The sequence below is a fragment of the Enterobacter sp. GER_MD16_1505_Eko_090 genome (assembly GCF_003331015.1).
GTDB lineage: Bacteria > Pseudomonadota > Gammaproteobacteria > Enterobacterales > Enterobacteriaceae > Enterobacter > Enterobacter roggenkampii.
In genome coordinates this window covers 1-55928 of sequence record NZ_PUQF01000026.1, presented here as the reverse complement: position 1 = coordinate 55928, position 55928 = coordinate 1, and the positions used below count along the sequence as shown (strand labels likewise).

56 protein-coding genes, 1 tRNA gene and 1 pseudogene are annotated in these 55928 nt (G+C 55.8%); 26 read left to right on the top strand and 32 right to left on the bottom strand.

Annotation, left to right across the window (positions count from 1 at the left end):
* Positions 1-67: 67 nt before the first annotated feature.
* Together uraH and C6A40_RS22595 are read right to left on the bottom strand one after the other, a co-directional pair.
* Positions 68-478: a hydroxyisourate hydrolase gene (gene uraH, locus C6A40_RS22600; RefSeq protein ID WP_008500117.1), complete on the bottom strand. Its 411-nt coding sequence runs from the start codon at positions 476-478 to the stop codon at positions 68-70.
* A gap of 99 nt (positions 479-577) precedes the next feature.
* Positions 578-1303 carry a MerR family transcriptional regulator gene (locus tag C6A40_RS22595; protein WP_008500116.1) on the bottom strand — a complete coding sequence of 242 codons (726 nt, stop codon included), beginning with the start codon at positions 1301-1303 and terminating at the stop codon, positions 578-580.
* Between the two features lie 117 nt (positions 1304-1420).
* On the opposite strand from C6A40_RS22595, the gene C6A40_RS22590 reads away from it, so the two are divergent.
* From C6A40_RS22590 to C6A40_RS22580, 3 genes are all read left to right on the top strand, one after another.
* Positions 1421-1945, top strand: a complete 525-nt coding sequence (locus C6A40_RS22590) for a lipocalin family protein (protein ID WP_008500115.1) — start codon at positions 1421-1423, stop codon at positions 1943-1945.
* 78 nt (positions 1946-2023) lie between these two features.
* On the top strand, positions 2024-3070 hold the full coding sequence (locus tag C6A40_RS22585; protein ID WP_045337171.1) for a class I SAM-dependent methyltransferase: 1047 nt from the start codon (positions 2024-2026) through the stop codon (positions 3068-3070).
* A gap of 66 nt (positions 3071-3136) precedes the next feature.
* Positions 3137-3574 (top strand): acetyltransferase, encoded by a 438-nt coding sequence (locus C6A40_RS22580; protein WP_045337169.1) that lies wholly within the window; start codon positions 3137-3139, stop codon positions 3572-3574.
* A 29-nt stretch (positions 3575-3603) separates the two neighbouring features.
* Here the strand turns inward: C6A40_RS22580 and C6A40_RS22575 are convergent, their stop codons facing one another.
* From C6A40_RS22575 to C6A40_RS22565, 3 genes are all read right to left on the bottom strand, one after another.
* Positions 3604-3903, bottom strand: a complete 300-nt coding sequence (locus C6A40_RS22575; RefSeq protein ID WP_045337168.1) for a helix-turn-helix domain-containing protein — start codon at positions 3901-3903, stop codon at positions 3604-3606.
* Entirely contained in the window at positions 3900-4265 is a 366-nt protein-coding gene (locus tag C6A40_RS22570; RefSeq protein ID WP_114191417.1) for a type II toxin-antitoxin system RelE/ParE family toxin, read from the bottom strand. Before C6A40_RS22570 ends, C6A40_RS22575 begins: the two co-directional genes overlap by 4 nt.
* A gap of 428 nt (positions 4266-4693) precedes the next feature.
* On the bottom strand, positions 4694-5035 hold the full coding sequence (locus C6A40_RS22565; RefSeq protein WP_045337166.1) for a SymE family type I addiction module toxin: 342 nt from the start codon (positions 5033-5035) through the stop codon (positions 4694-4696).
* Positions 5036-5126: 91 nt separating this feature from the next.
* On the opposite strand from C6A40_RS22565, the pseudogene C6A40_RS25515 reads away from it, so the two are divergent.
* A pseudogene (locus C6A40_RS25515) lies at positions 5127-5314 on the top strand (hypothetical protein).
* 5 nt (positions 5315-5319) lie between these two features.
* Here the strand turns inward: C6A40_RS25515 and C6A40_RS22560 are convergent.
* Both C6A40_RS22560 and C6A40_RS22555 read right to left on the bottom strand, forming a co-directional pair.
* Positions 5320-5946, bottom strand: a complete 627-nt coding sequence (locus C6A40_RS22560) for a DUF6680 family protein (RefSeq protein WP_052686642.1) — start codon at positions 5944-5946, stop codon at positions 5320-5322.
* Between the two features lie 79 nt (positions 5947-6025).
* Positions 6026-6120: transfer RNA gene (locus C6A40_RS22555), tRNA-Sec, on the bottom strand.
* A gap of 290 nt (positions 6121-6410) precedes the next feature.
* Between C6A40_RS22555 and C6A40_RS22550 the strand changes: the two genes are divergently transcribed.
* Together C6A40_RS22550 and yicI are read left to right on the top strand one after the other, a co-directional pair.
* The gene (locus C6A40_RS22550; RefSeq protein ID WP_058657501.1) at positions 6411-7802 is read left to right on the top strand and encodes a glycoside-pentoside-hexuronide family transporter; all 1392 of its coding nucleotides are present in this window, start codon (positions 6411-6413) and stop codon (positions 7800-7802) included.
* 12 nt (positions 7803-7814) lie between these two features.
* A complete protein-coding gene (gene yicI, locus C6A40_RS22545) occupies positions 7815-10133 on the top strand; it encodes an alpha-xylosidase (RefSeq protein ID WP_045337163.1) in 2319 nt (772 codons plus the stop codon).
* Positions 10134-10261: 128 nt separating this feature from the next.
* Here yicI and C6A40_RS22540 read toward each other — a convergent pair whose 3' ends face one another.
* Both C6A40_RS22540 and xanP read right to left on the bottom strand, forming a co-directional pair.
* The gene (locus C6A40_RS22540) at positions 10262-11956 is read right to left on the bottom strand and encodes an AsmA family protein (protein WP_045337161.1); all 1695 of its coding nucleotides are present in this window, start codon (positions 11954-11956) and stop codon (positions 10262-10264) included.
* Positions 11957-12075: 119 nt separating this feature from the next.
* On the bottom strand, positions 12076-13467 hold the full coding sequence (gene xanP / locus C6A40_RS22535) for a xanthine/proton symporter XanP (protein WP_045337159.1): 1392 nt from the start codon (positions 13465-13467) through the stop codon (positions 12076-12078).
* Between the two features lie 225 nt (positions 13468-13692).
* Here xanP and gltS point away from each other — a divergent pair, with 225 nt between their 5' ends.
* Positions 13693-14895: a sodium/glutamate symporter gene (gene gltS, locus C6A40_RS22530; protein ID WP_008502669.1), complete on the top strand. Its 1203-nt coding sequence runs from the start codon at positions 13693-13695 to the stop codon at positions 14893-14895.
* 2 nt (positions 14896-14897) lie between these two features.
* On the opposite strand, the gene recG is transcribed toward gltS, so the two are convergent.
* The 5 genes from recG to gmk are packed head-to-tail and all read right to left on the bottom strand — an operon-like array spanning position 14898 to position 20764.
* Positions 14898-16979, bottom strand: coding sequence for an ATP-dependent DNA helicase RecG (gene recG / locus C6A40_RS22525; RefSeq protein WP_045337157.1), 2082 nt, complete (start codon positions 16977-16979; stop codon positions 14898-14900).
* Positions 16980-16982: 3 nt separating this feature from the next.
* Complete coding sequence (gene trmH / locus C6A40_RS22520; protein ID WP_021242410.1) at positions 16983-17672, bottom strand: tRNA (guanosine(18)-2'-O)-methyltransferase TrmH; 690 nt, start codon at positions 17670-17672, stop codon at positions 16983-16985.
* Positions 17673-17676: 4 nt separating this feature from the next.
* Entirely contained in the window at positions 17677-19791 is a 2115-nt protein-coding gene (gene spoT, locus C6A40_RS22515) for a bifunctional GTP diphosphokinase/guanosine-3',5'-bis pyrophosphate 3'-pyrophosphohydrolase (RefSeq protein WP_008502673.1), read from the bottom strand.
* Between the two features lie 19 nt (positions 19792-19810).
* Positions 19811-20086, bottom strand: a complete 276-nt coding sequence (rpoZ, locus tag C6A40_RS22510; protein ID WP_000135058.1) for a DNA-directed RNA polymerase subunit omega — start codon at positions 20084-20086, stop codon at positions 19811-19813.
* A gap of 54 nt (positions 20087-20140) precedes the next feature.
* The gene (gmk, locus tag C6A40_RS22505; protein WP_008502674.1) at positions 20141-20764 is read right to left on the bottom strand and encodes a guanylate kinase; all 624 of its coding nucleotides are present in this window, start codon (positions 20762-20764) and stop codon (positions 20141-20143) included.
* A gap of 251 nt (positions 20765-21015) precedes the next feature.
* On the opposite strand from gmk, the gene ligB reads away from it, so the two are divergent.
* Positions 21016-22686, top strand: a complete 1671-nt coding sequence (ligB, locus tag C6A40_RS22500) for an NAD-dependent DNA ligase LigB (protein WP_114191416.1) — start codon at positions 21016-21018, stop codon at positions 22684-22686.
* A gap of 2 nt (positions 22687-22688) precedes the next feature.
* On the opposite strand, the gene C6A40_RS22495 is transcribed toward ligB, so the two are convergent.
* Positions 22689-23306, bottom strand: a complete 618-nt coding sequence (locus C6A40_RS22495; RefSeq protein ID WP_023345196.1) for a trimeric intracellular cation channel family protein — start codon at positions 23304-23306, stop codon at positions 22689-22691.
* A gap of 206 nt (positions 23307-23512) precedes the next feature.
* Positions 23513-24376, bottom strand: a complete 864-nt coding sequence (locus tag C6A40_RS22490; protein ID WP_008502687.1) for a YicC/YloC family endoribonuclease — start codon at positions 24374-24376, stop codon at positions 23513-23515.
* Between the two features lie 125 nt (positions 24377-24501).
* On the opposite strand from C6A40_RS22490, the gene rph reads away from it, so the two are divergent.
* Together rph and pyrE are read left to right on the top strand one after the other, a co-directional pair.
* Positions 24502-25218, top strand: a complete 717-nt coding sequence (gene rph / locus C6A40_RS22485) for a ribonuclease PH (protein WP_006812424.1) — start codon at positions 24502-24504, stop codon at positions 25216-25218.
* A 67-nt stretch (positions 25219-25285) separates the two neighbouring features.
* A complete protein-coding gene (gene pyrE, locus C6A40_RS22480; RefSeq protein ID WP_039267070.1) occupies positions 25286-25927 on the top strand; it encodes an orotate phosphoribosyltransferase in 642 nt (213 codons plus the stop codon).
* Positions 25928-26009: 82 nt separating this feature from the next.
* Here pyrE and slmA read toward each other — a convergent pair whose 3' ends face one another.
* From slmA to coaBC, 3 genes are all read right to left on the bottom strand, one after another.
* Positions 26010-26606 (bottom strand): nucleoid occlusion factor SlmA, encoded by a 597-nt coding sequence (gene slmA / locus C6A40_RS22475; RefSeq protein ID WP_008502690.1) that lies wholly within the window; start codon positions 26604-26606, stop codon positions 26010-26012.
* 120 nt (positions 26607-26726) lie between these two features.
* Entirely contained in the window at positions 26727-27185 is a 459-nt protein-coding gene (gene dut, locus C6A40_RS22470; RefSeq protein ID WP_008502691.1) for a dUTP diphosphatase, read from the bottom strand.
* Positions 27163-28374 (bottom strand): bifunctional phosphopantothenoylcysteine decarboxylase/phosphopantothenate--cysteine ligase CoaBC, encoded by a 1212-nt coding sequence (gene coaBC, locus C6A40_RS22465; RefSeq protein ID WP_025910617.1) that lies wholly within the window; start codon positions 28372-28374, stop codon positions 27163-27165. The genes dut and coaBC overlap by 23 nt, the downstream gene beginning before the upstream one ends.
* 172 nt (positions 28375-28546) lie before the next feature.
* On the opposite strand from coaBC, the gene radC reads away from it, so the two are divergent.
* The 4 genes from radC to mutM all read left to right on the top strand — a co-directional run bounded on the left by radC (position 28547) and on the right by mutM (position 30742).
* Entirely contained in the window at positions 28547-29215 is a 669-nt protein-coding gene (gene radC / locus C6A40_RS22460; RefSeq protein ID WP_008502693.1) for a RadC family protein, read from the top strand.
* Positions 29216-29433: 218 nt separating this feature from the next.
* Positions 29434-29670, top strand: a complete 237-nt coding sequence (rpmB, locus tag C6A40_RS22455; protein WP_002436699.1) for a 50S ribosomal protein L28 — start codon at positions 29434-29436, stop codon at positions 29668-29670.
* 22 nt (positions 29671-29692) lie between these two features.
* Positions 29693-29860, top strand: coding sequence for a 50S ribosomal protein L33 (rpmG, locus tag C6A40_RS22450; protein ID WP_003024094.1), 168 nt, complete (start codon positions 29693-29695; stop codon positions 29858-29860).
* A 72-nt stretch (positions 29861-29932) separates the two neighbouring features.
* On the top strand, positions 29933-30742 hold the full coding sequence (gene mutM, locus C6A40_RS22445) for a bifunctional DNA-formamidopyrimidine glycosylase/DNA-(apurinic or apyrimidinic site) lyase (RefSeq protein ID WP_008502694.1): 810 nt from the start codon (positions 29933-29935) through the stop codon (positions 30740-30742).
* A gap of 2 nt (positions 30743-30744) precedes the next feature.
* Here mutM and coaD read toward each other — a convergent pair whose 3' ends face one another.
* The 4 genes from coaD to C6A40_RS22425 all read right to left on the bottom strand — a co-directional run bounded on the left by coaD (position 30745) and on the right by C6A40_RS22425 (position 34322).
* Positions 30745-31224, bottom strand: a complete 480-nt coding sequence (gene coaD, locus C6A40_RS22440; RefSeq protein ID WP_008502695.1) for a pantetheine-phosphate adenylyltransferase — start codon at positions 31222-31224, stop codon at positions 30745-30747.
* Between the two features lie 3 nt (positions 31225-31227).
* Positions 31228-31998 carry a glycosyltransferase family 2 protein gene (locus C6A40_RS22435; protein ID WP_045337151.1) on the bottom strand — a complete coding sequence of 257 codons (771 nt, stop codon included), beginning with the start codon at positions 31996-31998 and terminating at the stop codon, positions 31228-31230.
* Positions 31998-33272, bottom strand: coding sequence for a lipid IV(A) 3-deoxy-D-manno-octulosonic acid transferase (gene waaA / locus C6A40_RS22430; RefSeq protein ID WP_023294798.1), 1275 nt, complete (start codon positions 33270-33272; stop codon positions 31998-32000). Before waaA ends, C6A40_RS22435 begins: the two co-directional genes overlap by 1 nt.
* Before the next feature lie 66 nt (positions 33273-33338).
* A complete protein-coding gene (locus C6A40_RS22425) occupies positions 33339-34322 on the bottom strand; it encodes a glycosyltransferase (RefSeq protein WP_025910598.1) in 984 nt (327 codons plus the stop codon).
* 157 nt (positions 34323-34479) lie between these two features.
* Here C6A40_RS22425 and C6A40_RS22420 point away from each other — a divergent pair, with 157 nt between their 5' ends.
* On the top strand, positions 34480-35583 hold the full coding sequence (locus C6A40_RS22420; protein ID WP_021242420.1) for a glycosyltransferase family 4 protein: 1104 nt from the start codon (positions 34480-34482) through the stop codon (positions 35581-35583).
* Here the strand turns inward: C6A40_RS22420 and C6A40_RS22415 are convergent.
* Genes C6A40_RS22415 through rfaD form a run of 5 tightly spaced genes read right to left on the bottom strand, consistent with a single transcriptional unit; the run spans position 35562 to position 40741 of the window.
* Positions 35562-36671, bottom strand: a complete 1110-nt coding sequence (locus tag C6A40_RS22415; RefSeq protein ID WP_045337148.1) for a glycosyltransferase family 4 protein — start codon at positions 36669-36671, stop codon at positions 35562-35564. The genes C6A40_RS22420 and C6A40_RS22415 overlap by 22 nt on opposite strands.
* Positions 36668-37777, bottom strand: a complete 1110-nt coding sequence (rfaQ, locus tag C6A40_RS22410; protein WP_045337146.1) for a putative lipopolysaccharide heptosyltransferase III — start codon at positions 37775-37777, stop codon at positions 36668-36670. Before rfaQ ends, C6A40_RS22415 begins: the two co-directional genes overlap by 4 nt.
* Positions 37770-38756: a lipopolysaccharide heptosyltransferase RfaC gene (gene rfaC / locus C6A40_RS22405; RefSeq protein ID WP_045337144.1), complete on the bottom strand. Its 987-nt coding sequence runs from the start codon at positions 38754-38756 to the stop codon at positions 37770-37772. The genes rfaQ and rfaC overlap by 8 nt, the downstream gene beginning before the upstream one ends.
* Positions 38757-38759: 3 nt before the next feature.
* Positions 38760-39806, bottom strand: a complete 1047-nt coding sequence (gene rfaF / locus C6A40_RS22400) for an ADP-heptose--LPS heptosyltransferase RfaF (RefSeq protein WP_008502706.1) — start codon at positions 39804-39806, stop codon at positions 38760-38762.
* 2 nt (positions 39807-39808) lie between these two features.
* Positions 39809-40741 carry an ADP-glyceromanno-heptose 6-epimerase gene (gene rfaD, locus C6A40_RS22395; RefSeq protein ID WP_023294808.1) on the bottom strand — a complete coding sequence of 311 codons (933 nt, stop codon included), beginning with the start codon at positions 40739-40741 and terminating at the stop codon, positions 39809-39811.
* Between the two features lie 215 nt (positions 40742-40956).
* Between rfaD and kbl the strand changes: the two genes are divergently transcribed.
* From kbl to C6A40_RS22365, 6 genes are all read left to right on the top strand, one after another.
* The gene (gene kbl / locus C6A40_RS22390; protein WP_045337142.1) at positions 40957-42153 is read left to right on the top strand and encodes a glycine C-acetyltransferase; all 1197 of its coding nucleotides are present in this window, start codon (positions 40957-40959) and stop codon (positions 42151-42153) included.
* Between the two features lie 9 nt (positions 42154-42162).
* A complete protein-coding gene (tdh, locus tag C6A40_RS22385; RefSeq protein WP_021242426.1) occupies positions 42163-43188 on the top strand; it encodes an L-threonine 3-dehydrogenase in 1026 nt (341 codons plus the stop codon).
* Between the two features lie 177 nt (positions 43189-43365).
* The gene (locus tag C6A40_RS22380) at positions 43366-44946 is read left to right on the top strand and encodes a phosphoethanolamine transferase (protein ID WP_045337140.1); all 1581 of its coding nucleotides are present in this window, start codon (positions 43366-43368) and stop codon (positions 44944-44946) included.
* Positions 44947-45011: 65 nt separating this feature from the next.
* Entirely contained in the window at positions 45012-46271 is a 1260-nt protein-coding gene (locus tag C6A40_RS22375) for an O-antigen ligase family protein (RefSeq protein WP_307729161.1), read from the top strand.
* A 71-nt stretch (positions 46272-46342) separates the two neighbouring features.
* Positions 46343-47191: a glycosyltransferase gene (locus tag C6A40_RS22370; RefSeq protein ID WP_045337136.1), complete on the top strand. Its 849-nt coding sequence runs from the start codon at positions 46343-46345 to the stop codon at positions 47189-47191.
* Between the two features lie 15 nt (positions 47192-47206).
* Positions 47207-48127, top strand: coding sequence for a capsular polysaccharide synthesis protein (locus C6A40_RS22365; RefSeq protein ID WP_224162538.1), 921 nt, complete (start codon positions 47207-47209; stop codon positions 48125-48127).
* Positions 48128-48160: 33 nt separating this feature from the next.
* Here the strand turns inward: C6A40_RS22365 and C6A40_RS22360 are convergent, their stop codons facing one another.
* Genes C6A40_RS22360 through gpmM form a run of 3 tightly spaced genes read right to left on the bottom strand, consistent with a single transcriptional unit; the run spans position 48161 to position 51934 of the window.
* Entirely contained in the window at positions 48161-49093 is a 933-nt protein-coding gene (locus tag C6A40_RS22360; protein ID WP_045337134.1) for a divergent polysaccharide deacetylase family protein, read from the bottom strand.
* A gap of 3 nt (positions 49094-49096) precedes the next feature.
* Positions 49097-50356 (bottom strand): murein hydrolase activator EnvC, encoded by a 1260-nt coding sequence (gene envC, locus C6A40_RS22355; protein ID WP_025910576.1) that lies wholly within the window; start codon positions 50354-50356, stop codon positions 49097-49099.
* Positions 50357-50389: 33 nt separating this feature from the next.
* Entirely contained in the window at positions 50390-51934 is a 1545-nt protein-coding gene (gpmM, locus tag C6A40_RS22350) for a 2,3-bisphosphoglycerate-independent phosphoglycerate mutase (RefSeq protein ID WP_023294812.1), read from the bottom strand.
* Positions 51935-52181: 247 nt separating this feature from the next.
* Between gpmM and C6A40_RS22345 the strand changes: the two genes are divergently transcribed.
* The 5 genes from C6A40_RS22345 (at position 52182) to cysE (ending at position 55291) form a co-directional block, all read left to right on the top strand.
* Positions 52182-52613 carry a rhodanese-like domain-containing protein gene (locus C6A40_RS22345; protein WP_008502714.1) on the top strand — a complete coding sequence of 144 codons (432 nt, stop codon included), beginning with the start codon at positions 52182-52184 and terminating at the stop codon, positions 52611-52613.
* An 11-nt stretch (positions 52614-52624) separates the two neighbouring features.
* Positions 52625-52876, top strand: a complete 252-nt coding sequence (grxC, locus tag C6A40_RS22340; RefSeq protein ID WP_045328557.1) for a glutaredoxin 3 — start codon at positions 52625-52627, stop codon at positions 52874-52876.
* A gap of 32 nt (positions 52877-52908) precedes the next feature.
* Positions 52909-53376 (top strand): protein-export chaperone SecB, encoded by a 468-nt coding sequence (gene secB / locus C6A40_RS22335; RefSeq protein WP_008502716.1) that lies wholly within the window; start codon positions 52909-52911, stop codon positions 53374-53376.
* Positions 53376-54395: an NAD(P)H-dependent glycerol-3-phosphate dehydrogenase gene (gene gpsA / locus C6A40_RS22330; RefSeq protein WP_008502717.1), complete on the top strand. Its 1020-nt coding sequence runs from the start codon at positions 53376-53378 to the stop codon at positions 54393-54395. The genes secB and gpsA overlap by 1 nt, the downstream gene beginning before the upstream one ends.
* Before the next feature lie 74 nt (positions 54396-54469).
* A complete protein-coding gene (cysE, locus tag C6A40_RS22325; RefSeq protein ID WP_008502718.1) occupies positions 54470-55291 on the top strand; it encodes a serine O-acetyltransferase in 822 nt (273 codons plus the stop codon).
* Here the strand turns inward: cysE and trmL are convergent.
* A complete protein-coding gene (gene trmL / locus C6A40_RS22320; RefSeq protein WP_045337132.1) occupies positions 55288-55761 on the bottom strand; it encodes a tRNA (uridine(34)/cytosine(34)/5-carboxymethylaminomethyluridine(34)-2'-O)-methyltransferase TrmL in 474 nt (157 codons plus the stop codon). The two genes, cysE and trmL, sit on opposite strands and share 4 nt — an antisense overlap.
* Positions 55762-55928 lie beyond the last annotated feature (167 nt).

Genomic DNA, 55928 nt, shown 5'->3' with positions numbered 1-55928 from the left:
ACAACATGACTAATTTGTCCAAGTATTCGCGGAACTATTTTTTTTATTCCTTTAGAATCAATGCGTCTTAGCTGCCCTTATAGGTCGAGTAACCGTACTGGCTCAGCAGAAGCGGGATGTGCAGCTTCTCGTTGGTGCGCGTCACGGTAAACAGCACCGGGATCTCCGGGAAGAAGGAGTCCAGCTTTTTGCCGTGGAAGTACTCAGCGGTTTTGAAGGTCACTTTATACACGCCAGGCTGCATGTCCTGATCCTGCGGATAAAGCGATTTGATGCGTCCGTCATGGTCGGTTTTACCGCTGGCAATCGGGGTCCATTTGTCCTGCTGCTGCTTCTCCAGCGTAACGCTCACGTCTGATGGCGGCATCCCGGTTTGCTGGTCGAGAATGTGGACGCTCAGCGTACCGGCAGGGGCGCTAAAGGCGGCGGGGGCAAAGGCCATTGAGGCCAGGATCAGCAGAGGGGCAGTTTTTTTCATGGTGTTTTCCTGTGGAGTTATTCGTCACAGGAAAACGTTAGCATTTGCGGCGCGGGAAAATATTCAACTTTTCGTGAAGATTCCCGCAGGAGAAAATGATCAGAGGATAATCACTTCAAGCGATACCTGCTGCTGCCACTGCTCCACCTGCTTTTTCCGCCCGGCGGTGAGTTTACCGCTGGTGACCAGCAGCCATTTTCGCTCCGGGAAAATGTCCGGAGCCAGGGCGTCTGGCGGAACTGGCAGAATGTCGATGCGGTGGCCCTGCCCGGTGCGCGTTAGGGCTTCGAGCCAGATCTCGCACGGGTCGTTCAGGTGCCAGCCGCTAAGCAGAATGTTATCGCCCGGTGCTTTTTTATCGCCTTCGAGGCAAAACGAGGTATAGGCGATGATGATGCCGTCGAGGATCGCGCGCAGGGTCATGGCGGCGGCCACGTTAGCCGAGACCTGGCGGCGCAGCGGGCGCAGCACGTTCGCGACCAGCTCCGGCCTTGGGTATTCGCGCCCGGCGTCGTAAATCATCTGGCGCAGGGACTCGACTTTGCCGTCCTGCAGGCGTTGCAGCATGTTCTGCTGCAGGGTTTGCCAGTTGTTGGTTCGGCCCGGCGTCGGGCGTTCCAGCAGCGGTTTGACCTGGCCGATCGGGACGCCTTTTTTTACCCAGTCGAGGATTTTGAGCGCCTGCTGGACGTCCTCATCGCTGTACTGGCGATGGCCGCCTTCCGTGCGCTGTGGCTTGAGTAAACCATAGCGACGCTGCCACGCCCGCAGGGTGGTGGCGGTGATGCCGCTGAGTCTGGCGAATTCGCCGATGGAGTAAGCCATGTCCGTGTCCAGAGTGGAGGAATACTCTCAATATACTACGAATTTTCCCGAAGGGGATGAAGCGCCGAAACGGTGCACTACACTTAACATCCAACCGTGCAAATGAAAGGAATTCTCATGAAGCTATGGCCTGTTGTGACCGGTGTTGCGATTGCTTTGACGCTGGTCGCCTGTAAATCCCCCACGCCGCCGAAAGGCGTGCAGCCTATTACCAACTTCGAAGCCAGCCGCTATCTCGGCAAATGGTACGAAGTCGCCCGTCTGGAAAACCGCTTCGAACGCGGGCTGGAGCAGGTGACGGCGACCTACGGCAAGCGCAGCGACGGCGGCATCAGCGTGCTTAACCGGGGTTACGATCCGGTGAAGAACAAGTGGAATGAGAGCGAAGGCAAAGCGTACTTTACCGGCGAGCCGACCACGGCCGCGCTGAAGGTGTCGTTCTTCGGCCCGTTCTACGGCGGGTATAACGTGATCAGACTCGACGATAAGTACCAGTATGCGCTGGTCAGCGGCCCGAACCGCGACTATCTGTGGATCCTGTCACGCACGCCGACCATCCCGGATGCGGTGAAGCAGGATTACCTGAACACCGCGCGCAGTCTGGGCTTCCGGGTTGACCAGCTGGTGTGGGTGAAACAATAAAAATCGTGCTTTCTTCCTGGGGCATTACTGGCACGCCTGGATAGACTTCCGTTAAAAGCCTAACGGAGGGAAGACGACATGAACTGGCAGCCTTTTCGCGGCGATGCACCGGAAAATATGACGATTTTCAGCGCGTCATTTCCCGACGTCAGCGACCAGTGGCCGATGAAAGACGATGCTGCTCGTGAGATCGCCTCCCTTGACCGCGCCCTGAAAGCCGAGCCAGCGCTCCGGCCGCCGAGGGTGGAATACGACGAAGGGGGGCAGGCCGTGCTTGTTCCGCAGAACCGCTATTCCGAACAGGCTTTCCGCAACCGTCCGGCGCTCACCGCGTGGCGCACCCGGCTGGTCCCCTCCGCGCTGGCGCTGTTTGTGGTGCAAAACCCGCTGGAGGACCGCCTGCCCGACGGCACAAAAATGGACAGCGACAGCCGCCAGTGGTTTATCCACGCTAACGATGCGATTGGCGTGCGCTCCCGCGCCCGGGTGCTGGCCGCGCTGGTGGATAAGTACATTCGCAATGCGAGCGAGAACAACTGGGTCAGCCTGGCGAGCGGTGCCGCCATTCCGGTGCTGGAGGCGTTGCGCGAAGCAAAGCTCGACGGTCAGCAGGTCTATCTCACCCTGGTGGACAAAGACCCGGTTGCGCTGAGCTGGGCGGAAACCATGGCGGCGCAGGAAGGCATTGTGGTGGGCGAACAGCTGACGCTGCTCAGGCGCAACCTGCTCCATACGCTGGTGCGTAACGAGGACCTGCTGCTGGAGCTGGGCGAGCATCAGGCCGAACTGGTCGACGCGCTGGGGATTTTCGAATATTTCAATGATACCGACGCGGTGATTTTTCTCCAGCGCGCGCTGCGGCTGGTCAAGCCCGGCGGCGCGGTGATTGTGTCGAACATGCTCACCAGCAGCCCGCAGATTGACTTTGTGCTGCGGGGTATCGGCTGGGAGGATATTCACCCGAGGTCGTTACAGCAGCTGCAGGACATCCACCTCGCGGCGGGCGTGCCGGTGGAAAACGTCACCGTGGTGGTGCCGAAGGACGGGGTGTATGCGGTGATGGAGATCAGGGTAGGGGATGAAAAATCGCACGGTCAGTTCCCTCTCCCTGTGGGAGAGGGTTAGGGTGAGGGGGAGCAGGCCGCATAGCGTGATTTGCATTAGTAGAATTTTCCAATCATGATCTCCCCCATGAAAATTGAAACCGCACTCCCCACACACTTCGAGCGTCTGGTCGCGATCTGGGAATCCTCCGTCCGCGCCACCCATCACTTTTTACAGGAAAGCGATATTGCGGCGCTGCGCCCGCTATTGCTCAACGCGTATTTGCCAAACCTCACCGTCGTGATGGCCCGCGATGACGCAGGCGTTATTCACGGCTTTTTAGGCGTGGATGAAAACCGCATTGAAATGCTGTTTGTTGACGATGCGAGCCGGGGGAAGGGCGTCGGGAAATTGCTGTTGAAATACGCCATCGCAGCGTTCGGCGCGAACGAAGTGGACGTGAACGAGCAGAACCCGCAGGGCGTCGCGTTTTATCGCCATATGGGGTTTGAGCAGGTCGGACGCTCGGAACTGGACGGGCAGGGGAATCCGTTTCCGTTGTTACATATGCGGTTGGCTAAGTGAATATTCACTTAACGCAGGAATCACGCTTGTTAGATATGAAATGCAACGCGTTTTCCTGTGGGAAGTTCAACGTCGATACAGAGTTTCCCACCCATTGCCTCGATGTAACGCTTAAGCGTGGCAATTTTTAGTTCATTTCCACGTTGCTCTATCTGAGTTACTGCGGGCTGGCTCACCCCCATCAGGTCAGCAACTTTTTTTTGCGAAAGCATGAGCTCTTCGCGTAAAAGTTGCAGACCCGTTTCGAGGATCATTTCCTCTGCCATTTCTTTAATACGTTGTTGGCTTTCCGGTGAACGTGACGCAATCACTTCATTTAAGGTTTTCACTTGGCTGCCTCTTGGCTTGTCAGATGAAGGGAAAATTCGGCATCTGCGATGCGAATCATTTTTTCATAAAAGGTTTTGTCGTTACTCTTATCGCCCGCGCAAAGCACAATGGCCTGACGTACAGGATCAAATGCGAAGAAAGCACGAACAGGACGACCAGCATATTGAATACGTAATTCTTTCATATGCTTATACCGTGAGCCTTTAACCGTATCTGCATAGGGACGAGGAAGACGTGGCCCATAGTGTTGCAGATTTAGCAGGTCTGCCAGTACCTTATCCTGTAATCCTTCTTCTTGTTCAAACAACCACTGCTCGAATACCTTTCCGAACCGAACCGAACCGAACCGAACCGTCCACATGCTTTCGTCCATGATAAGCTGTAGCTTATAAAAAGAATATAAGCTGTAGTTAATAAATGCAATGGCAGTCATCGACAGCCAGGCTGTTAGTGGCAGGAGTATGACAAAGAGGGGATTTCAAACGGATTTTGCAATTAAGAAATTGCGAGGTGCTTTCCAGCGTTTTTTCATTCATGCTGGAGAGTGAGGCTGGCGTTCGTTCGTGACGAACCTTTTGATCTGGTATTACTGGGGCGTTTGAGGGTTCCTGGTGGAACTGGGCGCCTCGGGAGAGCGGTACCCGTTATGGTTAACTATCTTTCTGGAAACCTGATGTTTCCCTTCAGGCGAACTATCCGGGATTTCCGGATAGTAGAATGTTAATCATTTTCTCCTGCCGGATAATGGATGACATCATTATCAGTAATGCCGCCTCCATATTCTCAACGTTAAGCTCGGTGGTTTGTGCTCACGTTTGCGAGCCGCTTTCCAGGACGTGGAGTTTGAATCGCCGCAAGTGCGTCCTCTATCTCAATGAGCTTTGCTTTCGTCCGTTTATAATCATCCTGCAATCTCTGCTCCTGCTCGTTATACGCCACCAGAACGATGCATCCTTTCATGACTTTTATCGTGACCTGCTGCCCGGTATCAAAACCAGCCGCGCGCAGCCATTTGCCGGAAAGGGAGATTTTCGGCGTGGATTTGTCGAAAACATTCGGGCGGTATCCCACAATTAATGAACGCTCGGTTCCGGATTGGTCGGTGTCTGGGGTAGAATGTGAATCAGCCATAATCAACTCCTTGATAATTGGTGAGGTTAGACGCTCCGGTTGTGTTCCCGCACATCGGGGCGTTGCAAATACAGGAGGTTTAGGTGGCCTTATGTCAATTATATCGCGCGAAAAAAAACAAAAGGCGGCGGGCTGTCTCCGCAGTTTAAGATGCGTATTGATCCGGCATTGAAGGAGCAGTTGGATGCTGTGGCGGCTGAGGAAGGGGGGCTCGCCAGTTGGTTGAAAGAACTGGCGAGTGAGGCGTTACGAGCTAAAGGTATTTCACCAAAAGCATGAACATATCAGTGTGATTCTTTATTGAAATCATTTGTTTTTTTAGAAACGACCTCATCATCCGGATTGGCCTTATTCAGGGGGGCATTAGTAATAAACATCGGTAAGGCCGTATCGCCAGAGAAAACTTTTTCTAAACCCTTTAAGATATTTGCTTGTGTTGTTTCTAAATCGCCATGAGCAATTGGCCTATAACAGTCTCTTTGTAATTGTACTTTATCAAAATCATAACTCATTGCTTGAGAAAGAGCGTAGAGTAAGTCAGTAAAGAGATCATCGGATTTAGATATCCAAATGTTAATATCAGGGTAGTCTTGTATTTTATTTAGATGGCTGTTATAACTTTTCCAGGCATGAGTGACAGTTTGTTCTTTCTTGGTTTGATATCTTATTTTTATTATTGGGATTTTTCTTCCATAAAATTCTATATCGATCATATTCAATGCTTGTACATGTTCTCTATGCAATCTTTGAGCTCTGGTAGACATTAGCGTTCTAAAAATAGATAAGCGGCTTTGTTTTCTTTCTCTAAATTGCTCTAATGTTTTTTGTATTTGAACAGCAAGAACAGGACCTATTATAACTGCTGCTGTCATAATTATATCTTTTGATTCCATGCCAAATAATATGTTCATATAACACTTCCCGAGTGATAGTTATAGAAATATTATATGCTTTAAGAATGGATAGTTTAAAATTTAATTATAAGAATTTTGGCGGAAGATCACAGGAGTCGAACCTGCCCGGGAACGCTGGCGTCCCCAACTGGATTTGAAGTCCAGTCACCTCACCGGAGATGACGATCTTCCGCGCCTGCATTGCTACATGGAGGCGGGGCGCATTATAGCTACTTTCAGGCATTTACCACATACCCCACACCACTTTTTTCACCTCTCTTTTGACCTGTACCCCCCTGTTTCAGTTAATTCTTAAGAAAATCCTCAGGTTAGCCTTTCGTGCTCTCCAGTATTTACCGCGATCACAAAAAACAAGAAACGTAATCTGCTAACCAGAAAACGCAATACCCCCATCTGAAACAATGGGTTAAAACCAATGCAACCGGTCTCAGCGCCCCCTACAGCGTGAAGGATAAAAAAAGATGAGCGAAGTACTGTCAGTAAAAGAGAAGATTGGCTACGGCATGGGAGACGCCGCCAGCCACATCATTTTTGATAACGTCATGTTGTACATGATGTTTTTCTACACCGACATTTTCGGCATTCCCGCCGGGTTTGTCGGCACCATGTTCCTGCTGGCCCGCGCGCTGGATGCGATCTCCGACCCGTGCATGGGGCTGATTGCCGACCGCACCCGCAGCCGCTGGGGCAAGTTCCGCCCGTGGATTTTGTTCGGCGCGATCCCGTTCGGTATCGTCTGCGTGCTGGCCTACACCACGCCGGACCTCAGCCTTAACGGCAAAATGGTTTACGCCGCCGTTACCTACACCCTGCTGACCCTGCTCTATACCGTGGTCAACATTCCTTACTGCGCGCTGGGCGGCGTGATCACCAGTGACCCGACGCAGCGTATCTCCCTTCAGTCCTGGCGCTTCGTGCTGGCGACGGCGGGCGGCATGCTCTCCACGGTGCTGATGATGCCGCTGGTGAAGTTGATTGGCGGCGACGATAAGGCGCTCGGCTTCCAGGGCGGGATTGCCGTGCTGTCGGTGGTCGCATTCCTGATGCTGGCGTTCTGCTTCTTCACCACCAAAGAGCGCATCCAAGTGCCGCCGAGCACCACCTCCATGCGGGAAGACCTGCGCGACATCTGGCACAACGACCAGTGGCGCATCGTCGGCGTGCTGACCATCCTCAACATCCTCGCCGTCTGCGTGCGCGGCGGCGCGATGATGTACTACTGCACCTGGATCATGGGCTCGCCGGAAGTGTTCGTCGCGTTCCTGACCACCTACTGCGTCGGCAACTTGATTGGCTCCGCGCTGGCGAAACCGCTCACCGACTGGAAGTGCAAGGTCAGCATCTTCTGGTGGACCAACGCCGCGCTGGCGGTGGTCAGCGTGGCGATGTTCTTCGTCCCGATGCATGCCACCGTGGTGATGTTCGCCTTTATCTTCGTCATTGGCGTGCTGCACCAGCTGGTGACGCCGATCCAGTGGGTCATGATGTCCGATACCGTCGACTACGGTGAATGGACCAACGGCAAGCGCCTGACCGGCATCAGCTTTGCAGGCACGCTGTTCGTGCTGAAGCTGGGTCTGGCGCTGGGCGGGGCGATGATCGGCTGGATGCTGGCAGGCGGCGGTTACGACGCGGCGGCCAAAACCCAGAACAGCGCGACCATCAGCATCATTATCGGCCTGTTTACCCTGGCCCCGGCGGTCTGCTACGTGCTGAGCGCCATCATCGCCAAACGCTACTACACGCTGAAAACCCCCTTCCTGGCCAAAATCCTGGCCGAGCTGGCGCAGGGCGCGCGCCGTAATCAGCAGGAGTTTGAAAACCTGCCGGTCAGCAAAGAATTGCAGAACTAAGAGGACGAAAGCATGAAAATCAGTGATGGAAACTGGCTTATTCAACCGGGCCTGAACGTGACCTGTCCGGTGCAGGTATTCGACGTGGAGCAGCAGGGCAATGACCTGGTGGTGTTTGTTGCGCCGCGTGACGTGCGTGAACGCACCTGGCAGCTCGACACGTTGATGTTCACGGTGCGCCTGTTTGCCCCGCAGGAAGGGATTGTCGGGGTGCGCATTGAGCACTTCCAGGGCGCGCTTAACAACGGCCCGCACTATCCGCTGAACGTTCTGAAAGACGTGAAGCTAGAGATCGAAAACAACGCCGATTTTGCCGAGCTGAAAAGCGGCAGCGTCAGCGTGCGCGTCACCAAAGGCGAGTTCTGGGCGCTGGATTTCCTGCGCAACGGCCAGCGCATTACCGGCAGCCAGCTGAAAAACAACGGCTACGTGCAGGACAGCAATACAGACCGCAATTACGTGTTCGAACGTCTGGATCTGGGCGTGGGGGAAACGGTCTACGGCCTGGGCGAGCGCTTTACCGCCCTGGTGCGCAACGGCCAGACGGTCGAAACCTGGAACCGCGATGGCGGCACCAGCACCGAGCAGTCCTATAAAAATATCCCGTTCTACCTGACCAACCGCGGCTACGGCGTGCTGGTGAATCACCCGGAAAACGTCTCGTTTGAAGTGGGCTCCGAGAAGGTCTCTAAGGTGCAGTTCAGCGTGGAAGGCGAATATCTTGAGTACTTCGTGATCGACGGCCCGACGCCGAAAGAAGTGCTGAACCGCTATACCCGCTTCACCGGGCGTCCGGCGCTGCCGCCTGCCTGGTCGTTCGGCCTGTGGCTCACCACCTCGTTCACTACCAACTACGACGAAGCGACGGTGAACAGCTTTATCGACGGCATGGCCGAACGCGACCTGCCGCTGCACGTCTTCCACTTCGACTGCTTCTGGATGAAGGCCTTCCAGTGGTGCGACTTCGAGTGGGATCCGGTGACCTTCCCGGACCCTGAAGGGATGATCCGCCGCCTGAAGGAGAAAGGGCTGAAGGTCTGCGTGTGGATTAACCCATACATCGGCCAGAAATCCCCGATCTTCCGGGAGCTGAAAGAGAGGGGCTATTTGCTCAAGCGTCCGGACGGCTCCCTGTGGCAGTGGGACAAATGGCAGCCGGGGCTGGCGATTTACGACTTCACCAACCCGGATGCGTGCCGGTGGTATGCCGACAAGCTGAAAGGGCTGGTGGATATCGGCGTCGACTGCTTTAAGACCGATTTCGGCGAGCGCATCCCGACCGACGTCCAGTGGTTCGACGGTTCCGATCCGCAGAAGATGCACAACCATTACGCCTACATCTACAACGAGCTGGTGTGGAACGTGCTGAAAGAGACGGTGGGTGAAGAAGAGGCGGTGCTGTTTGCCCGCTCGGCGTCCGTGGGTGCGCAACAGTTCCCGGTTCACTGGGGCGGCGACTGCTACGCCAACTATGAGTCGATGGCCGAAAGCCTGCGCGGTGGGCTGTCGATTGGCCTGTCCGGCTTCGGGTTCTGGAGCCACGATATCGGCGGGTTCGAAAACACCGCCCCGGCGCACGTCTACAAGCGCTGGTGCGCGTTCGGGCTGTTTTCCAGCCACAGCCGCCTGCACGGCAGCAAATCCTACCGCGTGCCGTGGGCGTACGATGACGAGTCCTGCGACGTGGTGCGCCACTTCACCCAGCTGAAGTGTCAGCTGATGCCGTACCTGTACCGTCAGGCGGCGCTGGCGCGCGAGTTCGGCACGCCGATGCTGCGCGCGATGATGCTGGAGTTCCCGGACGATCCGGCGTGCGATTACCTCGACCGTCAATACATGCTGGGGGATGCCCTGATGGTCGCTCCGGTGTTCTCCGAGGCGGGGGACGTGCAGTTCTACCTGCCGGAAGGGCGCTGGACGCACCTGTGGCACAACGACGAAATTCAGGGCAGCCGCTGGCATAAGCAGCAGCACGATTTCATGAGCCTGCCGGTCTACGTGCGCGACAACACGCTGCTGGCGCTGGGCAACAATAACCAGAAGCCGGACTACGCGTGGCACGAGGGGACGGCCTTCCAGCTGTTTAACCTGGACGATGGCGCAACGGCGGTAAGCGAAGTGCCTGCGGCGGACGGCGCGGTGGCGTTTACGCTGAAGGCGTCACGTCGGGGCGACATCGTGACCTTTACCGGCGCGGGAGACGCGCAAAACTGGTCGGTGTGTTTGCGCAACGTGCAGAAAGTGCGCGGCGTGAAGGGCGGCTCGCACGCGGGCAGCGAGTGGGGCGTGGTGGTGAAAGCCGAGGGGGATGAGGTGGCGGTTCAGCTCTGAGGTGGAAAATGCCCGGTGGCGCTGCGCTTACCGGGCCTACGGTAATTATGCGGTCTGATGCCCTCACCCACAGGGAGAGGGAACCAAAACCTCGTAGGCCGGGTAAGGCGAAGCCGCCACCCGGCTTTTTACTGTGCCGGCGCCATCGCCGACACCACGCCGCCCGTCATCGTCTGCTCTACCTGCTGCTTATCCATATTCACCGCGCTCAGCTTCCCATTCACCGTTGGCTTCAACGGGGCATTCGCCTGCACGCTGCCGCTGGCGGTGAGCTGAATATTGCCGTCACCTGCAATCGGCAGCGCAGGCCAGCCCCACTGCTGCAGCACGCTGAGCGGCACGCCGCGCCCGTTCAGGCTCACCGTGGTCTGCCGCTGCGGCAGCTGGGAAACGGTCGCCGTGGCTTCCAGAATACCTTTCTCGGTAAACGCGCTCAGGTCGGTAATGTTCACCGTCGCGGCGTTAGCATTCAGCGCCAGCGACGGACGGCGCACGTCCACGCGGTTAAAGGTCGCCGCCGCGCCGTTCAGGGTTGCGCTGCCGCCCCAGACGCCCCACTGGCGATCTTTCACCAGCTGCAGGTTTGCGCCATATCCGTCCAGAGAGGTGATCTGCCACGGGAAGGCGGGATCGATGTCGATCACCAGGTTGCGGCTTAGGCCAAATTTTTGCAGCGTGACGCTGTTCAGCCATTCCGGTAGAGGCGCCATCCACAGCGCTTTCCAGTTTTGCGGCAGGGTATACTCCAGCCCGGCAATGGCGACATCGTCCAGCACCAGCGCTTTACCGTCGCGCAGCCAGTTACCGGACGTGCGCACCATGCCGCCTTCCCAGCGGGAGGTGAACTGGCGCAGCGCCATGCCCTGCGGGGAAAACTCCGCATTCAGGATCGGATCAAAAAGATGCAACGAGCCGTAGATAAACTCGCTGGCGTTCATCGACAGGCGGCCTTCCTGGCTCTGCCAGTCACCTTTGCTCAGCGTCAGGTTGCGCAGGCTTAAATCGAGGTCGGTCACCGCCCAGTCCGGGCCCTGAAGCCGGGCGTCGGTCACGTCCAGACGACCAATCTGCAGAGAGGGGATAGTGGCCAGCGGTGCGAAGAACGCGGTCAGCGTTTTATCGCTCTGCAGGCGGATCTCGTTCAGGCGCATCGTGTCGATAATCCAGCTCCCGTCGGCGTTGCGCAGGGCCGAGCCGGTGAGCGAGCCCCGGGCCATATCGGCGCCGATCGTATTCAGCACCACTTCCTTGCCGTTAAGCTGGCCCTCGATCAGCACGTTGGTGGCCGGTACGCCGTTGAGGGTCAGCGAGCCTGCGCTCATCTGGATCTGCGCGTGATTACCCAGCACGTTGCCCGCTTCTGGCTGCCATGGGCTGACGCCGCCCGTCACCTTCTGCGCGCTCAGATCCCATTCGGTATTCGGGCTGTTAAAGGCCATATTGTTCAGCTGCAGGCGATCCGCCTGGAAGGGCAGCGGCGCGGTCTGCGGGGAGAGATTCAGCGTGCCGTCGAACAGGGTGATGGTGTCCATGTGCAGCGGATCGGTTATCTGGCGGCTGCTGAGGCCGATATCCACTTTTTTGGCCACCAGCGTGGCGGGTTTACCGTCCCGGCCGAAGGTGACGTTTTCCAGAATGATGTGGGATGGTGACGAAAAGCGGTGATTCATCTTGTCGAAACTGAGCTCGTAGTCGGTATTCACCGTTACCCAGCTGCTGACCTGAGTCGCGCCCCAGCGGGTCTGGAGCAGAATATAGAGCGCCAGTATCACAATGAGCAGGGCTACCAGAAGATAGACGAGCAGCTTTCCAATAAATTTCATGGTCTTCCATCCCGCAAAACGCACATAAGGGAGTTATGCACGATTTATGCGCAATCCTCAAGGCGGGAATGGTGTAAATAGATGTCACGGCAGACATTGACTGCCTGCCGTGAAGGGGATCAGTTCTTTTCAGGCGGGAAAACGAGGTTCAGCACGATAGCGGTGATACCGCCCGCGGCAATGCCGGAAGAGAGCAGGTTTTTCACCCAGTCCGGGGCAAACTGCAGGATCAGCGGCTGCTGAGAAACGCCCAGACCGACGGCCAGCGACAGCGCAATAATCATGATTGCGCGGCGGTTCAGCGGCTCGCGGGAGACGATACGCACGCCGGAGGCCGCGATCGTCCCGAACATCACCAGCGTTGCGCCGCCCAGCACCGGCTCAGGGATGTGCTGCACAAAGCCGCTCACCGCCGGGAACAGGCCGAGGACGATCAGCATCAGCGCCACCACGAAGCCGACATAGCGGCTGGCCACGCCGGTCAGCTGGATCACGCCGTTGTTCTGACCGAAGCAGGAGTTCGGGAAGGTATTGAAGACCGCAGAGACAAACGAATTCAGACCGTTCGCCAGCACGCCGCCTTTTAGGCGCTTCATGTACAGCGGGCCAGAAACGGGCTGCTCGGAGACGTCGGAGGTGGCGGTGATATCGCCGATGGTCTCCAGAGAGGTGATCATAAAGACCAGCATCAGCGGCAGGAGCAGGCCCCAGTCAATGCCCAGACCGTAATACAGCGGCGTAGGGACAGCGATCAGCGCGCTGTTGGCTGGCCCGGTGTTCTCCGGCAGCATGCCCAGCGCCCACGCCAGCAGGTAGCCTGCCGCCATGGCGATCACCAGCGAGGCGACGCGCAGGTATGGGTTACGCTGGCGGTTAAGCAGAATAATGATGGCCAGCACGACGCCCGCCAGCAGCAGGTTTTTTGGCGCGCCGAAGGTGTGGTCGCTCATCGCAGCATAGCCGCCGCCGATGGAGGTGAGGCCCACCTGAATCAGCGACAGGCCGATAATCATCACGACGACGCCGGAAACCAGCGGGGTGATAACGCGGCGAGCCAGATGCAGAACGCGGGAGATCACCATCTCCGTGCAGCTGGCCAGCATCAGCGTGCCGAACAGCGCCGCCATCATGGTCGGGACATCCGCGCCGCCGGTTTTCAGGGCCGTACCGCCCATGATCAGCGGTGCCACAAAGTTAAAGCTGGTGCCCTGAATCGACAGTAAACCCGACCCCACCGGACCCCACGCTTTAATCTGGATAATCGAGGCCACGCCGGAGGCGAAGAGAGACATGCTGATAATGTGCTGCGTGTCCTGCGCCGGTAAACCGAGCGCCTGACAGATCAGCAGCGCCGGGGTGATCACCGCAACAAACATCGCCAGAAGATGCTGGCAGGCGGCGAAAAGCGTCTGCGGCAGCGGCGGGCGGTCTTCAAGGCGGTAAATCAGTTCGCTATTTTGCTTCTGCGCAATCGGTTGCGCATCAGGCGACTCTATGGTGTTAACGGACATCGGCGGCAATCCCACGGTGGAAAAGCGGGCATTTTATCTGACCACCTGGTAAAAGCAAACGATTGCCAGCAAAAAAAGACAAGAAAATCTGCCGCTGTGAGCAGGTTTTCTACATCCGATGAGGAAAAAAAATTACACTTTTTGCGCCGGAAGCTCATGAAGAGCGCAAACCGGCCCAGGATAACGCCGCGTGTGTATGGAACACGCGCAAAAAAGGAGCCTTCTATGATTCATCTCGATACGTTGTCGACCCTTGTTGCCGCAACGCTGGTGTTACTGCTTGGCCGTAAGCTGGTACATAGCGTTTCCCTTCTGAAAAAATACACCATTCCTGAACCTGTCGCTGGCGGCCTGCTGGTGGCGCTGGCCCTGCTGGTGCTCAAAAAAAGCATGGGCTGGGAAATCGATTTTGACATGTCCCTGAAAGACCCGCTGATGCTGGCCTTCTTTGCCACCATCGGCCTGAACGCCAACCTGGCAAGCCTGCGGGCGGGCGGTAAGGTGCTCGGCGTATTTTTGATTGTGGTGGTGGGGCTGCTGCTGATGCAAAACGCGATTGGCATCGGCATGGCGACCTTGCTGGGGCTGGATCCGCTGATGGGGCTGCTGGCGGGGTCGATTACGCTGTCAGGCGGTCACGGTACCGGGGCGGCGTGGAGTAAATTGTTCGTCGAGCGCTACGGTTTTGAAAATGCAACGGAAGTGGCGATGGCCTGTGCCACCTTTGGCCTGGTGCTGGGTGGCCTGATTGGCGGCCCGGTAGCGCGCTATCTGGTGAAGCACTCCACCACGCCGGACGGCAGGCCGGACGACGAGCTGGTACCGACCGCCTTTGAAAAGCCTGACGTTGGGCGCAGTATTACCTCGCTGGTGCTGATTGAAACCATCGCGATGATCGCCATCTGCCTCACCGTGGGCAAAGTGGTTGCGCAATGGCTGGCGGGCTCCGCGTTTGAGCTGCCGACGTTTGTCTGCGTGCTGTTTATCGGGGTGATCCTGAGCAACGGCCTGGCGCTGATGGGCTTCTACCGCGTGTTTGAACGGGCGGTGTCGGTGCTCGGCAACGTCTGCCTCTCGCTGTTCCTGGCGATGGCGCTGATGAGCCTCAAGCTATGGGAGCTGGCCTCCCTGGCGCTGCCGATGGTGGCGATTCTGGCGGTGCAGGCCCTGTTTATGGCGCTGTACGCCATGTTTGTCACCTGGCGCATGATGGGCAAAAACTACGATGCGGCGGTGCTGGCGGCGGGTCACTGCGGGTTTGGTCTGGGGGCAACCCCAACGGCTATCGCCAACATGCAGGCGATCACCGAACGCTTCGGGCCATCGCACATGGCGTTTCTGGTGGTGCCGATGGTCGGGGCGTTCTTTATTGATATCGTCAACGCGCTGGTGATTAAGCTGTACCTGATGCTGCCGATGTTCGCCTGAAATCAGGCGTTGGAATAGCGTTCGGTTTCCGGCATCCAGCGCTCAATTAACGCTGCCGCCTGTTCGGGGTAGCGTTCATGAATGTGGCGGGCGAGGCGCTGAACCTCGGGGATCATGGCCTGATCGCGCAGCAAATCCGCGACTTTGAATTCTGCATTCCCCGTCTGACGCGTGCCCAGCAGTTCACCGGGTCCGCGGATCTCCAGGTCTTTTTGCGCAATCACAAAACCGTCGTTGCTGTCGCGCAGCACCTGCAAACGCATCTGGGCGGTTTTCGAGAGCGGCGCTTTGTAGAGCAGGACGCAGTGGGACGCTACCGCGCCACGGCCGACGCGCCCGCGAAGCTGGTGGAGCTGGGCAAGGCCAAGGCGCTCCGGGTTTTCGATAATCATCAGGCTGGAGTTCGGCACATCCACGCCCACTTCGATGACCGTGGTCGCGACCAGCAAATGCAGCTCGCCCTGTTTGAACGACTGCATCACCGCCTGCTTTTCAGCGGGCTTCATGCGTCCGTGAACCAGACCCACGTTCAGCTCCGGCAGGGCGAGCTTTAACTCTTCCCACGTGGCTTCGGCAGCCTGCGCTTCCAGCAGTTCCGACTCTTCAATCAGGGTACAGACCCAGTAGGCCTGACGCCCTTCGTGGGTGCAGGCGTTGCGCACGCGGTCGATGATATCGCTGCGACGCGTGTCAGGAATGGCAACCGTCGTGACCGGCGTACGGCCCGGGGGGAGTTCGTCGATGGTGGAGGTATCCAGATCGGCGTAAGCCGTCATCGCGAGCGTGCGCGGGATCGGCGTGGCGGTCATAATCAGCTGATGCGGGTGGAAGCCCTGCTGCAGTCCCTTTTCCCACAGCGCCAGACGCTGATGCACGCCGAAGCGGTGCTGTTCATCGATAATCACCAGCGCAAGGCCGTTGAACTGCACCTGCTCCTGGAAGATAGCGTGCGTGCCGACAATCATCTGCACCTGCCCGCTGGCGATGGCTTCCTGCTGCGCAAGGCGCGCTTTGCCCTTTTGTTTTCCTGCCAGCCAGCCCACTTCAATCCCCAGCGGCGCGAACCAGGCGCGGAAATTGTTGGCGTGTTGTTCCGCCAGCAGCTCGGTCGGCGCCATTAACGCGACCTGTTTACCGTGGGCAATGGCGCGCAGGGCTGCAAGGGCGGCAACCAGCGTTTTACCGGAGCCTACATCGCCCTGTACCAGGCGCATCATCGGCACGTCGAGCGCCATATCGCGTTCAATCTCGGCGGTGACGCGCGCCTGCGCACCGGTGGGTTTAAACGGCAGAGAGGCCAGCAGCTTATCTTTGAGCGCATCGTTCTGGCTTAACGGCTGAGCGTGGAAACGCTGCGCGCCAGCGCGAAGCGCCAGCATGCTCAGGTTATGGGCCAGCAATTCCTCAAGGATAAGACGCCGTTGGGCGGGGTGTTTGCCGCTTTCTAAGTCGCTGAGCTGCAGCGTGGGCGGCGGACGGTGCAGGGTTCGCAACGCTTCGGGAAGGCTCATCATGCCCTGCGCCAGCTCGGGTGGCAGCAGCTCGGGAATGGCGCAGGTATCCAGCAGCTCCAGCGCCTGATCGGTGAGCTTACGCAGCGTCGCCTGCTTGATGCCTTCGGTCGTCGGGTAAACCGGGGTAAGCGTCTCCTGCAGTTCCGGCGTGCTGAGATCGCCCTGCACGCGGTACTCGGGGTGGATCATCTCTGCGCCGTATTTCCCGCGTTTGGCTTCACCATAGGCCAGTACTCTGCGGCCTGTCGCCAGGCTGTTTTTCATCGCCGCGCTGAAGTTGAAGAAACGCATGGTGAGAATGCCGGTGCCGTCGCTGATCTGGCAGGTCATCATCCGGCGTCCGCCGAAGGTGATGTTGCAGTTCAGGACTTCGCCTTCAACGGTGGCGTAAATGGCGGGAAGGAGATCGCCAATCTTATAAAGCTGGGTGCGGTCTTCATAACGGAGGGGGAGGTGAAGCAGGAGATCCTGCACGGTGTGCAGGCCAATTTTGGCCAACTTACTGCTTTGAGCCGCGCCCACGCCCGTCAGGCTGTTGAGCGGGATAGCATCCAGCAGGCGGCCCTTCATCGCTTACCCGGCGTACTGCATGGTGGCCCACCACTCGGCATCGGCTTCAATTTCGCCCTGCGCGTTGACGTGGGGGTAAGGCAATTTTTTCTGCTTCGCAACGCGAGCCAGCACCGGATAACCACCTTCAAACAGCAGGCGCTGCTGTTCATCTTCCGGCAGCATGCTGTTGCTACGCTCGTACATGCCGGCGTTCTGACGCTGGCGCTGCGCTTCATACAGAATGAGCGCGGACGCCACGGAGACGTTGAGAGACTGGACCATGCCGATCATCGGAATGATGATGTCCCGATCCGCCAGATCCAGCGCTTCCTGTGAGATCCCGGTTTTCTCCTGACCCATCAAAATGCAGGTCGGGCGAGTGTAGTCGATCTCGCGAAAATCCACGGCTTTAGCGGACAGGTTAGTGGCAAGGATCTGCATCCCGCGCCCTTTCAGGTGCGAAACGGCATCGCCAATTGTCTGGTGAGATTTGACGGAAACCCAGCTGTTACTGCCTGCCGCCGCCGAGACCATGGTGCGCATCCGGTGACCCGGCCAGACGGCGTGCACTTCATGCACACCGACGGCATCGGCGGTACGGACGATAGCAGAGACGTTATGCGGTTTATGGACCTGCTCCATGCAGACCGTCAGGTCAGGCTGACGCCTGGCGAGCATTTCGCATATCCGCGCGTAACGTTGTGAATTCATACCACTAGTTTCGGTTACGGGTGACTTTAATCACGTCCGGCATGACGCGGATCTTGCGCATGATATTCGCCAGATGCACGCGGTCGCGGGCGGTCAGACGAATAAAGGCGCTGTACACGCGGCCATCTTTTTCTTCCGTATTCAGGCTTTGAATATTGGAAGAGGCCGTGTTGATCGCTGCCGTCAGGTTCGCCAGGGCACCCTGGTGGTTGAACATATCCACCTTAATCTCGGTGATAAATTCCTGCGCCGTCTCTTTATCCCACTCGACCGCCATAAACTTCTCGGCTTCTTTCTGGTAGCCGCGAATGTTACGACAGGATTCGTGGTGGATAACCAGCCCTTTACCTGGGCTGACGTGCGCAATAATCGGGTCGCCTGGAATTGGACGGCAACATTTTGCGAAGGTGATCAGCACCCCGTCCGCGCCTTTGATTGGCAGATGAGCATGGCCGGATGCGCCTGGCGCAGAAGGTATTGCTTCGCCCTGCTGCAGGTTTTTCGCCACCACGACGCTCATGGCGTTGCCCAGACCAATTTCCGCCAGCAGATCGTCAAGAGACGTGAGCTTCATACGGTCGAGCTCGCGCTGGATATGCTCCGGTGGGATCTCAGCCAGCTTACGGCTGCCGCCCAACGCGTGGTTGAGCAGACGACGCCCCAGGCTGACAGAATCATCACGCTTGAGATTTTTCAGCAGCTGACGGATTTTAGCGCGCGCTTTGGAGCTCACGACAAAGTTTAGCCAGGCCGCGTTCGGACGTGCGCCCGGTGCGGTAATAATTTCCACCGTCTGGCCGCTGGCGAGCGGCTGAGACAGCGGGTAAGGCTGTCTGTCGACGCGCGCGCCCACGCAGGCATGGCCGATATCGGTATGCACGGCGTAAGCGAAGTCGACCGGCGTTGCACCCGCAGGGAGTTCGACAATGCGACCTTCGGGGGTGAAAACGTAAATCTCATCCGGGAAGAGATCGGATTTCACGCTCTCGATAAATTCAAACGAGCTGCCCGCACTCTGCTGAAGTTCCAGCAGGCTCTGCATCCAGCGCTGGGCGCGGATTTGTGCGGTCGTACTGCTTTCGCCACCGTGCTCTTTATAGGCCCAGTGCGCGGCAACACCCATCTCTGCCATCTGGTCCATGTCTTCGGTGCGAATTTGCACCTCAACAGGCACGCCGTGCGGCCCGATCATCGAGGTGTGCAAAGATTGATAGCCGTTCGCTTTTGGAATGGCGATGTAATCTTTCATCCGCCCCGGACGCGGTTTGTAGAGGCTGTGCATCTGCCCCAGCACGCGATAGCAGGTGTCCGAGTCATGGACAATGACGCGGAAGGCGTAGATATCCATGATCGAGTGAAAACGCTGCTCCTTGAGCACCATTTTGCAGTAGATGGAGTACAGGTGTTTCTCGCGACCGCTGACGCGGCACGGAATTCCCGCTTCCTGCAAGCGCCCTTCGATTTCAGAGAGGATCTTTTGAATCATCTCCTTACGGTTGCCGCGTGCGGCTTTCACCACCTCTTTAATCACGCGATAGCGGTTCGGGTACAACGCTTCAAAACCCAGCTCTTCCAGCTCGGTTTTAATGTGGTGAATACCTAAACGGTGCGCCAGCGGACTGTAGATTTCGAGGGTTTCACGGGCAATGCGGCGACGTTTATCCGGGCGAAGTGAGCCCAGCGTGCGCATGTTGTGGGTGCGGTCAGCGAGTTTGATGAGAATGACGCGGATATCCTGCACCATCGCCATAATCATCTTGCGGAAGTTTTCGGCTTGCGCCTCTTTCTTGTCGCGGAAATTCAGCTTATCAAGCTTAGAGACCCCTTCCACCAGTTCGGCAACGCTTTTGCCAAACAGCTGTTCCATGTCCTGGTAAGTGGCAGGGGTATCTTCAATCACGTCGTGCAGCAGCGCGGCCATCAGCGTTTCGTAGTCGAGTTTCATCTCGGCCAGAATACAGGCCACCGCTACCGGGTGCGTGATGTAGGGTTCACCGCTTGAACGTGTCTGGCCCTCGTGAGCGTCACGTGCAACGAGATACGCCTGCTGAAGACGCTTAATCTGGTCTTCAGGCAGGTAGATTTGAATCAGTTGATTCAGGCTTTCAAACAGATACAAGGGCGACCCGCAGGTTTAATTAACGACGACCTTCAGCAATAGCGGTTACGGCCTGCAGTTCTGCGGCTTCCTGCTCTTGCTGCTCCTGGCGCTCACGCACGTCGAGGATCTGGTTGTTGATCAGACCTTCTTCGATTTCGCGAAGTGCAATAACGGTGGTTTTATCGTTTTCTTCCGGTACCAGCGGATCTTTACCGCCTACCTGCATCTGACGAGCGCGACGCGCGGCGACCAGCACCAGGTCAAAACGGTTACCAATTTTCTCTACAGCGTCCTGAACAGTTACGCGTGCCATACTTAAAATGCTCCACAGGTGAAGAAATGACTGGGCATGATACTGAAAGTGGGTTCAGTCTGCCAACAGTTTGGTGATTAATGCGTCATGTCGCTGCTTCTGGCGGCTCATACGCAGACGTTCTGCACGAAGAATGGTTTTGAGATCGCTCAGTGCGGCATCAAAATCATCATTCACAATAAGGTAATCATATTCCGCGTAATGGCTCATTTCTGCAACAGCCTGTTCCATACGCTTTGCGATGACTTCTTCGCTGTCCTGACCGCGGCCACGCAGGCGGCGATCCAGCTCATCTTTCGATGGCGGTAAAATAAAGATACTGCGCGAGTCAGGCATTTTCTTGCGAATTTGCTGTGCACCCTGCCAGTCGATATCCAGGAACACATTCACGCCCGTGGCCAGAACCTGCTCAATGGTTTCACGCGAGGTACCGTAGTAATTACCGAATACTTCCGCATGTTCAAGAAACGCGTCTCTGCCGATCATCGCTCTGAACTCGTCGTGATCCACAAAGAAATAGTGTTCGCCGTGCACTTCACCCGGACGCGGTTGACGCGTGGTGTGAGAAACAGAAACCTGTGTGTCGTACAACGGTTGGGTTTTTAACAGTGCCTGAATAAGGCTGGATTTACCCGCGCCACTAGGGGCAGAAACAATATAAAGCGTGCCTTGAGCCATGAGAGTCTTTTGTATGTGTTAACGAAGAAGTCCTACATACGGGCTTATTATACACGTCACTGCCGTGTGACGTAGCCTTTGTCACACTTTTTCCCCTGGATTATTGAATTTTGCGTGCCGTTTTCAGGTTTTATCTGTGGTTTTCAGCAACCCAAAGAAATACCGGATAGCGTCTCGCATTGTGATTAGTTGCCGTTAGCGTTGTTTCAGGCATCGGGATATACCTCCTGCAACACAAAGGAGGAGTAGCAATGTGGCGATGGATAAGCGGGTTAATGCTCTTGTGGAGTGGCTATGGCGCGGCGGTGTGCCCGGTGTGGTCGCAGGCAAAAGCTGAGAAAGAGATGGCGTCGTTAAGCGCGCAAATCAAACGCTGGGATGACGCTTACTGGAAGCAGGGCGTGAGCGAGGTCAACGACGAAGTTTACGACCAGCTTAACGGGCGCTTAATGCAGTGGCAGCACTGTTTTGGCAGTGAGCCTTCAGAGGAGAAACTCCCTGCTCTGGTGGGAAGCGTAAAACATCCTGTTGCCCATACGGGCGTACATAAAGTGGCCAGCAAAGAGGAGCTGAGACAGTGGATGCGTGCGCGGCAGCATCTGTGGATGCAGCCCAAAGTTGACGGTGTGGCGGTAACGCTGGTCTATCGTGACGGAACGTTAACCCAAGCCATCAGTCGTGGTGATGGCCTGAAAGGGGAAGACTGGACCGGGAAGGTGCGTTTGATCCCGACTATTCCGCAAAAGCTCACCGGCAAGCTCGCGAACAGCGTCTTACAGGGCGAGCTTTTCTGGCTAAGCGACAATCACATTCAGCGGCAGATGGGCGGGATGAACGCTCGCGCAAAGGTGGCGGGGGCGATGATGCGGCAAAAGGATAACTCAGTTTTGAGCAAGATCGGCGTGTTCATCTGGGCCTGGCCGGATGGGCCGAAAGATATGCAGACATCTTTAGCTGAGCTGTCTCAGGCCGGTTTTACGCTGTCGGCACGGTATACGCTACCCGCCGATTCTGTTGATGCCGTCGAGAAACAGCGCGCCGCCTGGCACGTAACCGGATTACCCTTTGCCACGGATGGCATTGTGGTGCGTTCGGAGGATGCGCCCGCAGGGGAAGGCTGGTTACCGGGCGAAGGCAACTGGCTGGTTGCGTGGAAATATGCGCCTGCAGCCCAGGTGGCCGAGGTGAGTGATATTCATTTTTCCGTGGGGCGAACGGGCAAAATGTCCGTTGTAGCCGCACTGGAACCTGTGCAACTGGACGATAAACAGGTACGGCGGGTGAGTCTGGGCTCGGTTGAGCGCTGGCAGAGGCTGGATATTGCCTCAGGGGATCAGATACAGGTCAGCCTGGCCGGGCAGGGTATTCCCCGGTTTGATAAGGTGGTCTGGCGCGGGACGGACAGACATAAACCCGAGCCTCCAGCCTCGCGTTATCATCCGCTGAGCTGTTTCTATGCTTCTCCGGAATGTATGGAACAGTTCTTTGCCCGACTGATCTGGCTCAGCTCAAAGCAGGTGCTTGATATTGAAGGATTAGGCGAGTCAGGCTGGCGCACCCTCTGGCAGGCACATCATTTTGAACACCTCTTTTCGTGGCTGTTATTAACGCAGGCGCAAATGCAGGCTACGCCTGGGTTTTCCTCCGCGCGCGGGCTGGCGCTCTGGCATCGATTTAATCTGGTGCGCGAGAAGCCATTTATTCGCTGGCTCATGGCATTGGGTGTTCCGCTGACACAGGCTTCGCTGAAGGCGATGGGGAACGTAACCTGGCAGACGTTGAGCGAACGTAACGCAAAGGACTGGCAAAGCCTGCCGGGAACGGGAGAGAGGAAGGCGCGACAAATTGTTGTCTGGATGGACTCGCCTCAGATTGATGTGCTGGCGAAATGGCTCGCTGGACAGCACATCAACGGGTTCTGAAGCTAGTGGGCGCTGTGTTTGTAATGAAACACGGGCAGTCCGAGCTTCAGACGCAGCGCCAGCATGCGGGCTGTAAAGCCAAACAGCAGTGTCGAGATGACCACCACATCATGGTTCGAAACGTAATGCTGCAGAGCGATATAGAGTACCGCTGCTGCAAAAGAGATACCGGCGTACAGCTCTTTTTGAAAGACCAGAGGAATGCGCTTGCAGAACATATCGCGCAGCACACCGCCGAATACGCCCGTGACCACGGCGGCAATGGTAGCGATAACAGGTCCTTCCCCCATATCCAGCGCGATTTGCGCCCCGATAATCGAGAAAACCACCAGACCTAAAGCGTCAAGGACTAAAAACAGGCGGCGAAGATGGGGCATGACGGGCGCCACTATGGTTGTTAACACGGCAGCTGTCGCCACGATAATGACGTACTCGGGGTGTTTGACCCAGCCAAGCGGATAATGTCCCAGCAGAATATCGCGTACCGAGCCGCCGCCCAGCGCGGTCGCTGTAGCAATAATGATCACGCCGAAGGTGTCCATACGGCGACGTCCGGCAGCAAGTGCGCCGGTCATGGCTTCTGCGGTGATGCCAATGAGATAAAGGATGTGAAGCAGCATATTTCCTCCGGTGTGAACGCGGGGGAGGTTAGCGATTTGTGCGCAAGATCACGATTGAGTTTTTCTAAGGCGACTGCGTTTGCCCTATAAATTTTTATCAAATGATGTTGAATAAGCTTGATGAAAGGCGGTGACATGCAAAATCAGGTGCAGGAACGGATTAGAAATAATAATGGGTGATGCCGTCGGCACCACCCGAAAAGGCATTACTCAATATTCTGGATCTGCTCGCGCATTTGCTCAATCAGTACTTTCAACTCAATCGCTGAATTCGTCACTTCCGCATTGATCGACTTAGACGCAAGAGTGTTCGACTCGCGGTTGAACTCCTGCATCATAAAGTCCAGACGGCGGCCTACCGCTTCTTTTTTCTTCAGAATGTTGTAGGTCTCTTTAACGTGCGCTTCCAGACGGTCCAGTTCTTCAGCGACATCAATACGTTGCGCCATCAGCACCAGCTCTTGTTCCAGACGGGTGTTTTCCAGCTGAACTTCTGCCTCTTCCAGTTTGGCGACCAGGCGCTCGCGCTGCCACTGCAGCACTTCCGGCATATGGGTGCGAACCTTAGCCACTTCCGCACTCACGCCTTCAAGGCGCTGCTCAATCATCGCTTTCAGCGCCTGACCTTCGGTTTCGCGGGCAACGATAAAGTCATCCAGCGTGCCGTCGAGGGCGGCCAGAATTTCAGCGGCAATCGCGTCCAGATCCTGCTCACCGGCGGCCATGACGCCAGGCCAGCGCAGAATATCAACCGGGTTGATTTCGCCTTCATCGCTCTGCATTTTGACCCAGTTCGCCGCATTCACGAGCTGTTTCGCCAGTTTTTCGTTGAGGATCAGCTCGCCTTGTGCGCTGGCATCAGGCTCAAAGCGCAGGTTACATTCCACTTTACCGCGCGTCAGACGCGTACGGATACGCTCGCGAACAACAGGCTCAAGGCTGCGGAACTGCTCCGGCATACGGAAATACGTTTCCAGGTAACGCTGGTTTACCGAGCGCATTTCCCATGTAGCGCTACCCCAGCTACCCTTGATTTCACGCCGGGCGTAGGCGGTCATACTGCGGATCATAGACATTCCCGTTTTTAAAGGAGAGATGGGGGGATTATAGCTTTCGGGGGCTTCTCAGGATAGGAATAAGCGTCCTTTATCCGTATAATGCGCAGCCACATTCGTTTCAAGCCGGAGAATCCATCATGCGTCCATCAGGTCGTAGCGCCAATCAGGTGCGTCCCGTCACCCTGACCCGTAACTATACAAAACACGCTGAAGGCTCCGTGCTGGTTGAGTTTGGTGACACCAAAGTGCTGTGTACCGCATCCATCGAAGAAGGCGTTCCGCGCTTCCTGAAAGGTCAGGGCCAGGGCTGGATCACCGCCGAGTACGGCATGCTGCCGCGCGCGACCCATACCCGTAACGCTCGTGAAGCGGCGAAGGGTAAGCAGGGCGGTCGTACCATGGAAATTCAGCGTCTGATCGCGCGTGCGCTGCGCGCCGCCGTTGATCTGAAAACCCTCGGCGAATTCACGATTACCCTGGACTGCGACGTGATTCAGGCCGATGGTGGCACGCGTACGGCCTCTATTACCGGCGCCTGTGTAGCGCTGGCCGATGCTCTGAACAAGCTGGTTGCTGCCGGTAAGCTGAAAACCAATCCAATGAAAGGCATGGTTGCGGCGGTCTCCGTAGGCATCGTTAACGGTGAAGCGCTTTGCGATCTGGAATACGTTGAAGATTCCGCTGCAGAGACAGACATGAACGTGGTGATGACCGAAGACGGTCGCATCATTGAGGTGCAGGGCACTGCAGAAGGCGAGCCGTTCACCCACGAAGAGCTTCTCTCCCTGCTGGCGTTGGCCCGAGGGGGAATCGAATCCATTGTCACGACGCAGAAAGCGGCGTTAGAAAATTGATTTTAAAGGCGACCAATGAGTCGCCTTTTTTTTGCCTGTAAGACAGAAAAACCAAAGGAGCTAATCCATGAAATCGTATCAGCGCCAGTTTATTGAGTTTGCGCTTAACAAGCAGGTACTTAAGTTTGGCGAATTTACGCTGAAATCCGGGCGTAAAAGTCCTTATTTCTTCAACGCCGGGCTGTTTAATACCGGGCGCGATCTGGCACTGTTAGGCCGTTTCTATGCCGAAGCGCTGGTGGATTCCGGGATTGATTTTGACCTGCTGTTTGGCCCGGCCTATAAGGGCATTCCGATTGCGACCACTACCGCGGTGGCGCTGGCGGAACATCATGATCGCGACGTGCCGTACTGCTTTAACCGCAAAGAAGCCAAAACCCACGGTGAAGGCGGGAATCTGGTCGGCAGCCCGCTGCAGGGCCGCGTCATGCTGGTGGACGATGTGATCACCGCGGGCACGGCGATCCGCGAATCAATGGAGATTATCCAGGCCAACGGTGCAACGCTGGCTGGCGTGTTGATTTCGCTGGATCGTCAGGAGCGTGGTCGCGGAGAAATTTCCGCCATTCAGGAAGTGGAGCGGGATTACAACTGCACTGTGACGTCAATAATCACCCTGAAAGATCTGATTGCGTATCTGGAAGAGAAGCCTGAGATGGCGGACCATCTGGCAGCGGTAAAAGCGTATCGCGAAGCGTTCGGGGTTTAAGTGCATTGCCCGGTGGCGTTGTGCTTACCGGGCCTACCCGTTCGCAGGCCGGATAAGGCGAAGCCGCCATCCGGCGATGGCGTTACTGTAATTGTGCCGCCACTAACGGCCAGCGGGCGTCAAAATCGTCCGTTGGACGGTATTTGAACTCGCTGCGCACAAAGCGGGAAAGCATCCCTTCACAAAACGCCAGAATCTGGCTCGCCAGCAGCGTTTCATCAATGCTGTATCCTTCACCCTCACGCATTTTCTTCTCGCGCAGCACCTGGCGCAGCTGCGCTTCAATGCGTTCGAAAAGCTGGTTAATGCGGCCCTGGAGTCTGTCCTGCTCAAACATCAGCGCGTGGCCGGTCAGGATACGGGTTAAGCCCGGATTGCGTTCACCGAAGCCCAGGATTAACAGCACTATCAGACGCAGACGCGCGGTAGTGTCTTTTTCGTCTTTCAGAATCAGGTTGATGCGCGTGATCAGGCTGTCTTCAATAAACTCGATCAGACTGTCGAACATCCGGGTCTTGCTCGGAAAATGACGGTACAGCGCCGCCTCAGACACGCCTACGGAGGCGGCCAGTTTAGCGGTGGTGATGCGTTGACTGCCATCGCTGGATTCAAGCATCAGAGCCAGAGATTGAAGTATTTCTTCGCGACGATTCCTTTTCGCGGTTTGTTTTTCTGCCATGTTACAAAATACCCCTGAAAATAAGCACTTGCCAGGCTGGCATCCACACAGCGACCGCAAACGGACGTTTGCGGTTTGTTATTGCATTATGACGCTGTGAGATACGTGTTTGTCGGGCCGTTATTTGCGCCCGGAATGGCCGAAGCCGCCTTCGCCACGGTCGGTGGCGTCAAAGTCTGCCACCAGGTTAAATTCTGCCTGTACCACCGGTACAAAGACCATCTGTGCGATACGCTCGCCCGGTTCAATGGTGAAGCTGTCCTGACCACGGTTCCAGACGGAGACCATCAGTTGACCCTGATAGTCGGAGTCGATCAGGCCCACCAGGTTACCCAGCACAACGCCGTGCTTATGGCCCAGGCCAGAACGCGGCAGGATAACCGCTGCCAGCGACGGGTCAGCAATGTGAATCGCCAGGCCAGTCGGAACCAGGGTCGTGGCACCCGGAGCCAGTTCTACGGCGTCATCGAGACAGGCGCGCAGGTCAAGACCGGCAGAGCCGGAGGTGGCATAGGTTGGCAGCGGGAATTGCTCGCCAACACGCGGGTCCAGAATCTTAACGTCGATTTTTTTCATCATAACGGGTAACGATCTCGTCGAGTAAATGTTGGCCCAGGAGTTCCTTGCGCTCAAGCGGTAAGACTTTATCTCCATCCTGCCAGAAAAGGTGCAGTGCGTTGCTGTCGCTGTTAAATCCTTGTGTGGCCAGCGATACGTCGTTCGCGCAAATCAAATCGAGGTTTTTGCGGGTACGTTTTTGCCGGGCATATTCTTCCACATTATTCGTTTCTGCGGCAAACCCAACAACGTATGGACGGTGGCTTTTTAGTGCGGCGACACCGGCAACAATGTCCGGGTTTTTCACCATTTTTAGTGTTAATTCATCGCCTTGCTTTTTAATTTTAGCCTCGGCGATCGTCTCAGCACGATAGTCTGCAACGGCCGCACAGCCGATAAAAATCTGCTGGCTTTGCGCATGTGCCTGCACGGCGGCTTCCATCTCCAGCGCGGTGGTAACGTCAATTCGCTTCACACACGCAGGGGTAGGCAGAGAGACCGGGCCGCTCACCAGCGTGACGTTCGCACCACGCTTCGCGGCGGCGGCGGCAATCGCAAAGCCCATTTTGCCGGAACTGTGGTTGGTGATGTAGCGCACCGGATCCAGCGGCTCGCGCGTGGGGCCCGCGGTTATCATGATGTTGAGATGTTGCAGATCGTTGACAGGCGAAAAGTGGGCCGCGGCCATATCAACAATCGTCAGCGGATCAAGCATGCGGCCCGGGCCAACATCGCCGCAGGCCTGGCTACCGCTGTCCGGACCCCAGATAAGCAGGCCGCGTGAGGCCAGGGTCTCAAGATTGTGCTGCGTAGCCGCGTTACGGTACATCTGCTGGTTCATGGCAGGCACGACGGCAACAGGCGCAGGTGTGGCCAGACAAATGGTGGAGACCAGGTCGTTTGCCATACCGGCCGCTACCCGGGCGATTAAATCAGCCGTGGCGGGCGCGAGGATAACCAGGTCTGCCCATTTCCCAAGCTCAATATGGCCCATCGCGGCTTCGGCGGCCGGATCGAGCAGGCTGTCAGATACCGGGTATCCTGAAACGGCCTGCAGGCTCAGAGGAGTGATAAAGGCTTTACCGCCTTCGGTTATCGCGACCCGTACATCTGCCCCGCGCTCGCGCAGACGACGCACCAGCTCCGGCGCTTTGTAGGCAGCAATACCGCCGCTCACGCCAAGAACGATTTTTTTACCGGCCAGGCTCATCATGATTCTTTCCTGTTGGGGTTCACCAGAGAGCGGGCATTTTATCACAATCCCCAAAACGGGGTGATTTTGTCCTTCGACCACTTTGCGAGGCGCTACGCAAGAACGCAACGTGGTCGTCGAGTGCCTGACTAGCCTGTGGCAGCATGCGGTTAAAAAAGGGAGAAAGAGCATGGAAGAAGAGGATGAGCCGCTGCTGCCGCGCGAAAAACTGCTGCGCTATGACGTCACCCTGTTAAAAGATGATGAACTGCTGGCGCTCTTTTTACGTACCGGAACGCCCGGTAAAACGGTATTTACGCTGGCAAAAGAGCTGATCGTACATTTCGGTTCTCTGCACGGTTTGCTGACCGCCGAACTGGCGCAGTTTAAGCACGTAGAAGGGATCGGTGTGGCGAAATATGCCCAGTTGCGGGCCATTGCTGAACTTGCCCGCCGTTTTTACAATGTCCGCATGGAGAAGGACGATCCGATCCTGACGCCAGCGATGACGCGTGAATACCTGCAAAGCCAGTTAACCGATATCGAGCGCGAGATCTTTATGGTGATCTTTGTCGATAACAGAAACCGGGTACTGAAACATAGCTGCCTCTTTGCCGGCACGTTAAGCCACGTTGAGGTGCATCCGCGAGAAATTGTGCGGGAAGCGATAAAAGTGAATGCAGCGGGCGTGATCCTCGCGCATAATCACCCCTCAGGCTGTGCAGAACCGAGCAGAGCGGACAAAGAAATCACCGAGCGCATTATCAAATGCTGTCAATTCATGGACATTCGTGTGCTGGACCATCTGATAATTGGCCGCGGAGAGTACATTTCTTTTGCAGAACATGGCTGGATTTAGGCTATTTCTCGCGATCCATCGGGATCTTTGTCTGTTCGGGACTTGAGCACACCGCCGAGTCAGCGTATACTACGCCACCTTTGAGAATCTCGGGTTTGGCATTTGGGCCTGGCAATCGAGAGTTCACTTAGAACTATGCGATGACCGGGCTGTAAAGCCTGACGAGGCGCCGATACCCCATACGAAGCTCGAGCTAATTTGATTTTTGGAGAATAGACATGTCCCGAGTCTGCCAAGTTACTGGCAAGCGTCCGGTGACCGGTAACAACCGTTCCCACGCACTGAACGCGACTAAACGCCGTTTCCTGCCGAACCTGCACTCTCACCGTTTCTGGGTTGAGAGCGAGAAGCGTTTTGTCACCCTGCGCGTATCTGCTAAAGGTATGCGTGTAATCGATAAGAAAGGCATCGATACAGTTCTGTCTGAACTGCGTGCCCGTGGCGAAAAGTACTAAGTACTTAAAGAGGAAATAAATCATGGCTAAAGGTATTCGCGAGAAAATCAAGCTGGTTTCTTCTGCTGGTACAGGTCACTTCTACACCACCACGAAGAACAAACGTACTAAGCCGGAAAAACTGGAACTGAAAAAATTCGATCCAGTTGTACGCCAGCACGTACTGTACAAAGAAGCTAAAATCAAATAATTTTAGTCTCCTTGTATCGAAAAACCCCGCAACTGCGGGGTTTTTTGCATTCTGTATCTCAACGGAGGAACCATGCCTGAATTACCTGAGGTAGAAACCAGCCGTCGCGGCATTGAGCCCCATCTGGTCGGCGCGACGATTCTTCACGCGGTTGTCCGTAACGGGCGTCTGCGCTGGCCGGTGTCCGATGAGATCCATGCCCTGAGCGATAAACCCGTCCTTAGCGTGCAGCGCCGCGCGAAATACCTGCTGCTGGAGCTGCCCGACGGCTGGATCATTATCCACCTGGGGATGTCCGGGAGCCTGCGCGTTCTTACCGAAGAACTGCCTGCGGAAAAGCACGACCACGTGGATCTGGTGATGAGCAACGGCAAAGTGCTCCGTTACACCGATCCACGGCGCTTTGGCGCGTGGCTGTGGACGAAGGAGCTGGAAGGGCATAACGTGCTGGCGCATCTGGGCCCGGAGCCGCTCTCAGACGCGTTTAACGCGGAATACCTCAAGGCGAAGTGCGCGAAGAAGAAAAGCCCGATTAAGCCCTGGCTGATGGATAACAAGCTGGTGGTCGGCGTGGGGAATATCTACGCCAGCGAATCGCTGTTTGCGGCCGGGATCCACCCCGATCGGCTGGCCTCGTCGCTGTCGGCGCAGGAGTGCGAGCTGCTGGTCCGGGTGATTAAAGCCGTATTGCTGCGCTCGATTGAGCAGGGGGGGACAACGTTGAAGGACTTCCTGCAAAGTGACGGCAAGCCGGGCTATTTTGCCCAGGAGCTGCAGGTGTATGGCCGTAAGGGCGAACCGTGCAGAGTCTGCGGCACACCCATTATTGCCACGAAGCACGCCCAGCGCGCCACGTTCTACTGCCGTCAGTGCCAGAAATAGGGCTACTTTAGCTTTTCCATCAACGCCTGGTGGACGTTAACCGGCAGGAAATGGGTAACGTCCCCGTGATGGCGCGCCACCTCTTTCACCAGCGTGGACGAGATAAACGACCACTCTTTGGAGGGCATCAGGAATACGCTCTCCAGTTCCGGCATCAGGTGGCGGTTCATGTGCGCCAGCTGCATCTCATATTCGAAGTCTGCCACCGCGCGTAAACCGCGGATCAGAATGTTCGCCTGCTGGGCGCGGGCGAAGTTCGCCATCAGGTCGCTGAATCCGACAACCTCAACATTCGGCAGGTGCGAAATGGCATCGGTGGCGAGCTGCACGCGCTCGTGGAGGTCAAACATCGGCTTTTTGCTGGGGCTGGCGGCAATGGCCAGGATCACCTTGTCAAACATGCACGCCGCACGGGTGATGATATCAAGATGACCGTTGGTGATCGGATCGAAGGTACCCGGATAAATCGCTTTTGTGCTCATGGCTCACGTTTTCTCTGAGTAGCCGCGGCAGAGCGCCCACAGCTCGGTGTATTTGTTAAAAGTATACTGGGCATTGACTACCGCGAGTAACCAGCCCTGCTTACCGTCCAGCACGCCACCACGCAGCAGCAGCGTTTTCAGGAACGCGCCCAGCGTGTGGGTGAAGATTCCGGTCAGCGAGGCCTTCTTGCCGCGCTGGTGACGCTCCCGCGCCCATGCGGTGGCATAGTTGAGCTGTTTGCGCTGGAAGCTTGCGAAATCGCGGCAGGTCAGGTGCAGCAAATCGCCCGTCAGGGGGATGACCTGGGCATTGTCGCAGGCCAGAGATTCATGCACCAGATTGTCGTTGTACTGATACCGCTCGCGCTCGTAGAGGCGCGTCACGCGGTCAGGATACCAGCCGCTGTGGCGCATAAAACGGCCAAGGAAGTAGTTGCGGCGGGCAATGCTGTATACAGCACCAGGTTGAGGTGAGGAAAGCACCGCCTGTATGGCCTGCTGAAGCTCCGGCGTGATGCGCTCGTCAGTATCGAGCATCAGGACATAATCTCCGGTGGCAAACCCCTGCGCGCGCTGGCGCTGGAGGCCATAGCCTTGCCAGTCAGTATCGATAAAGACTTTTGCGCCCGCTGCCCGGGCAACGTCCACCGTGTTGTCCGTACTTCCGGAATCAAGAACGACTATCTCGTCAGCCCAGGCAACCGACGCCAGGCAGTCCGGAAGCAGGTCGGCGGCGTTTTTGGCGATCATCACGACCGACAGACGCGTTGACATCAGTGGCTCCGCTGGGGCAGGTAAGGTTGCAGAAGTTGCAGCAGACGGGTCAGGGCACCCTGGTTCTGGTGCAGCACTTCGACCGCATGTCGCCCGTACCACAGGCGATAATCTTCGTCAGTCAGAAGGGTTGAGACCTCTTTAACTACGGAGTCCGCATCGGTCACGGTAATTAAACCATCGGCCTGCTGTAATTTCGCGCAGATATCTTTGAAGTTAAACGTATGTGGCCCCATCAGCACCGGAATCGCGTGGGCTGCCGGCTCGAGCGGGTTATGGCCGCCGCGCTCCACCAGGCTGCCGCCGACAAACGCGAGGTCAGCAATGCCGTACAGCAGCATCAGCTCGCCCATCGTATCGCCAATCACCACCTGGGTGCTGCCAGACGGGATCTCCCCGCTGCTGCGCAGCGTGAAGCTGAAACCGGCTTTCTGAACCATTTCACGGGCATCTTTAAAACGTTCCGGATGGCGGGGCACGAGGATCAGCAGTAAATCAGGGAAGCTTTCCAGCAGCTTGCGGTGCGCCTGCAGGATGATCTCTTCTTCACCGTCATGGGTACTGGTCGCAATCCAGACCTGACGACGCGGGGCCCACTGGCGGCGAAGCGTGATGGCGCGGGCGGCGAGTTCAGGGGTAACCGAAATATCAAATTTCAGACTGCCCGTCACCGCAAGCTGGTTGCGTTTGAGGCCCAGAGAGATAAAGCGTGCCGCATCTTCTTCATTCTGCGCGGCAATCAGGGTGATCTTGCTCAGCAGGCGGCGCATAAATTTACCCAGCTTGCCGTAACCTTTCGCCGAGCGCTCTGACAGGCGCGCGTTGGCAATCACCAGCGGAATTTTACGGGCATGCAGGGCGGAGATCATGTTCGGCCACAGTTCGGTTTCCATCACAATCACCAGCTTCGGGCGAACGGTATTCAGGAAACGATTCATGGCGCAGGGGAGATCGTAAGGGAGATAGACGTGATGAACGTCTTTGCCGAAAGCGGATAACGCGCGCTCCGAGCCGGTTGGCGTCATCGTCGTGACGGTAATCGGCAGCGACGGGTAGCGGTGACGCAGGGCGCGAACCAGCGGGATCGCCGCCAGCGTTTCACCGACAGAAACGGAATGCAGCAAAATACCGTCCGGTGCGACTTTATTGCGGCAGAAGCCATAGCGTTCAGCCCAGCGTTTACGGTACGCAGGCGCTTTCCGGCTACGAAGCAACAGTCTCAGCCACACCAGTGGCTGAATAATGTAGAGCAGGGCGGTATACAACAATTCCAAGCGATTATCCGTTTTTTTAGTTTCGGCGGGCAAATTCTAAGCATTTGAGCCAGGTAAAGCTATCTCTTATGCCAGATACCGTTTCAGACGGAAATAACGGCGTCCCAGGCGCCAGTGCTGGCGCAGCCCACGGGCGTTTTTCCAGATTAGCGACCAGATCCCGCGGTCAAACAGCTCGCGGATGATTTCACGCTTTTTGCTCTGATCGCCGATGTTGTTAATGGCGTGAAGAATGCCCAGACCCTCTTTGGCAATCTGCCACTGGCAGGCCGGCACATGGCGCACCGCATCCGGGTAACGCTGGTTGATTGCATCCAGCATTTCGAGGATTTTCATGTAGTGGCGGGCGTTGCGCATTCGCGTGTCGTCCGTTCCCGGCGTGTGCGACACCGAGGCCGAGTGGATCAGGTAATCGTAAAAGGTTTCGTCGGTGTACTGCACGCGTTTGGCGGTCAGCAGCACTTCAGTGGTCCAGGGGATATCCTGGTGGCGCAGACCGTGTTCAAAGGTGAAGCCCTGCTCCTTGATGAAAGCATGACGGTAGATATTGAGCCAGGTCACGTGCAGGAACTTTCGTGATGAAAGCGCGCGCTGAAGCCAGGTTGGGCCGTCCAGCACGTCGGTGGACTGCAGCTTGTCGGACGGGAAGATCTTTTTCGACGGGCGTCCGTCGTCGTAGATATAGGTACCGTTGCAGGTCGCGACATCAAGATCGTTCTTTTTGGCCATCTCAAGCAGGCGCGGGTACATGCCCGGATAAATCACGTCGTCGATGTCCGGGAAGGCGACGTATTCGCCCGTTGCCACCGCCAGGCCGGTATTACGCGCGGCCGACACGCCCTGATTGGCCTGATCGATAACTTTGTAGAAGGGGAATTCGCTGGCGTACTGCGCAATGATGGTGGAGGAGCTGTCGCTTGACCCGTCGTTCACAACGACCAGTTCCAGACTGTCCAAATGTTGAGCTTTAATGCTGTCGAAAAATGCATTGAGGAATTTTTCACCGTTATAAACGGCGACCACGAGGCTCAATAAAGGTTTGTCGGACATGCTTTCTCCGTTGTGTTCAGGGCAGGCCACCCAATATGGTGGTACCATTCGCGCTGTATTATATCTGGTGGATACTAAAAACATATGCCTGGAGGGACAAAGATCGTTTCAGGTGGAAAATTAGCGTCACGCGGGCGAGATTTTTAACAGGAAATATATGCATATTGTTCACACTGAAGCAGACGGCGGCAAAGGCGGGCAGCCTCTGCGCATTATCAACGAATCGCTTGGGATGATTCAGCGTGGCCATCAGGTGACTCTCCTTTGTCCGGAAACTGCGCCGCTCCACGCGCTGGCACGCAATGCCGGTTTGACGGTGGTCACGATGCCGTTGAAGCGTAAGAACCTTAAAAACCTGCAGGTGCTGCGTCGCTGGATGAAGGATAACCGTCACTCGATTGACGTCATCAACAGCCATAACTCTGCCGATACCTGGCTGGTGGCGCTGGCGAATCTGACGCTGTCCAACCCTGTACCACTGGTGAGAACCCGTCATGCGTCCGGCGTACCGCGCAACAACTGGACGACCCGCTGGCTCTTCCGCACGGCCTGCGCGCATATCGTGACCACCGGCGAGGCGCTGCGCCATCAGATGGCAGATATTGGCGTGCCGATGTCTCAGAGTACGTCGGTGCCAAGCGGTGTCGATACACAGCGTTTCCATCCGGGAGATAAGCACCAGGCCCGGGTTCATTGTGGTTTGTCGCAGGACGATTTCTGGCTGGGCGTGGTATCGCATTTGCGCCCGAACAAAGGCCATAGCGTACTGCTGCGCGCCCTGGCGAAAATCGACAATCCACACATCAAGCTGGCGATTGTCGGCGAAGGTCCGCACAAAGCGACGCTGGAACAGGAAATCACCGCCCAGGGGTTACAGCACCGCGTAGTCATGGCGGGACATCAATCCGATCCGGAACGCTGGTTCCCGGCCTTTGATATTGCGCTCAGCCCTTCGCACGATATGGAAGGTGTTCCGCAGGGCGTGCTGCAATCGTTAGCCACCCGTATTGCCACCATTGCGACGGATGCGGGTGGAACGGGAGATGCGGTGATTAACGGGCAGACGGGAGTGCTGGTCGCGCAGCGCGACGAAAACGCGCTGCACGATGCCATAATGAAACTCTATGACGACTCAGTCCTTCGCGAGACGCTCGCGCAACAGGGATATGACTACCTGAGCACGCACTTTACCCGCGAATGTATGCTGGACGCGATGGAGAAAGTCTTCTCCGATGCCGCTCAGCGCAGCAAATCGCGATAAAGCGCCTGTAACTCTTTCGCCATTCTGTCCAGGGTGAAGGGCTCGGCGGTTGCACGCGCAGCGGCGAAGTAATCGACACCCTGTTCACGGCCTTTCAGCCACAGCGAGATGGCCTGCTGGTAGCCTTCGCTGTCCAGCGCGTCGCGCACCCAGCCGTTTTGACCCTCGGTTATCCACTCCGCCGCGCCGCAGCCGTGGCTGGTAAGCAGCGGCAAACCACAGGCCAGCGCTTCCACGCAGACGTTCGGGAAGGGATCGTAGAGCGTCGGCAGGATAAGGGCATCCGCCGTGCCATAGACTTCACGCACGTTGGCAACGGGGCCCAGGAACTTCACTCGTGAGGAAATCCCCAGCGCCTGCGCCAGCTTTTCGAACTTCCGCGCATGTTTATCGCGGCCGGCAATCAGCAGCCAGACGTCAGGATGCGCCACAATGGCGCGCAGCGCGGTGGCGACGCCTTTACGGCTGAAGCCTGACCCAACATACGCCAGCACCGGTGCGTCAGGAGGAATACCCAGGGCATCACGCTGCGAAAGGGCGCGGACCTCAGGGCTAAACTGAACGGTGTCCACGCCGTTGTAGATCACCGTCAGCTTGTCGTCCGGCAGCCCGAAGCGACGCACGATATCATCGCGCACCATCTTCGAATTACAGATCACCTTGCGCAGCTGCGGATGGGTAAACATCTGCGCCTCGGCCTGCAGAATGTAGCGGTGATAGCGGCTCAGAGATTGCGCCCAGCGCGCCAGCGGCGACAGAATGCGGCCATATTGCTCAAGCCAGGTGGCGTGAACACCGTCGCCTGCCCGGAAGATGGTGGCTCCCGGTATGCGTTCGTGGCTTTGCACAATATCAAACTGCGCAAAATGCGCGGCGGCTTCGAGGGCAAAACCGGATTCACGCGCGATGCGATTGCGAAACGGCGGATTGACCGTCAGCGTTTTCCAGCCTGCGGCATCCTCCCACTGGCGAGCAATCAGCGTGACATCAAGGGAGGTATCCTGCGCCAGCACGTTTAGCGCACGTGAGACAAAACGCTCTGCGCCACCGTTGGGGTTGTAGGTCTGTCGGACAATAGCCAGCTTCATGCAGGGGTTTCCGTTTCCAGAAGCATCGTATCAATGGCGCTCAGCACCTGCTGCGGGGTGATGGCCGTGATGCAGTCAGAGACACCGCTGTCTCCGCAGCCCGCTTTGCCGCACGGCTGGCAGGTAAACCCGGCCACAATCACACGATAATTTACCCCCCACGGCGCCCATTTGATGGCGCCGGTAGGGCCAAAGATGGCGACGGTTGGCGTACCGACGGCGCTCGCAAGATGCATTGGCATGGAATCCACGCCGAAGTACACCCGGGCGTGCTTCATGAGCGCTCCCAGCTCTTTCAGGTTCAGCTGACCGCTTAAATCAAAGACCGGCTGGGTGAGGGCTGCGCGCAGCGCGTCCATATAGGCCTTCTCTTCTTTTGACGGTGCGGCGGAGAGGACGATCGGCTGGCCGCGCGCCGCCAGGTTATCAATGGTCGCTGCCAGCTTTTTGATATCCCAGGCCTTAAACATCCAGCGCGAGGTCGGGTGAACCAGAATGTAGGATTTACTCGTGAGCCCAAACCCGGCCAGTTTTTCGGCCACAGAGGCTTCTGCCGCGTCACCGGGCACAAAAAGCGTATGTTTGTCTTCATCGGACTGCGGATGAATGCCGATCCGGCGCAGGGCATCCAGATTAACCTCCACCATATGACGGCTGTTGTCCTGAATCGCCGGATAGAGCGTGGTGAACGATTTCACCCAACGGCGACGCGCCAGGCCACCGCGCTTATCCGGCTTAAAGCCGACGGAGACGCGCGGTTTCAGGCGACGCGCCAGACGCGCGCCGTGCCAGTGTTCGGTCAGGTTAATCAGCACGTCATACTGACGGCCTTTCAGGGTGATCAGCAGGGCGCGGTAGAGGCGGAATTGTTCAAACCAGCCCTTCTTGCGCCAGTTGCGCCCAATAGTGTGCACCTGGTCGATATGCGGGTGGCTGGTCAGCATCGCCTGGGTATCGTCATAAACCAGCGCATCGACTTCCACGTTCGGCCAGTTCTTTTTCAGCACGGTAAAAACCGGCGAGGTAAGCAAAACGTCACCGTGGTGACGAAGCTTAATAATCAGCACGCGCTTTGGCGGGCGCTCCGCTGAGAAAAAATCAGACATAGGCTCTCTCTGCTGCCAGCAAAGGCTCTAATTGCGCAAATACCGCAGCGGCGCTGAGATCGCTCAGCTGCGATGAGTGTTCCTGGCGGCAGATATATTGATTTTTTCCATAGCCGCCGATCAGGCCCGGGTCCGTTGGGCCGTAAAGCGTAATATTAGGACGGTCCAGCGCCGCCGTCAGGTGGCTGAGTCCCGTATCCACGGAGACCACAGCCGTAGCGCCTGCCAGCGCCTGAGCGACGCCATCCAGCTTCATGCGCGGCAGAACGTCCACGTAATCAAACCCTTCTGCCAGACGTTTGGCCCGTGCCTCTTCGTGCGGTGCGCCCCACGGGAGTTTGATACGCAGCCCCGCGTTTGCCAGCAGGCCGATCAGTTCGCGCCAGTGCGCTTCCGGCCAGTGCTTGTCATCGCGGGTTGTTGCGTGAAGGAAAATCAGATAAGGATCGCTTTTCTGCGATGAGGTGTGCAGGAAATGCCGGGAAATCGCATAGTCGCCCTGGGTTTCCGGTTTCGCGTAGCCCAGGCTTTTGGCAAACAGCTCTCGGGTACGTTCCACCGCGTGCTGTTGCTTTGCGATGTGATGGCGGCGGTTATAAAACAGGCTCGCCAGCGGTTCTCGGGCGCTGTGCCAGTCCATGCCGTGCTTTACGCCGCGCGCCAGTCGCGTCACCAGCGCGGCGCTTTTGACCAGCCCCTGCGCGTCGATGATGGCATCATAATGCAGCACCTGTACCGCTTCGCGGAAGGTTTTGCGTTCGGCTTTAATCGGGGCAGAGAACCACGCTTTCCGCCAGCGGCGAATCGCCACCGGGATCACGCGGTCGACCGCTTCATGCCAGGTGGGGATCTGCGCGAAGCCCTCTTCCACCACCCAGTCAAAACGAATACCCGGTACGGCCTGCATGGCATCCGTCAGTGACGGCAGCGTGTGCAGAACATCGCCCATCGACGAGGTTTTAACGATCAGTACCCGCATTCGTTATCCTTCTTCGCTCAACAGCAGTTCGTTAAGCTCTTCAAGAACGCGCTGCGGGGTAATGTCGATCAGGCTCTGATGATAACCTTCAGCGGCATCGCCTTTGCGCACCTTGTGGTAGCCGGTGATCAGGCGAATAACGCGCGCTTTATGGGAAAGCGGAGGCGTAAAGTCCGGGCTGCTTGGCCCATACAGCGCCACCAGCGGACGGTTGAGCGCAGCGGCGACGTGCATCAGGCCTGAATCGTTGGTAACCACAGCGTGGCAGGCAGCAATCAGGATAACCGCCTGCTCAAGCTGCGTTTCTCCCGCCAGGTTGCGGCACCAGGCCTGCTGTTCATTACTGAGCGTCGCGAGAATTTCGTTGCCCGCCTCGTGGTCTTTTGCCGAACCGAACAGGACAATCTGGTAGCCTTCGTCGATCAGCTGTTTCGCCAGCTCTGCATAGTGGTAGTGCGGCCAGCGTTTTGCCGGGCCGAACTCGGCGCCAGGGCAGAAGCCAATCATCGGACGTTCAGCCGAAAGGCCAAACGCGCTGCAGGTCTGGGATTTTTCACCGTCGTTAACCTGAAGCTGGGGCCAGAGCAGCGGCTGCGGCAGGTCTTTCGCGCTGCGCATCACGCCTTTGTCATAGGCCAGCGCCACGTAGCGCTCCACCATTAATGGCCAGGCCGCTTTATCCAGCACGCGCGCATCGTTCAGCAGGCCGTAGCGCATTTCGCCGCGCCAGCCGGTGCGATGCGGAATGCCCGCAAAGAAGGGCACCAGGGCAGATTTAAAGGAGTTGGGCAGAACATACGCGCGGTCATACCGCTTCTCGCGCAGGCTATGGCCGAGCTTGCGGCGTTCGCCAATTTCCAGCGCCCCGTGGCCGAGCGGCATCGGGATCGCTTCATTCACTTCCGGCATACGCGATAACAGCGGACGGCACCACGCGGGCGCCATCACGTCGATTATCGCCTGGGGATAGCGCGCCTTGAGCGTGCGATAGAGACTTTGCGACATCATCATGTCGCCCACCCATGACGGGCCGATCACCAGAATCTTCATACTTACGCGTCGCGGTTCAGCCAGGCCATATACTCCGTTACGCCTTCGGCAACGGTTTTGAACGGTTTGTCATAACCCGCTGCGCGCAGGTTAGTCAGGTCAGCCTGGGTGAACGCCTGATAGCGGCCTTTCAGCTTGTCCGGGAACGGAATGTACTCGATGCTGCCTTTTTTGTGGTACGCCAGCGTGGCGTCAGCCACCGCCTGGAAGGACTCTGCGCGGCCGGTACCCAGGTTGAAGATGCCGGACACGCCGTTTTCCCAGAACCACAGGTTTACGGCCGCCACGTCGCCCACGTAAACGAAGTCGCGCTTGAAGCCGTCGCTGCCTTCGAAGAGTTTTGGACTTTCACCGTTATTCAGCTGGGTGTTCAGGTGGAACGCCACGCTCGCCATGCTGCCTTTGTGGCCTTCGCGCGGTCCGTAGACGTTGAAGTAGCGGAAGCCGACGATCTGCGAGTTCGCTTCTGGCAGAACCTGACGCACATATTCGTCGAACAGGAATTTGGAGTAGCCGTAGACGTTCAGCGGCTGCTCATATTCGCGGGACTCGATGAAGTCCGAGGTGCGCCCGCCGTAAGTGGCGGCAGAAGAGGCATACAGGAACGGAATTTCACGCTCCAGGCAGTAATGCAGGATCTCTTTGGAATACTGATAGTTGTTTTCCATCATGTACTTGCCGTCCCACTCGGTGGTGGAAGAACACGCACCTTCGTGGAAGATGGCTTCGATCTCGCCGAACTCTTCACCTGCCATAATCTGGATAAGGAAGTCTTCTTTATCCATGTAGTCAGCGATGTTCAGATCCACCAGGTTAACGAACTTGGTGCCGTCTTTCAGGTTGTCAACCACCAGGATGTCGGTGATGCCTTTGTCATTGAGAGCCTTAACAATATTGCTGCCGATAAAGCCTGCGCCGCCGGTAACGATGATCATAACTGTAACCTTTGAAGTGTGGAGCCCGGGGACAATCCCGGACGCTAATGTTTCTATCATATCATTAGTATGGCTGCCCTTCAGCCATTCACCGACATAGCGCAAGGGTACACGTGATTTATGCTGCAAAAACGACAAGAGATGACGTGTCATCTCGTCATGAACTATAGGTTTGGGTAATATGTCCCGAAATTTGCCGAGTCTGGAGAATTGCAATGCGTGGTGATTTTTACAAACAGTTAAACAGCGACCTCGAGACCGCACGTGCGGAAGGGTTGTTCAAGGAAGAGCGTATTATCACGTCTGCACAGCAGGCGGACATCACCGTTGCCGACGGCAGCCATGTGATCAACTTTTGTGCGAACAACTACTTAGGTCTTGCGAATCACCCTGAGCTGATTGCCGCGGCAAAAAACGGCATGGATACTCACGGTTTTGGTATGGCCTCAGTACGCTTTATCTGCGGTACCCAGGACAGCCACAAGCAGCTTGAGCAAAAGCTGGCGAACTTCCTCGGAATGGAAGACGCGATTCTCTACTCCTCCTGCTTTGACGCCAACGGCGGCCTGTTCGAGACCCTGCTCGGCGCAGAAGATGCCATTATCTCCGACGCCCTGAACCATGCGTCCATCATTGACGGCGTGCGTCTGTGCAAAGCGAAGCGCTTCCGCTACGCCAACAACGACATGGTCGAGCTGGAAGCGCGCCTGAAAGAGGCCCGTGAAGCGGGGGCTCGTCATGTGCTGATCGCCACCGACGGCGTGTTCTCGATGGACGGCGTGATCGCCAACCTGAAGGGCGTGTGCGACCTGGCGGATAAATACGACGCGCTGGTAATGGTCGATGACTCTCACGCGGTCGGCTTTGTCGGCGAAAACGGCCGTGGTTCCCACGAATACTGCGATGTGATGGGCCGCGTGGACATCATCACCGGCACGCTGGGCAAAGCGCTCGGTGGCGCATCCGGCGGCTATACCGCTGCGCGTAAAGAGGTAGTGGAGTGGCTGCGCCAGCGCTCGCGTCCGTATCTGTTCTCCAACTCCCTGGCACCGGCGATTGTTGCCGCCTCCATCAAAGTGCTGGAGATGGTGGCGTCCGGCGCTGAACTGCGCGACCGCCTGTGGTCCAACGCGAGTCTGTTCCGTGAAAAAATGAGCGCAGCAGGGTTCACCCTGGCCGGTGCTGACCACGCGATCATTCCGGTGATGCTGGGTGATGCGGTCGTGGCGCAGAACTTTGCCCGCGAACTGCAGAAAGAAGGGATTTACGTCACCGGGTTCTTCTTCCCGGTGGTGCCAAAAGGTCAGGCGCGTATCCGCACCCAGATGTCTGCGGCGCATACGCCTGAACAAATTGAACGTGCGGTGGAAGCCTTTACCCGCATCGGTAAACAGCTGGGCGTCATTGCCTGAGGACGTGTGATGAAAGCGTTATCCAAACTGAAAGCGGAAGAAGGGATTTGGATGACCGACGTGCCGGAACCGGAAGTCGGTCATAACGATCTGCTGATCAAAATTCGTAAAACGGCTATCTGCGGTACTGACGTTCACATCTACAACTGGGACCAGTGGTCGCAGAAAACCATTCCTGTACCGATGGTTGTCGGTCACGAATATGTCGGTGAAGTGGTGGGTATCGGCCAGGAAGTGAAAGGCTTCAAAATCGGCGACCGCGTCTCCGGTGAAGGTCACATTACCTGCGGCCACTGCCGTAACTGCCGCGGTGGGCGTACGCACCTGTGCCGCAATACCATCGGCGTGGGCGTGAACCGTCCGGGCTGCTTCGCGGAATATCTGGTGATCCCGGCCTTTAACGCCTTCAAAATCCCGGACAATATTTCTGACGATCTGGCCTCCATTTTCGATCCGTTCGGTAACGCCGTGCACACGGCGCTCTCCTTCGATCTGGTCGGTGAAGACGTGCTGGTCTCCGGCGCGGGCCCCATCGGCATTATGGCGGCAGCCGTGGCGAAGCATGTAGGTGCGCGCAACGTCGTGATCACCGACGTAAACGAATACCGCCTGTCGCTGGCGCGCAAAATGGGCGTCACCCGCGCGGTGGATGTCTCGAAAGAGAGCCTGACCGACGTGATGGAAGAGCTGGGCATGACCGAGGGCTTTGACGTGGGTCTGGAGATGTCCGGCGCCCCACCGGCGTTCCGCACCATGCTCGACACCATGAACCACGGTGGCCGTATCGCGATGTTGGGTATCCCGCCGTCGGATATGTCCATCGACTGGAACAAAGTGATCTTCAAGGGGCTGTTCATCAAGGGTATCTATGGTCGTGAGATGTTTGAGACCTGGTACAAGATGGCGGCGTTGATTCAGTCCGGCCTGGATCTGTCCCCGATTATCACTCACCGTTTCTCCATCGATGAGTTCCAGCAGGGCTTCGACGCGATGCGTTCCGGCCAGTCAGGGAAAGTGATTCTGAGCTGGGATTAAATCTGCCTGCTGGCACCACTTTTTCGGGTGCCAGCGCTCTTTCTTAGCGGTTTGACTTTCCAGAGGTTACTTGTTAACTTTTGGCGAAATTTTCTCCATTCCGTCTTCTCCACACGTTCATTCAAGTAGTTAAAATGATTGCGTCAGGAAAGATTCTGCCAGGCTAATTAGGTCATTATGTCCACACTATTTCCACAGAAGTTGGTTGAGACACCTTCGCGATTTACCGCTTTCTTAACTTTCTTTATTTCCCTGCTAATAGTCATTGGCGTTAATATTATACATGCTAAATATAATGCGGTAATTAACCGTATGCTGGTTTTCGCACTGATATTGCTGTCGTTAAAATGTATAAACAATAAAATATTCAGAAATGTACTTGCGATTATTTTATTAATTCCAGTCGCGGCAGACATCACTTTACAGTTATATGCCTGGAGTAATTTCAATTCTGCGTTTAGCTATGGGTTTGCGCTAAGCGTACTTAATACGACACCGGGTGAAGCAAGTTCGATGCTCGGTTTGTATTGGCGCGATTGCCTGATTTTTATCGCCCTCTCGGCGTTTTTCATTTTTACCGCCAATACCGGGATATGGCCTGTCGCGCCGCGTTTTCGTCGCTGGCCCGCCATTGCGCTTGCCGTCACGCTGCTGAGTTTTTATGGTCAGGCCTTGCAGCATCAACTCAGGAAAAGCAGCGTAGAAAGCCTGGCGCAGCGCGTGGTTCAGGCAACACCTGTCAGCACGTCTAAAGTCTTTATGCAGGCCATCGAAGATAATGCCGTGGTGGCCAATATCGGTAATAACATTCCTGATTATAAAATCACGCTATCCGATACTGGCATCGAAAACTATGTATTGATTATTGGTGAGTCTGAGCGCACGGCAAATATGGGTATCTATGGTTATCCTCGAGATACGACACCGGAGCTGGAGAAGCAAAAATCGCAGCTATTATTGTTCCGTAATGCTGTAACGCCTGCTCCGGTCACGATTATGGCGGTTCCGCTGGCGTTGACCGCCGATACTGTGAATGCACGAGATCCTCGTAAGTATGGCGATAACGTCATCAATATCGCTAACAAAGCGGGATATGATACGTACTGGTTTAGTCGTCAGGGTAAAGGAGGGGCGCATAATAACGTCATTACCGGAATTGCCCTGAACACGAAACAGCATGAGTGGATTGACGGGGGCTACGACGAAGACCTTCTGCCGCTGTTGCGGAATGCGTTAAAAACGCCGGGCAAGAAACTGATTGTTCTGCATTTGTATGGAAGTCACGAACCGTCCTGTCGACGCTTCCCTGCCAGCCAGGCGGTGCTGCAGGGTGATAATGAAGCTGATGATTGTTATGACAATTCGGTGCGATACACGGATATGTTGATGGGTAAGGTCTTTAGCTTGCTCGAAGACTCGCGCTCATCAGTTATGTATTTTTCCGATCATGGCCTGGTCCGAGATCCGAAGCGTGCGGTTGCGTATTCGCACGGAAATGTTAATCCTCCACGAGAGGCTCTGCATATCCCTGTGTTTATCTGGTACGGACATCAGGTGGATTCCGATAAGCAGTATACCGGAGATTATAAAACTGTCTGGTCTGCTGATGATATTAATACGCTGGCTGAGCTATGGCTTGGGATCCATCGTCAGGGAGAACCTGCCCTGTCTGTACAATCATGGCTTGCCGGTTATAATAAAAACGTAACCGTGCTGGATACGACCGGGAAGTCCTTTGACTGGCGTAATATTCGTTAACACAGGTGTGATAAACTTGTTTTTTCAGTGTGCTAGCCTGTTTTTCCTTTATAGTAAATGGAATAATGATGATTAATGTAGAACGAGATAAGGTCCAGTTTGTATTGCTGCAGCTACTCTTCGGAATGTGTGCTTTAGCTTTTGGTTGCGTCGTTGTTTCACCTAATTTATCCGCCAAAATTTTGGGCCTGGCGGGTGTAACAGCATTCGTTATTTTCTTATTGGATATTAAAAATTCCAGAAAGAACGATGCATTCTGGCTTTGTCTGGTCCTGCTGGCTATTGGAATTTGCGATTTGGCCTGGTACCGAATGTATAAGGTTGATAGTGAGGCGATCAACTCTTATCGCGCCTATCTTGAAGTCGGGAAAATCTGCCTTTTCGGGGCATTCTCCATCTTCATGCTTGTGAGCAGAGAGCAATTCAAAATCGGCAGTAATAAAATCCATATGTTGCTGGTCATCACGCTGCAGGTGATGATTATTGTCTATGCAGGATATCAAAATATTTTTCTTGGAAACCAAAGAGTTACGCTTTCCCTTGCCGGTGGGGCGGATGCGACAGGGGCCGCTTATACCATTGCATTTATTTCCTTCTACACGATTCTGGTTCTTCAGCACAGTTTAAGTAGATGGAAAGAGTTGTTTGTACTCGGGCATTTTTTTATCACTTTCCTGGTACTGGTGGCGACAGAAACTCGAGCAGCCATTCTGACCTATCCGATTATTTTCTTCGCATTGCTGGTGGTGAAGTTCTACAAGGAAAAGCATATCCCATGGAAGGGAGTTGCGGTTTTCCTGATCGCGTTGCTGGCTGGTGCATTTATGATGAAAGACAGCCTGATAAAGCGTTATAACGACTTTAACAATGACATTGTTTCCTATGATAAAGCGAACAGTGCCACTTCTGTTGGGGCTCGTTTTGCTATGTGGAAAACGGGATTAGCTGCGTCTAAAAATAATTATTTATGGCAGTCGACAGATGAGCGAAACGCAAAGATAATTGCCGAGGTTAATAAAGACCCAAGCTTGTCAGGCGCGCTGGATCACATCCGCGGTCATCTTCATAATGAAATCGTCGAAACGCTTTCAGTGAAAGGACCTTCAGGCGTTCTTCTTTATATTCTGTTTGTGATATCGCTTGGCTGGTATGCATTACGTAAACGTAAAAGTATTATACTTTTCGCGTTCCTGGTTTCGATTGTTATGTTCGGCGTAGGTGGTGTGATGTTCTATTCTAAAACAACTCCTGTTGCGTGGATGTTGACGCTGATAATGTCGATTGTTTTCCTGGAACAAAACAAACATCGTACTGTCATTAAGTAACCGTTTTGATTCTCCCTCGGGAAAAAGGTATTCTTCCGAGGGAGAAATACCTTTTACCAGACGAGTACCCCATGAACGAACTGATTTCAGTCATCATCACCACCTACAACAGAGAGGCGTTGCTGGAACGCGCAATTCGTTCAGTTATTGCTCAGACATATCCCGCAGTAGAATTGGTTATTGTTGATGACTGCTCCAATGAGAAAACCCCTCAACTTATCGAGCGTATGCGCGCTGAGTGTGAGGCGCGCTTTGTACATTTCATCTACGAGCGTAACGAAAAGAACAGCGGTTCTAACTTCAGCCGTAACCGGGGCTATGCGCTTTCGCACGGCGTGTTTGTAACGGGGCTTGATGACGACGATTATTTCCTGCCAGAGCGTTTGACGAAGCTCGCTGAGCGGTATGATGATAAGTATGCTTTCGTGACGGACACGCCCGCCAGGTTGGACAAAACCCACCGTACCTATCCGGAAACTGATGACAAACGAATCATTGAGCTGCAGGATATTCTGTGTGAAAACGTGGTTGGCAATCAGGTATTGACCACAAAAGAAAAACTGTTAGGCGTAGGCGGATTTTCCCCTGAAATTAAACAGCAGCAAGATCGCGATGTGTGGATTAAATTAATTCTGAAGTATGGTCCAGGAATCAAATACAGTTTCAGTACTGCGATGGTGGATGCTGAACACGGGAGCGATCGTATTACGTCGCAGGTTAAAAAATACAATGCGTATCGGAAACTCTATTTTAAATACCGTCGGCACATGTCTGAAGTGACCCGCAGCAATAATTTATTCCAACTTATGTCGTTTCGTGGCTTTACATCATCGCGCATGAATTGCTTATTACGCGGGCGTAAAAAAGACGCTAAATTAAAAATGAAACTGTTTCGCCGTACGCTAAAAGAGCTATTCTGAATTTAATTAGGTGAAATGATGAATCTGAATGCAACGAATAAGCTCATCAAGAAAACCCGGCGCTGGCACAAAAAAACGGGTTTTTCTCTTTTTCAGCGTGCTGCTTGCCATTTTGAGCGGAAGAAAAAAGAAGCGATTTTTAGCATTATTGATGATCTCAAGGTTCAACCTGACGATTCGCACACATCGGAACCGATGCAATCAAACATTATCTGGATCTGCTGGTTCCAGGGGCTGGATAACGCGCCTGAGTTAGTTAAACGCTGTGTCGACTCTGTTTATAAACACTCAAATGGATATGAGATTATAATTATTACTGAAGATAATTTTTCGGATTATATCACACTACCTGGTGTGATTATTGAGAAATATAATTCTGAATTGATCGGTAAAGCTCACTTCTCTGATTTATTACGTTGCTGTTTATTGTATGAATATGGCGGTGTATGGCTTGACTCTACCATATTTATGGCTCATGATTTACCTTCCTACCTTGCCAATTACTCATTTTGTTCTTTGCGTTTCACTCCAGCAGATTGCTCTGGGAGTATTAGCAACGGTTTCTGGACAACTTATTTTTTGGTTTCCGAGAAAAATGGCTATTTAATCGGTAATGTAATGAATGTGCTTTTAGAATACTGGCAAAAGCATGATAAAATCATAGACTATTTTTTAATGGATTATATCTTTTCTTATTATTTTGAAAATGATAGCCACTCAAGAGAAATTATTTTATCTCAACCTGTGCTCGGTGAAAATCGTTTTTTACTAAAAAATAGTATGAATGAGCATTTCTCACTTGAACTACAAAAACAAGTTATGGAAGACCCTATAGGCATATATAAATTGTCTTATAAAGGGTCTTACCGTACTTCAAACAACGGCCAGCCGACAATATATAGCCTGATCCTTGATGGCACTTTCGAACTAAAGTGAGAAAAAAGCCACCATGACGGTGGCTTATTATCGTCAGGCTTTCTTACCCCATCCCTGCCACTGCTGCTGGACGTATTTCACCAGCGTACTGTTACTGATGCTGTCTCCGATGACAGAGAAGAAGCGGGTCGCGTAGACCGGTTCTAGCGGCTGCTTCGGTACGCAGCGCTTCACGCCGCGGAACGGATTACGCGGCGCCGTCGGGGTGGGCTGCGCAGAATTCGGCGTAGTGGTATCCACCTGCGGCTCATTCAGCAGATCGCTCGGGCGCACCAGCGTGATATCGGAAGGTAAGGTCGGCAGCATTTGCTGCAGGACGCGGACGGTAGACGGGTGGGGGTGACCGATGGCAATGGCCGAACCATTGCGGCGGGCCAGCTGTACCGCGCGATTAAACTGCACGCGAATATCGGCTTCGTTCTGGGTATCATCCAGGAACACCTTGCGCTTAATCACCTTTACGCCCGTTCCCTGAGCGGCGCGCATCGCCTGGCTGTTGCCGATGGTCATGCTGTCGAGGAAGTAGAGATTGTAACGCTCCAGCGCCTGCATCACTTTTAGCATCCCGTACAGGCTGGAGGTCATCGCGCTGCCCATATGGTTGTTCAGCCCTACGGCATACGGCACCTTGTTGTAGGCGTCTCGGATGATGCGCTCAATCTCCTCGCTGCTCATATCCGGGCGCAGGGTATCTTTTTCCAGCGGCTGCTTGCTGAGCGGGGCCATAGGCAGGTGGATGAGAACCTGATGCCCGCTGCTGTGGGCTTTGGTCGCCATCTCACGCGCGTGGGGGGCATTCGGCAGGACGGCAACGGAGATGGCCGACGGCATCGCCAGCACCTGGTTTTCATAATGTGGGCGATAACCGAAGTCATCAATCACGATAGCGAGCTTACCGGCGTATACCGGTGCAGCCAGCGCCAGCGCGCTGACGACGGAGAAAACGATTCGACGAAATTGAAGCAAAACTTATCTTCCCAACCACGGCTGTGGATTGACCGCCTGACCCTGACGACGAATTTCGAAATAGAGTGACGGGCGGCCCTGACCGCCACTGCTGCCCACAAGGGCGATGGGTTGTCCGGCGCGCACCTGCGTGCCGACGCTGACCAGCGCGCTCTGGTTGTAGCCGTAAAGACTCATGTCGCCTTTACCGTGCTCGACCACTACCACAAGCCCGTAACCCTGCAGCCAGTCGGCCAGAATCACGCGGCCATCGGCGATGGCTTTCACTTCGCTACCTTCAGACGCACCGATAACGATCCCTTTCCAACGTAGCTCACCCTGCAGCTGTTCGCCATAGCGATGCAGAATTGAACCGCGAACGGGCCAGAAAGCCTGACCGCGAGGAGAGCCGAGGCCGCCGGTACGCGACATCAGGGAACGTTCGCTTTCGCTTGGCTTGTAGGTGGTCCCTTTGCGGGACGCTTCCTGCTGCTTGTCGCGAACGGCCTGCGCCTCGCGAGCCTCTTTTTCGGCGCGCGCTTTCGCTGCGGCTTCCGCACGGGCGATGCTGTTGCGCAGTTTTGATTCGTTGGCGCGCATTTCGCTCAGCTGGCTCTGCCCTTCCTGAATCGAGGACTCGAGACCGGCCAGGGTTTTCTTACGCTCGTTGCGCGCCTGCTCAAGCTTTGCCTGCTGGGCCTGCTGATCGTAGAGCAGCGTCTGCTGCTGGCTCTGCTTCTCTTCCAGCTCGGCTTTTTGCGTGGAAACCTCTTCGCGCGTCTGCTTCAGCTGCGCGATCGTCTCCTGACGTGCCTGGTTCAGATAGCCAAAGTAGGCCTGCAGGCGCTGGCCGCGCTGGCTCTCTTCGCCGCTGAGGATGAGCTGGAGTCCGGTATGTTCACCCTGGCGGAATGCGGCATCAAGCTGTGCGGCAAGGTTGCGCTCCTGCGCATCGCGCTGGCGCTCCAGTTTGGCAATCGACGCGTTCATCTCGTCGATCTGCTTATTCAACTGGGCAAGGGTGTTTTGCGTTTCACGGAGTTTACGTGTGGCAGCGGAGATGGCCTCTTCCTGCTGCTTAAGCTGGGCGAGCAGGGCGGCGCGCTGCTGCTGCTGTTGGCGTACCGCACGCTCTTTGGCGGCGATATCGGCCTGAATGGATTTCAGCTGGTCGCGGTCATCCGCGTGGGCGGATGCGGCGCACAGCAATACGCCAGCGCTGAGTGCGCTGGCGTAAAACAGAGGTCTGACTGATAACCTAAGCGGCTTCACGACCCATGTGATTGAAAAAATCGCCTTTCCCCTCATGGGGAGCGATTATTCCACGATGAACAGCGGCTTACCAGTCATCTCTTCAGGGATCGGCATACCCATCAGCGACAACATGGTTGGCGCGATGTCAGAAAGCTTGCCGCCTTCTACGGCTTTCACTGATTTATCACCCACATAAATCAGCGGAACCGGCAGGTTGGTGTGGGCGGTGTGCGCCTGTCCGGTCGCCGGGTCGCGCATCTGTTCAGCGTTACCGTGATCCGCGGTGATCAGCAGCTGGCCGCCAACGGATTCAACCGCTTTCGCCACCTGCTCAACGCAGTGGTCCAGCGCTTCAACCGCTTTCACTGCCGCTTCCATCACCCCGGTATGACCGACCATGTCGCCGTTCGGGTAGTTACAGATGATGGTGTCGTATTTGCCGCTCTCGATGGCCGCAACCAATTTTTCAGTCAATTCTGCAGAGCTCATTTCTGGCTGCAGATCGTAGGTGGCGACTTTCGGGGAGTTGATCAGAATACGTTCTTCGCCTTTGAACGGCTCTTCAACGCCACCGTTAAAGAAGAAGGTCACGTGCGCGTATTTTTCCGTTTCGGAAATACGCAGCTGCGTTTTGTCATTCTTCGCCATCCACTCGCCGAAGGTGTTTGCCAGCGAGGCCGGTGGGTATGCGCACGGCGCTTTGATGTCTGCCGCGTATTCGGTCAGCTGGATGAAGTCGATGTTTACCACTTTCTTACGGGCAAAACCGTCGAAGTCGCTGTTGACGAACGCACGGGTGATTTCGCGCGCGCGGTCAGCGCGGAAGTTCATGAAGATCAGCGCGTCGCCGTCTTCCATGGCGGCATCGGCCTGGCCTTCCGCGCGAATCACGGACGCTTTCACGAATTCGTCGTTTTCATCGCGTGCATAAGCCGCTTCCAGCGCTTCAACGGCGGTCGCGAACTGGAATTCCCCTTTTGCCAGGGTCAGCAGGTCATAGGCCTGTTCAACGCGATCCCAGCGGTTGTCGCGGTCCATGGCGTAGTAACGACCAATGATGGAGGCCACGCGGCCTTTACCCAGCGCGGCGAATTTGTCTTCGAAGGCTTTCAGGGAGCCTTCCGCACTGCGTGGTGGCGTGTCGCGACCGTCCAGGAAGGCGTGCAGATAGATTTTTTCCGCACCGCGCTCAGCGGCCAGTTCAACCATTGCCATGATGTGATCTTCGTGGCTGTGAACGCCGCCAGCAGAGAGCAGACCCATGATGTGAACGGCCTTGCCAGCAGCAACGGCTTTATCAACCGCGCCACACAACGTTGGGTTGGAGAAGAAGGTGCGTTCTTTGATTTCAACGTCCAGACGCGTCAGGTCCTGATACACGATACGCCCGGCGCCCAGGTTAACGTGACCGACTTCGGAGTTGCCCATCTGGCGGTCCGGCAGGCCCACTTCCAGGCCAGACGCGTCAATCAGCGTATGCGGACGTTTTGCCCACAGGGCATCCATGACCGGGGTTTTGGCGTTGAAAATAGCGTTATCCTGGCTGTCTTCACGGTAGCCATAGCCATCCAGAATCACCAGTACCATAGGTTTTTTAGAAACCGACATTGCGACAACCTCATGCTCAAGAGTCAAAATTTGCGTAATTTTACTACAGCTGAATCGATCAAATAGCCGCAGAAGATCAAAGAAAGCGCAGGGGCAAGGTACTCGCCAGACCATTTTGAGGCATTTTTTTAGGTGGCATGCCGCAGAAAATGGATTAGGTTAGGGTCGCTGGCTGTATTTGCCAGAACGCACAGGTATACTCCTGTCCTGGTTTTTTTAATCACTAAGTCGGGAGTAGTAACCCTCCATGCAAGAAATTATGCAATTCGTTAGCCGCCATCCGGTTCTGAGCATCGCGTGGATTGGCCTGCTGGCTGCTGTGCTGTTCACCACATTTAAGAGCCTGACGTCTAAGATTAAGGTTATCACCCGTGGTGAAGCGACGCGTCTGATTAACAAAGAAGATGCTGTCGTGGTCGATCTGCGTCAGCGTGACGATTTCCGCAAAGGGCACATTGCAGGTGCGATTAACCTGCTGCCTGCTGAAATCAAAGCGAACAATGTGGGCGAGCTTGAGAAGCATAAAGCCCAGCCGATTATCGTTGTTGACGGTACCGGCATGCAGGCGCAGGAATCCGCCAGCCTGCTACATAAAGCAGGCTTCGAAAACGTATCTGTGCTGAAAGAAGGCATTTCCGGCTGGAGCGGGGAAAATCTTCCTTTGGTACGCGGTAAATAAGGAGTTCAGTCATGGCCCATATTGAGATCTACACCAAAGCGACGTGCCCGTTCTGCCACCGTGCGAAAGCGCTGCTGAACAGCAAAGGCGTCACGTTCCAGGAACTGCCGATTGACGGTGACGCGGTTAAACGCGAAGAGATGATCCAACGTAGTGGTCGTACGACGGTTCCACAGATTTTTATTGATGCGCAGCACATTGGCGGCTGTGATGACTTGTATGCGCTCGATGCCCGTGGTGGACTCGATCCGCTGCTGAGCTAAGAGACTTTAGGACAATTAAAAAGGGTATTTCCATGTCAGAACAAAGCAATAATGAAATGATTTTCCAGATCCAGCGCATCTACACCAAAGATGTCTCTTTTGAAGCGCCAAATGCGCCGCACGTTTTCCAGAAAGACTGGCAGCCAGAGGTTAAACTTGATCTGGATACCGCATCAACCCAACTGGCTGATGACGTGTATGAAGTCGTACTGCGTGTGACCGTGACCGCTTCTCTGGGCGAAGAGACTGCTTTCCTGTGTGAAGTACAGCAGGGCGGTATCTTCTCCATCGGCGGTATCGAAGGCAACCAGATGGCGCATTGCCTGGGTGCGTACTGCCCGAACATTCTGTTCCCGTATGCACGTGAATGCATCACCAGCCTGGTTTCTCGCGGTACATTCCCGCAACTGAACCTTGCGCCAGTTAACTTTGATGCGCTGTTCATGAACTATCTGCAGCAGCAGGCTGGCGAAGGTGCTGAACAACATCAGGATGCCTGATGAGCACTGTTAATGCGTCAATGACTGTGATCGGTGCCGGCTCATACGGCACCGCTCTTGCCATCACGCTGGCAAGAAATGGTCACGATGTGGTCCTGTGGGGCCACGACCCAAAACATATCGCGACGCTACAGCGCGACCGCTGTAACGTGGCGTTTCTCCCGGACGTTCCGTTCCCTGACACCCTGCACCTTGAAAGCGACCTTGCGACCGCGCTGGCGGCCAGCCGCAACATTCTGATTGTGGTTCCGAGCCATGTCTTTGGCGACGTGCTGCGTCAGATTAAGCCGCTGATGCGCCCGGATGCGCGCGTTGTCTGGGCGACGAAAGGACTGGAAGCCGAAACCGGACGCCTGCTGCAGGACGTTGCCCGCGAAGCGCTGGGTGATGCGATCCCGCTGGCGGTCATCTCCGGCCCGACCTTTGCGAAAGAGCTGGCCGCTGGCCTGCCGACGGCGATTTCACTGGCCTCCACCGATCGGGCCTTCTCCGACGATCTCCAGCAGTTGCTGCACTGCGGCAAGAGCTTCCGCGTTTACAGCAACCCCGATTTTATCGGCGTGCAGTTGGGCGGCGCGGTGAAGAACGTGATTGCGATTGGCGCCGGGATGTCCGACGGCATTGGTTTTGGTGCCAACGCCCGTACGGCGCTGATCACCCGCGGTCTGACCGAGATGTCCCGCCTGGGCGAAGCGCTGGGTGCCGATCCGGCCACCTTTATGGGGATGGCTGGCCTGGGCGATCTGGTGCTGACCTGTACCGACAACCAGTCTCGTAACCGCCGCTTTGGCATGATGCTCGGACAGGGCAGCGATGTGAAAGACGCGCAGGAGAAGATTGGCCAGGTGGTGGAAGGCTACCGCAATACCAAAGAAGTCCGCGAGTTGGCGCACCGTTTCGGTGTCGAAATGCCAATAACCGAGGAAATTTATCAGGTATTGTATTGCGGAAAAAATGCGCGCGAGGCAGCATTGACCTTATTAGGTCGTGCGCGCAAGGACGAGCGCAGCAGTAACTAGTCGGAACCGTTGTCACCTGAATGACCCAGCCAGCGCAGAACTGGCTGGTCATTAACTATCGTCTGGAGTAAGCAATGCCGTGTGAAGAACTGGATATCGTCTGGAATAACATTAAAGCCGAAGCCCGGGCGCTGGCCGACTGTGAGCCTATGCTGGCCAGTTTCTACCACGCAACGCTACTCAAGCACGAAAACCTCGGCAGCGCGCTGAGCTATATGCTCGCCAACAAGCTGGCGTCCTCGATCATGCCCGCGATTGCGATTCGTGAGGTGGTGGAAGAGGCTTACGCCGCTGACCCTGAAATGATTGCGTCTGCCGCCTGTGATATCCAGGCGGTGCGCACCCGTGACCCGGCGGTCGATAAATATTCTACGCCGCTGCTGTACCTGAAAGGCTTTCACGCCCTGCAGGCGTACCGCATTGGCCACTGGCTATGGAATGAAGGCCGCCGCGCGCTGGCGATCTTCCTGCAAAACCAGGTTTCCGTGACGTTTCAGGTTGATATTCACCCGGCGGCGAAGATTGGCCGCGGGATCATGCTCGACCACGCCACCGGGATCGTTGTCGGGGAAACAGCGGTGATTGAAGACGACGTCTCGATCCTGCAGTCGGTTACCCTGGGCGGTACCGGGAAAACCAGCGGCGATCGCCATCCGAAAATTCGTGAAGGGGTGATGATTGGCGCGGGTGCCAAAATCCTCGGCAATATCGAAGTCGGACGCGGCGCGAAGATCGGCGCAGGCTCCGTGGTGCTCCAGCCGGTGCCGCCGCACACCACCGCCGCTGGCGTACCGGCGCGCATCGTCGGTAAGCCAGACAGCGATAAGCCGTCCATGGATATGGATCAGCACTTCAACGGCATTCACCATACCTTCGAGTATGGTGACGGCATTTAACTTCTGAGAATGGCGCCCGGATATCCCAGCTGGCGCCATGCTTCATACACCACCACCGACACCGCGTTCGACAGGTTCATGCTGCGGCTGTCCGGCATCATCGGAATACGGATTTTCTGCTCAGCGGGCAGGGTATCCAGAATCGTGGCCGGCAGGCCGCGGGTTTCCGGGCCAAACATCAGATAGTCACCTGCCTGATAGCTTACGGCGCTGTGCGCTGGCGTGCCTTTGGTGGTCAGGGCGAACATGCGCTGCGGCTGCTCTGCTTCCAGAAACGCGGCGTAATCGTGGTGGCGAATAACGGCGGTAAATTCATGATAATCCAGCCCTGCGCGACGCAGGCGTTTGTCGTCCCACGTAAAGCCCATCGGCTCAATAATGTGCAGACGAAAACCGGTGTTGGCACACAGGCGGATAATATTGCCGGTATTCGGCGGAATTTCTGGTTCGAATAAAACGATGTTAAGCATGCTGCCCCCTTAATTGCGGGGGCAGGATAGCAGAAAAGAGAGGAACTACGCGACGCCGGGTTCCTGCGAGCGACTATAGAGGGCCGTTTGGAAAACGGAATCTATGGTCACTCCCGTTTTTGCAACACCGATTTTGACGACAAGTTGGCTTGCTTGAATCTATCCGG

Coding starts and splice junctions, on each gene's coding strand:
- rfaF (WP_008502706.1), bottom strand. CDS start 39,806: ATGAAGATTCTGGTGATCGGCCCGTCATGGGTGGGCGACATGATGATG.
- xanP (WP_045337159.1), bottom strand. CDS start 13,467: ATGTCCGTTAACACCATAGAGTCGCCTGATGCGCAACCGATTGCGCAG.
- gpsA (WP_008502717.1), top strand. CDS start 53,376: ATGAGCACTGTTAATGCGTCAATGACTGTGATCGGTGCCGGCTCATAC.
- yicI (WP_045337163.1), top strand. CDS start 7,815: ATGAAAATCAGTGATGGAAACTGGCTTATTCAACCGGGCCTGAACGTG.
- C6A40_RS22425 (WP_025910598.1), bottom strand. CDS start 34,322: ATGTCCGACAAACCTTTATTGAGCCTCGTGGTCGCCGTTTATAACGGT.
- ligB (WP_114191416.1), top strand. CDS start 21,016: ATGTGGCGATGGATAAGCGGGTTAATGCTCTTGTGGAGTGGCTATGGC.
- coaBC (WP_025910617.1), bottom strand. CDS start 28,374: ATGAGCCTGGCCGGTAAAAAAATCGTTCTTGGCGTGAGCGGCGGTATT.
- trmL (WP_045337132.1), bottom strand. CDS start 55,761: ATGCTTAACATCGTTTTATTCGAACCAGAAATTCCGCCGAATACCGGC.
- C6A40_RS22380 (WP_045337140.1), top strand. CDS start 43,366: ATGTCCACACTATTTCCACAGAAGTTGGTTGAGACACCTTCGCGATTT.
- uraH (WP_008500117.1), bottom strand. CDS start 478: ATGAAAAAAACTGCCCCTCTGCTGATCCTGGCCTCAATGGCCTTTGCC.
- secB (WP_008502716.1), top strand. CDS start 52,909: ATGTCAGAACAAAGCAATAATGAAATGATTTTCCAGATCCAGCGCATC.
- C6A40_RS22550 (WP_058657501.1), top strand. CDS start 6,411: ATGAGCGAAGTACTGTCAGTAAAAGAGAAGATTGGCTACGGCATGGGA.
- C6A40_RS22560 (WP_052686642.1), bottom strand. CDS start 5,946: ATGAACATATTATTTGGCATGGAATCAAAAGATATAATTATGACAGCA.
- rfaD (WP_023294808.1), bottom strand. CDS start 40,741: ATGATCATCGTTACCGGCGGCGCAGGCTTTATCGGCAGCAATATTGTT.
- rph (WP_006812424.1), top strand. CDS start 24,502: ATGCGTCCATCAGGTCGTAGCGCCAATCAGGTGCGTCCCGTCACCCTG.
- C6A40_RS22585 (WP_045337171.1), top strand. CDS start 2,024: ATGAACTGGCAGCCTTTTCGCGGCGATGCACCGGAAAATATGACGATT.
- C6A40_RS22580 (WP_045337169.1), top strand. CDS start 3,137: ATGAAAATTGAAACCGCACTCCCCACACACTTCGAGCGTCTGGTCGCG.
- trmH (WP_021242410.1), bottom strand. CDS start 17,672: ATGAATTCACAACGTTACGCGCGGATATGCGAAATGCTCGCCAGGCGT.
- rpmB (WP_002436699.1), top strand. CDS start 29,434: ATGTCCCGAGTCTGCCAAGTTACTGGCAAGCGTCCGGTGACCGGTAAC.
- gpmM (WP_023294812.1), bottom strand. CDS start 51,934: ATGTCGGTTTCTAAAAAACCTATGGTACTGGTGATTCTGGATGGCTAT.
- mutM (WP_008502694.1), top strand. CDS start 29,933: ATGCCTGAATTACCTGAGGTAGAAACCAGCCGTCGCGGCATTGAGCCC.
- C6A40_RS22565 (WP_045337166.1), bottom strand. CDS start 5,035: ATGGCTGATTCACATTCTACCCCAGACACCGACCAATCCGGAACCGAG.
- C6A40_RS22375 (WP_307729161.1), top strand. CDS start 45,012: ATGATGATTAATGTAGAACGAGATAAGGTCCAGTTTGTATTGCTGCAG.
- C6A40_RS22345 (WP_008502714.1), top strand. CDS start 52,182: ATGCAAGAAATTATGCAATTCGTTAGCCGCCATCCGGTTCTGAGCATC.
- cysE (WP_008502718.1), top strand. CDS start 54,470: ATGCCGTGTGAAGAACTGGATATCGTCTGGAATAACATTAAAGCCGAA.
- dut (WP_008502691.1), bottom strand. CDS start 27,185: ATGATGAAAAAAATCGACGTTAAGATTCTGGACCCGCGTGTTGGCGAG.
- rfaC (WP_045337144.1), bottom strand. CDS start 38,756: ATGCGGGTACTGATCGTTAAAACCTCGTCGATGGGCGATGTTCTGCAC.
- tdh (WP_021242426.1), top strand. CDS start 42,163: ATGAAAGCGTTATCCAAACTGAAAGCGGAAGAAGGGATTTGGATGACC.
- kbl (WP_045337142.1), top strand. CDS start 40,957: ATGCGTGGTGATTTTTACAAACAGTTAAACAGCGACCTCGAGACCGCA.
- C6A40_RS22570 (WP_114191417.1), bottom strand. CDS start 4,265: ATGTGGACGGTTCGGTTCGGTTCGGTTCGGTTCGGAAAGGTATTCGAG.
- C6A40_RS22595 (WP_008500116.1), bottom strand. CDS start 1,303: ATGGCTTACTCCATCGGCGAATTCGCCAGACTCAGCGGCATCACCGCC.
- C6A40_RS22435 (WP_045337151.1), bottom strand. CDS start 31,998: ATGTCAACGCGTCTGTCGGTCGTGATGATCGCCAAAAACGCCGCCGAC.
- C6A40_RS22495 (WP_023345196.1), bottom strand. CDS start 23,306: ATGCTGCTTCACATCCTTTATCTCATTGGCATCACCGCAGAAGCCATG.
- gmk (WP_008502674.1), bottom strand. CDS start 20,764: ATGGCTCAAGGCACGCTTTATATTGTTTCTGCCCCTAGTGGCGCGGGT.
- rpmG (WP_003024094.1), top strand. CDS start 29,693: ATGGCTAAAGGTATTCGCGAGAAAATCAAGCTGGTTTCTTCTGCTGGT.
- C6A40_RS22415 (WP_045337148.1), bottom strand. CDS start 36,671: ATGAAGCTGGCTATTGTCCGACAGACCTACAACCCCAACGGTGGCGCA.
- coaD (WP_008502695.1), bottom strand. CDS start 31,224: ATGAGCACAAAAGCGATTTATCCGGGTACCTTCGATCCGATCACCAAC.
- slmA (WP_008502690.1), bottom strand. CDS start 26,606: ATGGCAGAAAAACAAACCGCGAAAAGGAATCGTCGCGAAGAAATACTT.
- rfaQ (WP_045337146.1), bottom strand. CDS start 37,777: ATGTCTGATTTTTTCTCAGCGGAGCGCCCGCCAAAGCGCGTGCTGATT.
- radC (WP_008502693.1), top strand. CDS start 28,547: ATGGAAGAAGAGGATGAGCCGCTGCTGCCGCGCGAAAAACTGCTGCGC.
- C6A40_RS22370 (WP_045337136.1), top strand. CDS start 46,343: ATGAACGAACTGATTTCAGTCATCATCACCACCTACAACAGAGAGGCG.
- rpoZ (WP_000135058.1), bottom strand. CDS start 20,086: ATGGCACGCGTAACTGTTCAGGACGCTGTAGAGAAAATTGGTAACCGT.
- gltS (WP_008502669.1), top strand. CDS start 13,693: ATGATTCATCTCGATACGTTGTCGACCCTTGTTGCCGCAACGCTGGTG.
- pyrE (WP_039267070.1), top strand. CDS start 25,286: ATGAAATCGTATCAGCGCCAGTTTATTGAGTTTGCGCTTAACAAGCAG.
- C6A40_RS22420 (WP_021242420.1), top strand. CDS start 34,480: ATGCATATTGTTCACACTGAAGCAGACGGCGGCAAAGGCGGGCAGCCT.
- grxC (WP_045328557.1), top strand. CDS start 52,625: ATGGCCCATATTGAGATCTACACCAAAGCGACGTGCCCGTTCTGCCAC.
- C6A40_RS22490 (WP_008502687.1), bottom strand. CDS start 24,376: ATGATCCGCAGTATGACCGCCTACGCCCGGCGTGAAATCAAGGGTAGC.
- C6A40_RS22365 (WP_224162538.1), top strand. CDS start 47,207: ATGATGAATCTGAATGCAACGAATAAGCTCATCAAGAAAACCCGGCGC.
- C6A40_RS22540 (WP_045337161.1), bottom strand. CDS start 11,956: ATGAAATTTATTGGAAAGCTGCTCGTCTATCTTCTGGTAGCCCTGCTC.
- C6A40_RS22590 (WP_008500115.1), top strand. CDS start 1,421: ATGAAGCTATGGCCTGTTGTGACCGGTGTTGCGATTGCTTTGACGCTG.
- recG (WP_045337157.1), bottom strand. CDS start 16,979: ATGAAGGGCCGCCTGCTGGATGCTATCCCGCTCAACAGCCTGACGGGC.